At 36.5% G+C, this 57,671-nt stretch carries 57 protein-coding genes, 1 tRNA gene, 1 other RNA gene and 3 other annotated features (1 of these 62 running past the window's edge); of the genes, 53 read left to right on the forward strand and 6 right to left on the reverse strand.

The annotated features are described in order from the left end of the window. The 21 genes from R6U02_RS09325 to R6U02_RS09425 form a co-directional block, all read left to right on the forward strand. The coding region (locus tag R6U02_RS09325) for a septation ring formation regulator EzrA (protein ID WP_410263340.1) at nt 1-277 on the forward strand (277 nt) is incomplete at its 5' end. A gap of 160 nt (nt 278-437) precedes the next feature. Beyond that, nucleotides 438-1,574, forward strand: coding sequence for a cysteine desulfurase family protein (locus R6U02_RS09330; RefSeq protein WP_410263341.1), 1,137 nt, complete (start codon nt 438-440; stop codon nt 1,572-1,574). Nucleotides 1,575-1,586: 12 nt separating this feature from the next. After that, the gene (gene thiI / locus R6U02_RS09335) at nt 1,587-2,804 is read left to right on the forward strand and encodes a tRNA uracil 4-sulfurtransferase ThiI (protein WP_410263342.1); all 1,218 of its coding nucleotides are present in this window, start codon (nt 1,587-1,589) and stop codon (nt 2,802-2,804) included. Between the two features lie 69 nt (nt 2,805-2,873). After that, the gene (locus R6U02_RS09340; RefSeq protein ID WP_410263343.1) at nt 2,874-3,377 is read left to right on the forward strand and encodes a peroxiredoxin; all 504 of its coding nucleotides are present in this window, start codon (nt 2,874-2,876) and stop codon (nt 3,375-3,377) included. Between the two features lie 27 nt (nt 3,378-3,404). Next, nucleotides 3,405-3,625: a binding site (T-box leader), on the forward strand. Nucleotides 3,626-3,670: 45 nt separating this feature from the next. After that, nucleotides 3,671-6,319 carry a valine--tRNA ligase gene (locus R6U02_RS09345; protein WP_410263344.1) on the forward strand — a complete coding sequence of 883 codons (2,649 nt, stop codon included), beginning with the start codon at nt 3,671-3,673 and terminating at the stop codon, nt 6,317-6,319. Between the two features lie 2 nt (nt 6,320-6,321). Continuing rightward, on the forward strand, nt 6,322-6,978 hold the full coding sequence (locus tag R6U02_RS09350; protein ID WP_410263345.1) for an HAD family hydrolase: 657 nt from the start codon (nt 6,322-6,324) through the stop codon (nt 6,976-6,978). Between the two features lie 63 nt (nt 6,979-7,041). Then, nucleotides 7,042-7,725, forward strand: coding sequence for a RadC family protein (radC, locus tag R6U02_RS09355; protein ID WP_410263346.1), 684 nt, complete (start codon nt 7,042-7,044; stop codon nt 7,723-7,725). 208 nt (nt 7,726-7,933) lie between these two features. Further along, nucleotides 7,934-8,134 (forward strand): cold-shock protein, encoded by a 201-nt coding sequence (locus R6U02_RS09360; RefSeq protein ID WP_410263347.1) that lies wholly within the window; start codon nt 7,934-7,936, stop codon nt 8,132-8,134. Between the two features lie 218 nt (nt 8,135-8,352). Then, the gene (locus R6U02_RS09365; RefSeq protein ID WP_410263348.1) at nt 8,353-9,363 is read left to right on the forward strand and encodes a rod shape-determining protein; all 1,011 of its coding nucleotides are present in this window, start codon (nt 8,353-8,355) and stop codon (nt 9,361-9,363) included. Between the two features lie 161 nt (nt 9,364-9,524). Then, complete coding sequence (mreC, locus tag R6U02_RS09370) at nt 9,525-10,379, forward strand: rod shape-determining protein MreC (RefSeq protein ID WP_410263349.1); 855 nt, start codon at nt 9,525-9,527, stop codon at nt 10,377-10,379. Further along, the gene (gene mreD / locus R6U02_RS09375) at nt 10,379-10,942 is read left to right on the forward strand and encodes a rod shape-determining protein MreD (protein WP_410263350.1); all 564 of its coding nucleotides are present in this window, start codon (nt 10,379-10,381) and stop codon (nt 10,940-10,942) included. The genes mreC and mreD overlap by 1 nt, the downstream gene beginning before the upstream one ends. 18 nt (nt 10,943-10,960) lie before the next feature. After that, nucleotides 10,961-11,647 carry a septum site-determining protein MinC gene (locus R6U02_RS09380; protein ID WP_410263351.1) on the forward strand — a complete coding sequence of 229 codons (687 nt, stop codon included), beginning with the start codon at nt 10,961-10,963 and terminating at the stop codon, nt 11,645-11,647. Continuing rightward, on the forward strand, nt 11,640-12,434 hold the full coding sequence (gene minD / locus R6U02_RS09385; protein ID WP_410263352.1) for a septum site-determining protein MinD: 795 nt from the start codon (nt 11,640-11,642) through the stop codon (nt 12,432-12,434). The genes R6U02_RS09380 and minD overlap by 8 nt, the downstream gene beginning before the upstream one ends. Before the next feature lie 23 nt (nt 12,435-12,457). Next, nucleotides 12,458-12,696: a binding site (T-box leader), on the forward strand. 108 nt (nt 12,697-12,804) lie between these two features. Next, nucleotides 12,805-13,587 carry an amino acid ABC transporter substrate-binding protein gene (locus R6U02_RS09390; RefSeq protein WP_410263353.1) on the forward strand — a complete coding sequence of 261 codons (783 nt, stop codon included), beginning with the start codon at nt 12,805-12,807 and terminating at the stop codon, nt 13,585-13,587. A gap of 24 nt (nt 13,588-13,611) precedes the next feature. Continuing rightward, nucleotides 13,612-14,241 carry an amino acid ABC transporter permease gene (locus tag R6U02_RS09395; protein ID WP_410263354.1) on the forward strand — a complete coding sequence of 210 codons (630 nt, stop codon included), beginning with the start codon at nt 13,612-13,614 and terminating at the stop codon, nt 14,239-14,241. Between the two features lie 13 nt (nt 14,242-14,254). Continuing rightward, nucleotides 14,255-14,899 carry an amino acid ABC transporter ATP-binding protein gene (locus tag R6U02_RS09400; RefSeq protein WP_410263355.1) on the forward strand — a complete coding sequence of 215 codons (645 nt, stop codon included), beginning with the start codon at nt 14,255-14,257 and terminating at the stop codon, nt 14,897-14,899. Nucleotides 14,900-14,997: 98 nt separating this feature from the next. After that, nucleotides 14,998-15,072, forward strand: a sequence feature (ribosomal protein L21 leader region). Nucleotides 15,073-15,120: 48 nt separating this feature from the next. Continuing rightward, the gene (rplU, locus tag R6U02_RS09405; RefSeq protein ID WP_410263356.1) at nt 15,121-15,432 is read left to right on the forward strand and encodes a 50S ribosomal protein L21; all 312 of its coding nucleotides are present in this window, start codon (nt 15,121-15,123) and stop codon (nt 15,430-15,432) included. A 22-nt stretch (nt 15,433-15,454) separates the two neighbouring features. Then, a complete protein-coding gene (locus tag R6U02_RS09410) occupies nt 15,455-15,796 on the forward strand; it encodes a ribosomal-processing cysteine protease Prp (RefSeq protein ID WP_410263357.1) in 342 nt (113 codons plus the stop codon). Nucleotides 15,797-15,812: 16 nt separating this feature from the next. Then, on the forward strand, nt 15,813-16,097 hold the full coding sequence (gene rpmA / locus R6U02_RS09415) for a 50S ribosomal protein L27 (protein ID WP_410263358.1): 285 nt from the start codon (nt 15,813-15,815) through the stop codon (nt 16,095-16,097). A 221-nt stretch (nt 16,098-16,318) separates the two neighbouring features. Beyond that, nucleotides 16,319-17,326, forward strand: coding sequence for a class I SAM-dependent methyltransferase (locus R6U02_RS09420; RefSeq protein WP_410263359.1), 1,008 nt, complete (start codon nt 16,319-16,321; stop codon nt 17,324-17,326). Between the two features lie 22 nt (nt 17,327-17,348). Beyond that, nucleotides 17,349-18,539, forward strand: coding sequence for an acetate/propionate family kinase (locus R6U02_RS09425; protein ID WP_410263360.1), 1,191 nt, complete (start codon nt 17,349-17,351; stop codon nt 18,537-18,539). A 57-nt stretch (nt 18,540-18,596) separates the two neighbouring features. Here the strand turns inward: R6U02_RS09425 and R6U02_RS09430 are convergent, their stop codons facing one another. The 3 genes from R6U02_RS09430 to R6U02_RS09440 all read right to left on the reverse strand — a co-directional run bounded on the left by R6U02_RS09430 (nt 18,597) and on the right by R6U02_RS09440 (nt 20,692). Beyond that, nucleotides 18,597-19,061, reverse strand: coding sequence for a universal stress protein (locus R6U02_RS09430; RefSeq protein ID WP_410263361.1), 465 nt, complete (start codon nt 19,059-19,061; stop codon nt 18,597-18,599). 117 nt (nt 19,062-19,178) lie between these two features. Beyond that, nucleotides 19,179-19,366: non-coding RNA, 6S RNA (gene ssrS / locus R6U02_RS09435), on the reverse strand. A 60-nt stretch (nt 19,367-19,426) separates the two neighbouring features. Beyond that, nucleotides 19,427-20,692, reverse strand: a complete 1,266-nt coding sequence (locus R6U02_RS09440) for a replication-associated recombination protein A (RefSeq protein WP_410263362.1) — start codon at nt 20,690-20,692, stop codon at nt 19,427-19,429. Nucleotides 20,693-20,882: 190 nt separating this feature from the next. Here R6U02_RS09440 and gshAB point away from each other — a divergent pair, with 190 nt between their 5' ends. The 6 genes from gshAB (at nt 20,883) to R6U02_RS09470 (ending at nt 29,680) form a co-directional block, all read left to right on the forward strand. After that, nucleotides 20,883-23,150, forward strand: coding sequence for a bifunctional glutamate--cysteine ligase GshA/glutathione synthetase GshB (gene gshAB, locus R6U02_RS09445; RefSeq protein ID WP_410263363.1), 2,268 nt, complete (start codon nt 20,883-20,885; stop codon nt 23,148-23,150). Between the two features lie 19 nt (nt 23,151-23,169). Then, nucleotides 23,170-24,327, forward strand: coding sequence for a cysteine desulfurase family protein (locus tag R6U02_RS09450; RefSeq protein ID WP_410263364.1), 1,158 nt, complete (start codon nt 23,170-23,172; stop codon nt 24,325-24,327). 30 nt (nt 24,328-24,357) lie between these two features. Then, nucleotides 24,358-24,699 carry a hypothetical protein gene (locus R6U02_RS09455; RefSeq protein WP_410263365.1) on the forward strand — a complete coding sequence of 114 codons (342 nt, stop codon included), beginning with the start codon at nt 24,358-24,360 and terminating at the stop codon, nt 24,697-24,699. 327 nt (nt 24,700-25,026) lie between these two features. Then, a complete protein-coding gene (gene mnmA / locus R6U02_RS09460; protein WP_410263366.1) occupies nt 25,027-26,148 on the forward strand; it encodes a tRNA 2-thiouridine(34) synthase MnmA in 1,122 nt (373 codons plus the stop codon). 297 nt (nt 26,149-26,445) lie between these two features. Beyond that, nucleotides 26,446-27,228: a helix-turn-helix domain-containing protein gene (locus R6U02_RS09465; RefSeq protein ID WP_410263367.1), complete on the forward strand. Its 783-nt coding sequence runs from the start codon at nt 26,446-26,448 to the stop codon at nt 27,226-27,228. A gap of 40 nt (nt 27,229-27,268) precedes the next feature. Then, nucleotides 27,269-29,680 (forward strand): ATP-dependent RecD-like DNA helicase, encoded by a 2,412-nt coding sequence (locus R6U02_RS09470; RefSeq protein WP_410263368.1) that lies wholly within the window; start codon nt 27,269-27,271, stop codon nt 29,678-29,680. A 42-nt stretch (nt 29,681-29,722) separates the two neighbouring features. Here R6U02_RS09470 and R6U02_RS09475 read toward each other — a convergent pair whose 3' ends face one another. After that, the gene (locus tag R6U02_RS09475) at nt 29,723-30,631 is read right to left on the reverse strand and encodes a diacylglycerol/lipid kinase family protein (RefSeq protein ID WP_410263369.1); all 909 of its coding nucleotides are present in this window, start codon (nt 30,629-30,631) and stop codon (nt 29,723-29,725) included. A 166-nt stretch (nt 30,632-30,797) separates the two neighbouring features. On the opposite strand from R6U02_RS09475, the gene R6U02_RS09480 reads away from it, so the two are divergent. The 11 genes from R6U02_RS09480 (at nt 30,798) to R6U02_RS09530 (ending at nt 41,111) form a co-directional block, all read left to right on the forward strand. Continuing rightward, nucleotides 30,798-31,691, forward strand: a complete 894-nt coding sequence (locus R6U02_RS09480) for a YitT family protein (RefSeq protein ID WP_410263370.1) — start codon at nt 30,798-30,800, stop codon at nt 31,689-31,691. A 345-nt stretch (nt 31,692-32,036) separates the two neighbouring features. Beyond that, nucleotides 32,037-34,688, forward strand: a complete 2,652-nt coding sequence (alaS, locus tag R6U02_RS09485; protein WP_410263414.1) for an alanine--tRNA ligase — start codon at nt 32,037-32,039, stop codon at nt 34,686-34,688. A 154-nt stretch (nt 34,689-34,842) separates the two neighbouring features. Further along, nucleotides 34,843-35,100 (forward strand): IreB family regulatory phosphoprotein, encoded by a 258-nt coding sequence (locus tag R6U02_RS09490; RefSeq protein ID WP_410263371.1) that lies wholly within the window; start codon nt 34,843-34,845, stop codon nt 35,098-35,100. Between the two features lies 1 nt (nt 35,101). After that, nucleotides 35,102-35,539: a Holliday junction resolvase RuvX gene (gene ruvX / locus R6U02_RS09495; RefSeq protein ID WP_410263415.1), complete on the forward strand. Its 438-nt coding sequence runs from the start codon at nt 35,102-35,104 to the stop codon at nt 35,537-35,539. A gap of 2 nt (nt 35,540-35,541) precedes the next feature. Beyond that, nucleotides 35,542-35,868, forward strand: coding sequence for a DUF1292 domain-containing protein (locus R6U02_RS09500; protein WP_410263372.1), 327 nt, complete (start codon nt 35,542-35,544; stop codon nt 35,866-35,868). Between the two features lie 234 nt (nt 35,869-36,102). Then, a complete protein-coding gene (mltG, locus tag R6U02_RS09505) occupies nt 36,103-37,191 on the forward strand; it encodes an endolytic transglycosylase MltG (protein ID WP_410263373.1) in 1,089 nt (362 codons plus the stop codon). Nucleotides 37,192-37,280: 89 nt separating this feature from the next. Further along, nucleotides 37,281-37,925: a uridine kinase gene (gene udk, locus R6U02_RS09510; RefSeq protein WP_410263374.1), complete on the forward strand. Its 645-nt coding sequence runs from the start codon at nt 37,281-37,283 to the stop codon at nt 37,923-37,925. Between the two features lie 142 nt (nt 37,926-38,067). After that, entirely contained in the window at nt 38,068-38,541 is a 474-nt protein-coding gene (gene greA / locus R6U02_RS09515; protein WP_410263416.1) for a transcription elongation factor GreA, read from the forward strand. Nucleotides 38,542-38,681: 140 nt separating this feature from the next. After that, nucleotides 38,682-39,419, forward strand: a complete 738-nt coding sequence (gene liaF / locus R6U02_RS09520) for a cell wall-active antibiotics response protein LiaF (protein WP_410263375.1) — start codon at nt 38,682-38,684, stop codon at nt 39,417-39,419. 248 nt (nt 39,420-39,667) lie between these two features. Beyond that, complete coding sequence (locus R6U02_RS09525) at nt 39,668-40,459, forward strand: sensor histidine kinase (RefSeq protein WP_410263376.1); 792 nt, start codon at nt 39,668-39,670, stop codon at nt 40,457-40,459. Nucleotides 40,460-40,472: 13 nt separating this feature from the next. After that, nucleotides 40,473-41,111, forward strand: coding sequence for a response regulator (locus R6U02_RS09530; protein WP_410263377.1), 639 nt, complete (start codon nt 40,473-40,475; stop codon nt 41,109-41,111). A 51-nt stretch (nt 41,112-41,162) separates the two neighbouring features. On the opposite strand, the gene rnjA is transcribed toward R6U02_RS09530, so the two are convergent. Continuing rightward, nucleotides 41,163-42,833 (reverse strand): ribonuclease J1, encoded by a 1,671-nt coding sequence (rnjA, locus tag R6U02_RS09535; RefSeq protein ID WP_410263378.1) that lies wholly within the window; start codon nt 42,831-42,833, stop codon nt 41,163-41,165. A gap of 272 nt (nt 42,834-43,105) precedes the next feature. Between rnjA and R6U02_RS09540 the strand changes: the two genes are divergently transcribed. From R6U02_RS09540 to R6U02_RS09550, 3 genes are all read left to right on the forward strand, one after another. Next, nucleotides 43,106-43,885: a Cof-type HAD-IIB family hydrolase gene (locus tag R6U02_RS09540; RefSeq protein ID WP_410263379.1), complete on the forward strand. Its 780-nt coding sequence runs from the start codon at nt 43,106-43,108 to the stop codon at nt 43,883-43,885. Nucleotides 43,886-43,985: 100 nt separating this feature from the next. Continuing rightward, nucleotides 43,986-44,058 (forward strand) — tRNA-Ala (locus R6U02_RS09545). A 69-nt stretch (nt 44,059-44,127) separates the two neighbouring features. After that, entirely contained in the window at nt 44,128-45,486 is a 1,359-nt protein-coding gene (locus R6U02_RS09550) for a DUF1576 domain-containing protein (RefSeq protein WP_410263380.1), read from the forward strand. A gap of 15 nt (nt 45,487-45,501) precedes the next feature. On the opposite strand, the gene def is transcribed toward R6U02_RS09550, so the two are convergent. Next, on the reverse strand, nt 45,502-46,077 hold the full coding sequence (gene def, locus R6U02_RS09555; RefSeq protein ID WP_410263381.1) for a peptide deformylase: 576 nt from the start codon (nt 46,075-46,077) through the stop codon (nt 45,502-45,504). Nucleotides 46,078-46,518: 441 nt separating this feature from the next. Between def and pdhA the strand changes: the two genes are divergently transcribed. The 12 genes from pdhA to R6U02_RS09615 all read left to right on the forward strand — a co-directional run. Beyond that, nucleotides 46,519-47,625: a pyruvate dehydrogenase (acetyl-transferring) E1 component subunit alpha gene (gene pdhA / locus R6U02_RS09560; RefSeq protein ID WP_410263382.1), complete on the forward strand. Its 1,107-nt coding sequence runs from the start codon at nt 46,519-46,521 to the stop codon at nt 47,623-47,625. A 2-nt stretch (nt 47,626-47,627) separates the two neighbouring features. Continuing rightward, on the forward strand, nt 47,628-48,605 hold the full coding sequence (locus R6U02_RS09565; protein WP_410263383.1) for an alpha-ketoacid dehydrogenase subunit beta: 978 nt from the start codon (nt 47,628-47,630) through the stop codon (nt 48,603-48,605). Nucleotides 48,606-48,732: 127 nt separating this feature from the next. Beyond that, a complete protein-coding gene (locus R6U02_RS09570; protein WP_410263384.1) occupies nt 48,733-50,073 on the forward strand; it encodes a dihydrolipoamide acetyltransferase family protein in 1,341 nt (446 codons plus the stop codon). Between the two features lie 12 nt (nt 50,074-50,085). Further along, the gene (lpdA, locus tag R6U02_RS09575; RefSeq protein ID WP_410263385.1) at nt 50,086-51,492 is read left to right on the forward strand and encodes a dihydrolipoyl dehydrogenase; all 1,407 of its coding nucleotides are present in this window, start codon (nt 50,086-50,088) and stop codon (nt 51,490-51,492) included. Between the two features lie 121 nt (nt 51,493-51,613). Then, nucleotides 51,614-52,393 (forward strand): inositol monophosphatase family protein, encoded by a 780-nt coding sequence (locus R6U02_RS09580; RefSeq protein WP_410263386.1) that lies wholly within the window; start codon nt 51,614-51,616, stop codon nt 52,391-52,393. A gap of 187 nt (nt 52,394-52,580) precedes the next feature. After that, the gene (gene typA, locus R6U02_RS09585) at nt 52,581-54,413 is read left to right on the forward strand and encodes a translational GTPase TypA (protein ID WP_410263417.1); all 1,833 of its coding nucleotides are present in this window, start codon (nt 52,581-52,583) and stop codon (nt 54,411-54,413) included. A 110-nt stretch (nt 54,414-54,523) separates the two neighbouring features. Then, nucleotides 54,524-54,799, forward strand: coding sequence for a DUF1507 family protein (locus R6U02_RS09590; RefSeq protein WP_410263387.1), 276 nt, complete (start codon nt 54,524-54,526; stop codon nt 54,797-54,799). A 72-nt stretch (nt 54,800-54,871) separates the two neighbouring features. Further along, the gene (locus R6U02_RS09595; protein ID WP_410263388.1) at nt 54,872-55,180 is read left to right on the forward strand and encodes a YlbG family protein; all 309 of its coding nucleotides are present in this window, start codon (nt 54,872-54,874) and stop codon (nt 55,178-55,180) included. Nucleotides 55,181-55,199: 19 nt separating this feature from the next. Then, complete coding sequence (gene rsmD / locus R6U02_RS09600; protein ID WP_410263389.1) at nt 55,200-55,760, forward strand: 16S rRNA (guanine(966)-N(2))-methyltransferase RsmD; 561 nt, start codon at nt 55,200-55,202, stop codon at nt 55,758-55,760. Next, complete coding sequence (coaD, locus tag R6U02_RS09605) at nt 55,757-56,254, forward strand: pantetheine-phosphate adenylyltransferase (protein WP_410263390.1); 498 nt, start codon at nt 55,757-55,759, stop codon at nt 56,252-56,254. Before rsmD ends, coaD begins: the two co-directional genes overlap by 4 nt. Then, nucleotides 56,254-57,288, forward strand: a complete 1,035-nt coding sequence (locus R6U02_RS09610; RefSeq protein WP_410263391.1) for a SepM family pheromone-processing serine protease — start codon at nt 56,254-56,256, stop codon at nt 57,286-57,288. Before coaD ends, R6U02_RS09610 begins: the two co-directional genes overlap by 1 nt. Nucleotides 57,289-57,399: 111 nt before the next feature. Further along, nucleotides 57,400-57,671, forward strand: the 5' end (the start) of a protein-coding gene (locus R6U02_RS09615; RefSeq protein WP_410263392.1) for a helix-hairpin-helix domain-containing protein. 373 nt of this gene lie beyond the right edge of the window; the window shows 272 of its 645 coding nt (coding positions 1-272); the start codon lies at nt 57,400-57,402; the stop codon falls past the right edge of the window.

The raw sequence follows: 57,671 nt of genomic DNA on the forward strand, positions 1-57,671 counted from the left end.
TACGTTGTGTGATGAGGACATCGAGCATTTAGCGGATGAAACAGAAAAAATAGTGGATAGCGCGCTACTCACTGAATTAACTAGTCAACGCTTATACCGGTATAAAGAGGAATATCCGGGTGTGATTGAAACGATCAAGTACAGCGAAGCTTTATTTTTAGATGAATATGACTATGAAACATCACTGAAAATGGTTAGAGAAAAATTGGAATCAATAGAAACAGGAGCATTTGAAGAGGTTAAATCAATTTACAATAAAGAAAAAAACTACGCATAAATTATACGTATAGACTCTTAGACCGGATGAATGGGTATCGGCTAAGAGTCTTTTTCGAGAATTCTAGTAGAATGAAAATGCCACTAATGACTTGAGGCCTGGGGATATTTATAATAATAGATGAAGTTTGATTAAAACAAGTATTAAGAAGAGGTGCCAGATGATTTATTTTGATAATTCTGCTACGACTAAAACAGATTCGACGGTACTGAGTACTTATCAATCAGTCAGCGAAAACTATTTTGCTAATCCGTCGAGCTTGCATCAGTTAGGTGAGCAATCTCAGCAGCTCTTAACTCGGTCCAGAAAGCAAATTGCTCAGATCATGAATGTAAGTGAAGGTGAAATATACTTCACCAGTGGCGGTACTGAAGGAGATAACTTGGCTATAAAAGGCACTGCTATTGAAAAAATGAATCGTGGCCGTCATGTTATCACGGCATCGACGGAGCATCCTGCTGTAATCAAAAGCTTGGAGCAACTTGAAATGTTAGGGTGGGACGTTACTTACCTCCCGGTTGATAAAGAAGGCAAAATAAATATTGATGAACTGGAAAATGCCATCAAAAAAGAGACGGTTCTGGTCTCTCTAATGGCAGTGAATAGTGAAACAGGCAGTCTACAACCTTTAAAAGAAGTGGGAGAGCTACTCGAACAGTATCCGTCCATTCATTTCCACGTGGATGCAGTGCAAGCTATTGGTAAAATAGATTTGGATTTGAATAATTCAAGAATTGATATGGCCGTTTTTTCAGGTCACAAGTTTCATGCGCCTAAAGGGACAGGGTTTATTTACGTGAAAGCAGGTAGGAAAATTGCTTCTTTGATGAGCGGAGGTGGACAAGAGGATACCCTGAGAAGCGGTACTGAGAACGTACCAGGAAGTGTTGCTCTAGCCAAAGCAGTAAGATTACTGATGGAAAAAAAGACGGAAAATATAAAAAAATTAATTGATATAAAAAATCTGATTATAGATTATCTGTCCGCACTTGAAAAAGTTACCGTCTTCACACCGACAGAAAGTGCTCCTCATATCATTTGTTTTGGAATAAAGAATATTCGAGGAGAAGTAGTGGTTCATGCTCTAGAAAGAAAAGATATTTATATATCAACAACCAGTGCTTGTTCAAGTAAAAAAAAAGATAAGCTTCATTCTGTCGCAGAGATGGGTTACACAAAAAACGAAGCAGAATCGGCTGTGCGCATAAGTTTGAGTCATCATAATACTGAACAAGAGGTAGATATCTTTAAGAGAGCATTCGACGAGGTACATTTACGATTACAATTAATAGAATAAAGGGGCAATAATTTGGAAATCACAGAATTAATGATCAGATATGGAGAATTATCCACTAAAGGTAAAAACAAAAAGTTCTTTATCAAGAAATTAAATAAACATATAAGAAGTAAATTGGTAGGCTATGATGATTTGAGAATCACCTTTAATCGTGACCGTATGCATGTCAAATTAAATGGTGAAGATGCTGAGTCAGTCATTGAAAAGTTGCAGGATGTATTCGGCATTCAATCATTTTCACCGGTTATAAGAGTTGAAAAATCTGTCGACGCAGCCAGGGATGCGGTCATAGAATTGATGGGAAAACATTACAGTGCAGGAATGTCTTTCAAAATCAATACGCGACGAGCCGATCATTCGTTTGAATTTGATACCCATGAAATTAATCGTATGCTCGGTTCAGCAGTAGAAGAAGCTTTCGATGATATCCACGTTCAAATGAAAGATCCTACTGTATCTGTAAGGATTGAAGTGAGAGAACGTGGAATCTATATTTCGGTCGATACGCTGCACGGCTTAGGCGGTCTGCCAGTCGGTTCGTCTGGCAAGGGTATGCTGATGCTGTCAGGGGGCATAGACTCTCCTGTAGCCGGTTATTTGGCTCTGAGACGAGGGATGGAGATTGAAGCTGTTCACTTCCATAGTCCTCCGTATACTAGCCCGCAAGCGTTGAAAAAAGCAAAAGACCTAACAGCCAAGCTAGCTCGTTTTGCTGGAGAGATCACATTTATCGAGGTCCCTTTTACAGAAATTCAGGAGCAGATAAAAAAAGTGATACCAGAAGAATATTCTATGACAATCACAAGAAGAATGATGTTCAGGTTAACCGATGAAATCAGAAGAAAACGTAATGGGTTAGCTATTGTCAATGGTGAATCGCTCGGGCAGGTGGCTTCACAGACGCTCGAAAGTATGCTGGCGATCAATGCAGTGACAAACACACCTATACTACGTCCCTTAATTACTACGGACAAGAACGATATTATAGATATCGCTAAGCAAATTGACACATTTGAATTAGCTATTCAGCCTTTTGAAGATTGTTGCACTATTTTTGCTTCAAACATTCCAAAGACAAAACCGAAATTGAAAAAAATTCAAGATTTTGAGAACATGTTGAACGTTCCAGCGTTAATGAACAATGCTTTGAACGGGATAAGGATAGAACAAATCAACACAGAAACGGATGAAAACAAGAAATCAGAAGAAACATTTGCTGGATTGTTATGATGTTTTATTTGCATATTCTCTTTCGAAACAGTTACACTGTATGTATAATATAGGAAAGAAGGGGAATTTATGGACGTAACATTAAAAGGTGAAAAATTTCAAACGAACGGACCAATTCCAGAATTGGGAGAATATGCTCCTTCCTTTAACCTTAAGAATCTAAAGAACGAGGATGTAAAGCTTTCAGATTTTGAAGGAGAAGTCGTGATCTTGAGTACTTTTCCTGATATAGAAACAAGTACATGTGCACGACAAACAGACACTTTTAACGAAAAAGCAAAAAAATTAAGTAATACGACCGTTCTGTCCGTTTCAACAAATACCGTTGAGCAACAATCAGCATGGGGTCAGTCAAAAGAAGTCGAAACCGTATTGTTACACGATAGCGAACGAACTTTTGCAAAAACATACGGCTTATATATTGAAAGATTAGATAAAATAGCGCGTGCTGTATTTGTTTTAAACAGACATGGACAAATTGTTCACAGAGAAATTGTAAAAGAAATGTCAGGCGATCCACACTTTGAAGAAGCTTTATCCGCTGCAAGACATGAAGAGGCAGAATTAAATTAAACAATTAAAAAATTAAATAATTAAATAGAATAAGCAATAATCATGAGTAGTATTGATTATGATAATCTCAGAGAATGGGTGTCTGCTGGAAATCCCTGATTAGTCTGATTAAGAAGTAGCATGAAAGCTGATATAGTGAAGAAAAGTAGCTATACCCGGTCTAACAGGCCGTTATTTCTGTTATTAAGAGATCATTATTTATTTATGTAGTGATAATTTAGGTGGTACCGCGAGCATTCGTCCTATAGTTTTAGGATGAGTGCTTTTTTTATGAAAAAAAGGAGTGAAATCAAATGGAAAAAGCAAAAGATATGTCAAAAAAATATGAGCCTTTAAAAGTAGAAGAAGGAAGATACGAGAAGTGGGTGAAAGAGAATTTATTTAAACCAAATGGAACAGGAATTGAACCCTATTCTGTAGTTATTCCACCACCTAATGTTACGGGGAAATTGCATTTAGGTCATGCTTGGGATACGACATTACAAGACATCATCATTCGTCAAAAAAGAATGCAGGGCCATGACACATTATGGTTACCTGGCATGGATCATGCAGGAATCGCTACCCAAGCTAAGGTTGAAGAAAAACTAGCGCAGGAATCTATCTCGAAATATGACTTAGGTAGAGAGAAATTCATAGAAAAAGTTTGGGAATGGAAAGAGGAATACGCTGGTAACATAAGGACCCAATGGTCAAAAGTAGGGATCTCGGTTGACTATTCTAGAGAACGATTTACTCTAGATGAAGGACTCAATGATGCGGTAAATAAAGTGTTTGTTGATCTGTATAATAAAGGTCTGATTTATCGTGGCGAATATATTATTAATTGGGATCCTAAAGCTCAAACTGCGCTCTCTGATATCGAAGTGGATCACAAAGATGTGAACGGCGCATTTTACCATATCCAATATCCAATCATTGGTAGTGAGGATACGGTAGAAATTGCCACAACTCGTCCAGAGACAATGCTTGGAGATACAGCAGTTGCCGTCCATCCTGATGATGAAAGATACCAGCATTTAATCGGTAAAAAAGTTTTATTACCTATCCTAAACCGTGAATTAACGGTTATTGCGGATGATTATGTAGATGCAGAGTTCGGTACGGGTGTGGTTAAAATTACTCCGGCACATGATCCCAATGATTTTGCAATTGGTAAACGTCATGATTTAGAGCAAGTGAATGTCATGAATACTGATGGCTCGATGAATGAACTAGCTGGAAAATACGAAGGTATGGATCGATTTGAAGCTAGAAAAGCTTTAGTTCAAGATTTAAAAGATCAAGGCTATCTTATAAAAGTTGAAGAGATGACTCACAGTGTCGGGCATTCAGAACGCACTGGCGTTATCGTCGAACCGAGATTATCAACACAATGGTTTGTTAAAATGCAGCCCCTAGCTGAACGTGCACTAGAAAACCAGTTAACTGAGGATAAAGTGGAGTTTGTACCTGAACGATTCGAAAAAACGTTTAAAAACTGGATGGAAAATGTTCATGATTGGGTGATTTCCAGACAACTTTGGTGGGGGCACCGTATCCCCGCTTGGTACCATAAAGAAACTGGGGAAATATATGTAGGAAAATCAGCTCCTAAAGACAGTGAAAACTGGGAGCAGGACAACGATGTGCTTGACACATGGTTCAGCTCAGCTCTCTGGCCTTTCTCAACTATGGGCTGGCCTAATGAAGATGAAGAGGACTTCAAAAAATATTTCCCGACAAGTACTTTGGTAACTGGATATGACATTATATTCTTCTGGGTCAGTCGCATGATTTTCCAAAGTTTAGAATTCACCGGGAAAGCGCCATTTAAAAATGTATTGATCCATGGTCTTATTCGTGATGAACAAGGCAGAAAAATGAGTAAATCATTGGGCAATGGTATCGATCCAATGGAAGTGATCGATCAATATGGTGCGGACGCTTTAAGATGGTTCTTATCTAATGGTTCGGCTCCTGGGCAGGATGTCCGTTTCAGCTATGAAAAAATGGATGCTTCCTGGAATTTCATCAACAAAATATGGAATGCCAGCCGTTACGTTATTATGAATTTAGAGGATTTCTCATACGCTGATAGAGATATGTCAGGAGAAAAATCCATTGCAGACAAATGGATCTTAGCACGACTGAATGAAACAATTAAGCAAGTCACTGAATTGTTTGAAAAATTCGAATTTGGTGAAGCTGGGAGAAGACTATACACATTTATATGGGATGACTACTGTGACTGGTACATTGAAATGAGCAAAGAGCTGCTCATTCAAGGAACAGACGAACAAAAAATCACCACGAAGTCTGTCTTGCTTCACGTACTCGATCAAACATTGCGCTTACTTCATCCTATCATGCCTTTTGTCACAGAAGAAATATGGGAACATATTCCTCATGAAGGCCAATCACTTGTAGTGGCTGAATATCCTGTAACTTCAAGTGAATTCGAAGATGATGAAGCAATTATCAACATGGAGATGCTCACCGAATTGATTCGTTCTGTTCGTTCTATAAGGTTGGAGGCTAATCGGTCTCTATCTAAAAAGATCGACATATTGATAAAAACAAAAAGCGAGAAAGAAAAAGCTTTCTTACTGGAAAACCAGTCATTTATCGAACGATTCTGTAATCCTAATGAGTTGATCATTGATACTGAAGTTGAAGTTCCAGGCGAAGTAAAATCAGCAGTCATTTCTGGAGCAGAGGTCTATCTTCCTCTGGCTGGTTTAGTTGATATTGAAGAAGAAATAGAGCGTCTAGAACAGGAAAAAATGAAGTGGCAAAAAGAAATGGATAGAGTAGAGCAAAAACTGGCAAATGAAAAATTTGTTCAGAATGCGCCCGATAAGATTGTGAATGCTGAAAAAGAAAAAGGGAAAGACTACAAAGAAAAATATGATGCAATAACGAACCAAATCGTAAAATTAAAACAAGTAAAAGAGGGGTAAATATGAACTCTGTTGTAATATTTGATATGGATGGCTTGATGTTTGATACCGAACCTATTCACTATAAGGCTAATCAAAAAACCGCAGATGCTTTAAATATACCTTTCGATTATTCTTTTTATGAGAAATTTATCGGCGTGAGCGAATCTGATTTTTTTGAAGCGATGTATAAGCAGTTTCCAGAAAAAAAAGTAGATCAGTTTATTATCGATAATAAAATAAATGTGGAAGATCTTTTATTTACTGAGCTACCTCAGTTAAAAATAGGACTGATAGAGTTGCTTACCTATTTGAAAGAGGAAGGGTACAAAACGGTTGTAGCCTCAAGTTCAGAAAGGGAAATAGTGGACAGATTATTACAACTGACCAATTTACACACCTATTTTGATGATTTTATAGGAGGGGATGAGGTGGCTAAATCTAAACCACATCCTGAAATATTCCAAAAAGCAGCTCAATTAGTTGGGGATGAAAAGTCAGAAATATTAGTTCTGGAAGACTCTTTAAATGGTATAAGAGCGGCCTGTTCAGCTGGATACAAAGTCATCATGGTCCCCGACTTGATTCGCCCGACCGCAGAGGCAATAACTAAAACATTAGACATTTGTGAGAATTTGGAAGAAGTTCTAATGAAAATAAAAAGTGAGAAAATAATTTAATGGATAGTATCTATAGAGGAGAAGATTAAAATCTTCTCTTCTTTTTATTTAGGAGGAAAATTTATGCTTAATCAAAAATTTATCGATGTTCCAGAACAGTCACGGCCTAGAGAGAGAATGGCAGAATATGGACCTTCCGCCTTAGCTAATCATGAATTACTCGCGATTTTATTAAGGACAGGGACCAAAGATTACAACGTGTTACAGCTGAGCATGCAAGTTTTCTCATGCTTTGATGATCTATATATGTTTAAAAATGCATCACTTGAAGAATTACTAGCTATTCCAGGAATAGGGAAAGCCAAAGCGGTTGAATTACTTGCTTCGATCGAACTGGGTAAACGAATGGCGAAATCAACTGTCCTAAAAGAGGGCGCCATTACTTCAAGTCAATTTGTGGGGAAATTATTATTGGAAGAACTCAGTGGTCTCCAACAAGAATTGGTTGTTGGATTGTTTTTAAATACTAAGAACGAAATAATAAAAAAAGAGACAATATTTAAAGGAGGTTTAAACTCGAGTGTCGCTCACCCTAGAGAAATATTTAAAGCCGCTATCAAATATTCCTCTGCAAGAATTATTATTGCTCACAACCATCCCTCGGGAAATCCTGAACCGTCAGAAGCGGATCTAGCATTCACGAAAAGAATGAGCGAAGCTGGGAAAATCGTGGGCATTGAACTTCTGGATCACTTTATCATAGGAGAAGATCGCTATGTCAGTCTAAAAGAATATGGAGCCTTGTAATGATCTTTGAGTGATTATATAGAATAACAGTTAATTAATTTGTACGAATAAGCAGTATTTACTTGCATTATTGTGTTTTGCATGGTAATATGAATTTAGCATTTTGTTAGGGAAAGAAAAAAGTAATGTGTAATAACATTCCGATTCGTACCTTTAGCAATAATGTGAAATAATTTGTGCATTTAAGGCACGAGGAGGAAACAGTAATATGGAAAATGGTACAGTAAAATGGTTTAACGCAGAAAAAGGATTTGGATTTATCGAGCGCGAAGGTGCAGAAGATGTATTTGTACATTTCTCAGCTATTAACGAAGAAGGATTCAAATCATTAGAAGAAGGTCAAGCAGTTACTTTCGATATCGAAGAAGGCGCACGCGGACCTCAAGCAGCAAACGTAGAAAAAGCGTAATACTAAACTATTATAATTTTTTTAACCGAGTAGGATTTATATCCTACTCGGTTTTTTAGTGCGTCAAAATAGGATAACATCACGTTTCAAATATTAAATTTGGAATAAAGTCTAAGTTAGCTAGTGCATAATCACTTTGAAAAGGGTACAATAGTATATTGTAATGCTAAATTAAAAATATAATTGATATGTTAGAGTTTTGAAAGGGGATTTTTTTAGTGTTTTGGTTCAGAAAAAAAGGGGTCGGTATTGATTTAGGTACCGCTAATACAAAAGTATATATTGAAGGTAAGGGTATTGTTCTAGGCGAACCTTCAGTGGTAGCAAAAGATAAAACAAATAATGAAGTTGTATCAGTTGGTGAAGATGCTCAAAAAATGATTGGTCGTACACCTGGAAGTATTGTTGCGTTACGTCCGATGAAAGATGGCGTTATTGCTGATTTTGATACGACAGCTGCGATGATAGAATATTTTATCACCAAGGCAGTGGGAAAACGCGGATCTAAACCTGAAGTAATCGTATGTGTTCCTGGTGGCGGTACTGAGGTTGAAAAGAGAGCGATTATCGATGCGGCAAAAATGGCCGGTGCAAGAGATGCTTATTTAATAGAGGAACCATTTGCAGCCGCAATTGGGGCAGGCTTACCTGTTAACGAACCGACTGGTAGTATGGTGGTCGATATTGGTGGAGGAACCACTGATGTTGCTACAATATCTTTAGGAGGAATTGTAAGCAGTCGTACGATTAAAATGGCTGGTGATCAAATGGATCAATCGATTATTCATTTCATCAGAAATAAATATAATTTACTCATAGGAGAAAGAACAGCTGAAGCAGTGAAGATGGAATTAGGTAGTGCTTCTATTGAGGCAGCCAAAGATATGGGTTCTATGGACATCAGAGGAAGAGATTTGTTAACTGGATTACCCAAAACAATCTCAATTCCAGCGATTGACGTAGCTGAAGCTATCAAAGAAGTTATAGAAGGTATCCTCGTTGCTGTTAAAGGAACATTGGAAGATACATCCCCAGAAATTTCAGCCGACGTTATTGATCGAGGTATCGTCTTAACGGGCGGGGGAGCAATGTTAAAACATCTTAGCGATGTGATTGCTGAAGAAACAGACGTCCCTGTTTTTGTTGCAAGCAATCCTTTGGACTGTGTAGCAATAGGAACCGGCGAAGCATTAAATCACTTAGATATTTACAGAAAACAATCTAGGTAAATATATCAAACTAGCGGGAAGACGTTCTTCCCGCTAGTTTAATGAATGAGCACTTATCACTAACTCATTATTAGTATAATCCACTCATTTTTATCTGCCTCTACGAACAGTCGATAATCTATGGTAAAATAAGCAAAGTTAAATTATATGAGGTGTCATAATTGAACCAATTTTTCACAAATAAAAAATTAATCGTATTACTTGTTAGTGTCATTTTATTTGTTTCACTTATTTCATTTTCGACGAGAAACGCTGGGAATATACCCTTTGTTCAGCAAGCAACCAATGATATAACTGCAGTACTAGGTAGGGTGTATTCAAAACCTGCCAATGCCGTCATCAATGTGTTTGCTTCAATTGATGATTTACAAAATACGTATGAAGAAAATCAAAGATTAAAAATTGAAATAGATCGTATCTATGAACGTCAAGCTGAGTTAAACACGCTTAAAGACGAGAATGAGCGATTAGAAGAAGAACTTGATTTAAAACAATCATTAACAGATTATCGGACTATCTCCGGTACCGTTATCTCCAGAAATCCAGACAATTGGGTTGACCAGATTGTTGTTGACCGCGGAAGTCAAGATGGCGTAGAAATAGGTATGCCAGTGATGTCTGGGAATGGATTGATAGGTAGAATTTCCGAAACAAATCCAACGAGTTCAAAAGTTGTTTTGTTAACAAATATTGAACAAACATCCAATCAAGTTTCCTCAGAAGTCGTAATGGAAGACGATACAGTGTATGGAATAATAAGCAATTTTAATAATGAAACTAATCGCTTATTAATGTCTCAAATAACTTCGACTGTGGATATTGAAGAAGGCGAATTAGTGACCACTTCCGGATTGGGGGGATCGATTCCCAGAGGTTTAGTCATTGGCGAAGTGAATGAAGTATCCATGGATTCCCACGGTCTTGCTCAACAAGTGTACGTGACTCCATCAGCAGATTTTAATAATATTCGCTTTGTTACAATTATTCACCGTACAGCTGAGAGTGGTGAAGAGTAATGCCTAATTGGAAGAAAATTATTATCCCCATTTTCTTATTGTTTTTTACATTACTGATCGACGGGGGCATAACCTATTTATTTCGTGATCAATTAAATTCTTCTATAGGCTTGATGATCCCACGATTAGTTATTATCACCCTAATCATGTTGGCTTTTTACTTGGACCCAAAGCAACTATTTATTCTTTCATTCACTTTTGGATTTATATACGATAGTTACTATAGCGGAGTTTTAGGTGTGTACATTGCAGCTTTTGTTTTAATCACTTATCTGGTCATTCAAATCCGTCAAATCATCAACCCTCATTTCTATGCTATACTGTTGGTCAATATAGTAATCTTAACGGTCATGGAAGTGTTCGTTTTTGGGGTATATAGAGGCATCGGATTGTCTGATTTGACACTTCAATTTTTTTTAGTTGATCGTTTACGAGGAACTTTATTGTTTAATACAGTGGTATTTTTAATTATTGGTTATCCGCTTAAAGAATGGATGAAAGTATTAGTTAATACAGATGAAAATAAAACGGGTAAAAATAAAAAGAGTACATCAATTAGATAAAAACTAGAGGTGAACAAAATGAAGAGTGCTGTATCATTAAAGGGTACAAAAGAAGGTTATCAACTTATTATACAATCTTCAGCTTCTATGCAAGACGTGTATAAAGATCTTAAAACATTAACAGTACAGTTAAAAAAAGATTCTCATGCTGGAAGAGAAATTGAATTTCATGTAAAAACTGGGCAGCGGGAGTTAACTGATGATGAAAAAAATGAGATAATCGATATTATTGAAGATGACTACTTTAAAATCTCTACATTTGAATCAGATGTCATGTCGCTGGCTAAATTTATGAAGTGGCATAATCAGACAAGTCCGTCACTAGAAGTCAGAACAGTTAGAAGTGGTCAGATTGTTGAATCTGAGGGCGATATGTTACTGATTGGGGTTGTACATCCCGGGGGGACAGTACGTGCCACAGGGAGCATTTTTATTATCGGTGAGTTAAAAGGAATAGCTCATGCAGGCATTAATGGAAAAGAAAGTGCAGTTGTGGTAGCTAATTTCCGTTACAATGCTCAAGTGCGCATTGGAGATAACGTTCACGTCATTGAAAAAAAAGATCAGACTAACGATGAAAACTCTGATACAGTTGAATTTGTATATGTTAATGATTTACATATCATTGAAGTCTCGCCCCTAGAAAATTTAAAAGCCATTCGTCCGGAAATGGGTAAACATGCAGGAGGTATTTATAATGGGTAAAGCTATAGTTATTACATCAGGTAAGGGTGGAGTAGGAAAAACGACATCCACCGCAAATATTGGGACAGCTTTAGCCCTTCAAGGTAAAAAAGTTTGTTTAGTAGATATGGATATAGGATTAAGAAATTTAGACGTTATTCTCGGTCTGGAAAATCGAATCATCTATGATATTATCGACATAGTAGAAGGAAGAGCAAAATTACATCAAGCACTCATAAAAGATAAAAGATTTAACGATCAGCTATTCTTGCTTCCAGCCGCGCAACATGCAGATAAAAATGCCATAAACGAGAATCAGATGATCGAATTAATGGATGAACTGAGAAGCGATTTTGATTATATCTTAATCGATTGTCCTGCCGGGATCGAACAAGGATTTAAAAATTCCATAGCGGCAGCTGACGAAGCGATCTTGGTAACTACACCAGAAATATCGGCTATCAGAGATGCAGACAGAATTATCGGATTAATTGAACAGACTTCGATCCAGTCGCCGCAATTAGTTATCAATCGTATCCGAAAAGGTATGATGGAGGCAGGAGACGTAATGGACATTGAAGAAATCACACGTCATCTATCTATCAAGCTTTTAGGTATTGTCTTCGAAGATGATGAAGTTGTGCGTTCATCTAATAAAGGGAATCCGGTCGTCTTAGACCCGGATCATCCGTCTTCGCAGGGATATAGAAACATTGCGAGAAGAATATTGGGAGATACCGTACCTTTAATGACCATAAAAGAAGAAAAAGTAAGTATTTGGAAAAAAATATTTGGATTTAAAAAATAATTGTGCTATGATAAAAAAATAATAAATGGGCTATGATGAGAAAAAGTAAGAGAATATCTTTTACAGAGAGGTTACGTTAGGTGAGAGTAACTAAAAGATTACTTTGAAAACACATCTCTAAGCTTTAAGCTGAAACTTTAGTAAGCTTGATCGGATGCACCCGTTATCGTGCCAGCGTTTAGCAGTTTTGAACGTGTTGAGGTGACAATTTTACATATTGTTACGAATAAAGGTGGGACCACGATATTTAATCGTCCTTTAATTCTCTTTTACAGAGGATTAAAGGGCGTTTTTTTTTATGTAAGGACTGCAGACTTACGTAAAATAGACGGAAGAATGAAAATGATGAAATTTATAGGAGGAAAAACTAATGAATAAATCAAAAGGGCTATTAATGGGGTTACTCGTATCAGGAATCGTATTGACTGGATGTCAAACAAATGAGGCAGAGAGCGGAGTGGAAGATAACACCTACGTCATTGGATTGGATGATACATTTGCTCCAATGGGATTCAGAGATGATGACGGTGAACTAATTGGTTTTGACATAGATTTAGCTGAAGCCGTAGCAGAAGATTTAGACCGGTCCATAACATTTCAACCAATCGATTGGGCAATGAAAGAAACCGAATTAAATGCCGGAAACATCGATATGATATGGAACGGCTACACCATAACAGATGAACGCGCAGAACAAGTTGATTTTGGAACACCTTATTTAGAAAATAGTCAGTTGATTATTACCTTAGAAGAAAATGACATAGAGACAAAATCAGATTTAGCAAACAAAAAAATAGCAGCGCAGCAATCTTCTAGTGCAGTAAGTGCTATTGAAAGTGATCCGTCAAATATTATTACTCAGTTTAACAACGGAGAAGTTATTCAATTCCCATCAAATAACGATGTATTCAATGATCTGATTTCTGGTCGCAGCGAGGCAATTGTCGTAGATGAAACTTTAGGCCGTTTTTATATGGCTCAAAACCAGTCACCTAATTATAAAATTTTAGAGGATGATTTTGGGAAAGAAGAATACGCTATTGGATTTAGGCAGGGAGACGATGAGTTGAGAGAAGAAGTTAACGCATCGTTGGAAAGGCTTATGGAAAATGGGACGTATGATGATATTTACCAAACATGGTTCAGTAAGTAAGATTAAATAGTAGGAGTGAGATTTATGTTGTGGTCAGCCTTGCCTTCTATTATTGAAGGCTTAGAATTAACCTTGAAGTTGTTTGGTTTAGTATTGGTGCTTTCCCTTCCGCTAGGCTTAGGTATAGCGGCGCTCAAAGTATACGGACCTAAATTCTTACAGGGAATCATCACGCTTTATATTTATGTTATGCGAGGGACGCCACTGTTGCTTCAGTTAATGTTTGTGTTTTTTGGCTTACCATATATTGGAATAACACTCGACCGGTTTCCATCTGCTGTCTTTGCTTTTGTATTAAATTATGCAGCCTATTTTGCGGAAATATTCAGAGGGGGAATGATCGGTGTCCCCAGTGGTCAATTTGAAGCTTTGAAAGTTTTAGGAATCAATCATTTTAAAGGATACGCTAAAGTCATTTTTCCGCAAGTTTTAAAAACGACTCTTCCAAGCGTAGGAAACGAAGTTCTCGCTTTAGTCAAAGATACATCACTTGTTTATATCCTTGGTTTAGGAGAGGTTTTACGAGCAGGTCAAATTGCGGCTAACAGATATGCTTCCCTTATTCCGTTCATATTTGTTGGTGTACTGTACCTCGTCATCACAGGAATCATTTCATACATGTTGAATAGAATCGAGAAGAATTACCAAATGTAGAGGAGCTTGACTGATGCTTGAAATCAATAATTTGAGTAAAAAAATGAATGGTATCGATCTTATAAAAGACTTTTCTCTCACGGTGAACAAAAGAGAAATCGTCTCTGTCGTAGGAGAATCTGGCTCAGGGAAAACAACCTTTATTCGTCTGTTGAATCAGTTAGATATACCAGATGAAGGACAAATTAGATTAGATGGCGTAACTTTGTTTTCTACTCAAGAAGCCTACAAAAATGCCAATAAAAAAATCGGACTAGTTTTCCAAGATTTTCAGCTTTTTCCTAATTTAACTGTCAAAGAAAATTGTACGCTTAGCCCGATACTCAATAAGGAATTAAGCAAAGAAGATGCAGATAAGAAAGCTGGAGAGTTATTAGTTAAATTATCTCTTTCGGATAAACAGAATGTTTATCCAAAAGCATTGTCTGGGGGGCAACAGCAGCGTGTGGCCATTGCTCGTGCTTTAATGTTGGAACCACAAATTTTATGTTTGGATGAACCTACTTCTGCACTGGATCAAGATACGGCTAATCGTTTTGGAGAATTGTTGATGTCGATAATCAAAAATGATGTTGGAGTTATTATGATTACACATGATTTAGGTTTTGCTGAAAAATTTAGCGATCGGACCATTTCTTCTGCCAGATTTTTAAGATAAACCTGTTGATGACCGAACAGCAAATTTCTCGCTGTAAAACTATTGATTGACTCTAAATGTTTAATTTGGTAAGATAACAATGTTGTAAATGTGTAGCACCACAACTACAACCGCTCGTATATAAGTTTAAAAGCAGACTTCTGCTACTTACAACGGCGAGTCTAAGTGCTTAAGAATAAAACTAAACATTTTATTCATTAATTAAAGGAGGTGCAACAAACATGTACGCAATTATCAAAACAGGTGGAAAACAGTTAAAAGTAGAAGAAGGTCAAGAAATCTTCGTAGAAAAATTAGACGGAGAAGCTGGCGATTCTGTAATTTTCGACGAAGTTTTGTTTGTTGGAGGAGACAATAGTGTCGTAGGTAGTCCCTTCATCAAAGGTGCTTCTGTAGAAGGTACGATTGAAAAACAAGGTCGTATGAAAAAAGTGACAACGTTTAAATACCGTCGTCGTAAAGATTCTCATACAAAAAAAGGCCATCGCCAACCTTATACAAAAGTTTCTATCACATCAATTAAATCTAACTAATATTTGAGAAAGTGAGACTGAAATGATAGACATTCAATTTCGCCGTGAAGGTTCTAAAATAATGTCCGTAGAAATGTCTGGACATGCTGAAGCTGGCCCATACGGTAATGATATTGTTTGTGCTGCTGTTTCAGCTTTAAGTATTGGTACAGTAAATAGTCTATCAGAAATTGCTGAAATACCTGTTGATGTGATTTCTGCAAATGATTCTGGTGGATATTTAAAATTTACTTTACCTACTGATTTAACTCAAAAACAAATGGAAACTGGTCAAATACTCATGAAAAGTCTTTATTTGTCTTTAAAAAGTACAGAAGAAGAATATAATGAGTATCTTAGAATTAATTCCCTTGATGGGAAATAATGGAGGTGCATTGAATATGTTGAAAATGAATTTACAATTGTTCGCTCATAAAAAAGGTGGCGGTTCAACAACTAACGGCCGTGACTCACAATCAAAACGTTTAGGAGCTAAACGCGCTGATGGACAAGTTGTCTCTGGAGGATCTATTTTATTCCGTCAAAGAGGAACTAAAATCTATCCAGGTGAAAACGTAGGTCGAGGCGGAGACGATACTTTATTTGCTAAAATCGATGGTATTGTTCGCTTTGAACGTAAAGGGAAAAACAATAAGCAAGTTTCTGTTTATCCTGTAGCTAACTAATCTAGATATTAACTGGAATCATAAATCTTTTTAGATTTTGATTCCTTTTTTTTCTATCTAAAAATCTGAAACGCTGTCATGATGCAGGATTAAAACTTTACATTAAAATCTTAAATCTTGAACATGCTTAGTGAATAAGTTAAGATGATAGAAGTATGCGTGTTTCACTTTCATACTATATAAAAAATTGAGATATAGCTTTAAATGAAAGGATTGTTGTATTGGATACCACTAAAGTAGAAGATTTTTATACTGTTTTATTAGAATCGACAAAACTTATCAAAAATGACTTAGATTCTACCTTTATAGAAGCTTTTATTGAAACAGGTGAAAACATCATTGATAATGGAAAAATTCATATTGAGAATAACCTGCCTAGACCAGAAACTAGAAAAAAGTTGAAAAAAATGTATGATTCTTTATCCATTGATGATTTGACACTGGAAGAAAAGAAAAAAGCCATACAGATGATGTTAATTAATACAGTGAAAGAAGAGCGATTACAAGTTAATCATCAACCGACTCCTGATGGTATTGGTGTTATACTGTCTTATTTCATAGAATTATTTTATGAAAAAGATGAGGCGCTGCATCTGGCAGATTTATCAGTCGGAAGTGGGAATTTATTATATACTCTTTTTACGACGCTGTTTTCAAGCAATCCAAAAATCAGATTGACCGGTGTGGATAATGATGATTTACTTATATCATTAGCATCTACTATTTCCGCATTATTAAATATTCCGATTCATTTAATGCATCAAGATGCCTTGCAACCTCTTTTATTGGATCCAGTAGACTTAATGGTCTCAGATCTTCCAATAGGCTATTATCCTAAGGATGTAGAGAGTGATGCATTTCAAACTGGATTTGAAGAAGGGTATTCTTATAGTCACTATTTACTTATTGAACAAGGGCTTAATTATTTGAAAGAGAATGGGTATGCTTTTTATTTGTTGCCAACAAATGTGTTTGAATCAGAAGAGGTGAAAAGTTTACTGCAGTATGTTCATTCTGTGGGCCATGTCCAAGCCATTATCCATATGCCACATGAATGGTTCAGTTCAACCCAATCAAGAAAATCCCTATTTATCGTGCAGAAAAAGGGTGATAAAAGTAAACAAGTTTCTGAAGTTTTGGTATCAACTGTACCTAGTCTCAACGATCAGAATGCATTCAAGGAATTTATTCTAGATATAAAAAAATGGAAAAAAGAGCAACAAATATAAATGAAAAAAGGGAGCGACTGATATGTCAAAAACGATTGCAATTAACGCTGGAAGTTCAAGTTTGAAATGGAAATTATTTAAAATGCCAGAAGAAGAAGAGTTAGCATCTGGGATTGTTGAACGCATTGGTTTAAACGATTCTATTTTTTCAATTAAATATAATGATGGTGAAAAGTACAAGCAAATTGTCGATATCGCTGATCATGAAATTGCTGTCGAAATGTTATTGAAACAATTAATAGAATTAAATATTATTGGAGACTTCAACGAAATCAAAGGTGTAGGACATCGTGTTGTTGCCGGTGGAGAAATTTTTAAAGATTCAGCAGTAGTAACTGATGAAGTCATTGAACAAATTGAAAGCTTATCTGAATTTGCACCGTTGCACAATCCGGCAAATGCAACAGGAATCAAAGTGTTCAGAAAAATCTTGCCAGACATTACAAGTGTCGCAGTATTTGACACGTCTTTCCATCAAACAATGCCTAAAGTAAACTATTTATATAGTATTCCTTTAGAATATTATGAAAAACATAATGCTCGTAAATATGGCGCACATGGAACAAGTCACAAATATGTTGCTCAAAAAGCGGCGGAGATGTTAGAAAAACCAATTGAAGATTTAAAAATCATTACGTGCCATTTAGGTAATGGCGCTTCCATTACAGCCGTAGATGGTGGTAAATCTGTAGATACTTCAATGGGATTCACTCCATTAGCAGGTTTAACTATGGGGACTAGATCAGGGGATATCGATGCTTCATTGCTTCCATTTTTAATGGAAAAAGAAGGTATTGAGTCCATTAACGATATGATCTATATTTTAAATAATGAATCTGGATTAAAAGGGATTTCTGGTATTTCAAGTGATATGAGAGATTTAGAAGATGTAGAAGATACAAATGAACGAGCAGAATTAGCTTTACGCATATTCGAAGATAGAGTTAAAAAGTACATCGGTTCATATGCAGCAACCATGAATGGCGTTGATGCTATCGTCTTTACAGCAGGTATCGGTGAAAATGGCGTAGAAACACGTGAGAATGTTATCAACGGTATTTCTTTCCTTGATGTTCATATCGATGAGGAAAAAAATAATGTCAGAGGCAAACAAAGAATCATTTCAACAGATGATTCAAAAGTTAAAGTGTTACTGATCCCTACAGATGAAGAAGTTATGATTGCTCGTGATGTACAAAAATTCAGTAATTAATTACTGAAAAAAAGGCTTGTCTTTTCCGAATTAACGGAGAAGACAAGCCTTTTTATTTTACTCTTCAATATATTTATTATCCAAATCAGTACGAACGATTAAGACGTCGCATTTAGCTTGACGTATAACGTATTCAGAAACAGAACCAACGAATATACGTTCAACTGCATTTAAACCAGTGGCACCAAGCATGATTAAATCAACATTTTCAGCTTCTGGTATTTGTTTTGCAATCATTACTTTTGGTGATCCATATTCTAAGACAGTCCTGACTTGTGACAGTCCTTCTTTCTTGGCATACGCTTTATAATCATTAAGTGTACCTTTAGCTTCTTCACGAGCGTTATCAGCGATCGAACCATCAAACGTACTGAATGATTGATAGGCTCTAGTGTCAATGACATGTGTGAGAACAAGAACAGCATCATTTCTTTTGGCTACTTCAACTGCTTTTTTGAAAGCTTTCTCTGCTTGAGCAGAACCATCGATAGCTATTAAAATCGTTTTATACTCTTGTAACATGTTACGCACAACCCTTCTTTTATTCTTACTTATATTATACTAAAGTTTAGAATAATTACCTAATAAAAGGAAAACAGAGCCAAGACATATGTCTTGGCTCTGTTTTAAACTAAGTATAAGAAATCCGATGGTGCCGGTTGAACGCCATATTAGGTTGAACCCGCTATAAGCAGGTGGGCTTCACCAGAAAAATATTTGACTTCCAAATGATAAGGCATGTCAGCAATTTCTCCTTTAGAATCCCAATGTTTTAATAAAATGTTCGGTCAACACTGTTGTAGGCATCGCGTACACCTCAGAATTCTTATCTTTATATTAGCACAGAGTGGCTATTTAGTCAATGAGGAGTGCTCATTAGAGAACAATTATTTGTTCTTGAATTTTGCTAGTTGATTGCTTAAAGCATTCTCAAATTTGGATGTCATAATTGGATTATAATACTGTTTGTTTTTGATGATATCTGGTAAATATTGCTGTTTTATCCAATGATTTTCATAGTCGTGAGGGTACTTGTACCCGATTCCACTGCCTAGTTTTTCTGCACCTAGATAGTGTGCATCTTTTAAATGGCTTGGAACATCTCCCGCCAGCCCGTTTCTGACGTCGCTTAAAGCTGCGTCTATTGCCACTATAGCACTATTAGACTTAGGAGATAAGCACATTTCAATAACTGCATTAGAAAGAGGTATACGAGCTTCTGGGAACCCTATCTTTTCTGCTGCTTCTACGGCCGTCACGACACGGGCAACTCCTGCCGGATTAGCTAGGCCGATATCTTCATAGGCCGTCACTATGAGCCGTCTAATGATTACCTTTAGTTCTCCAGCTTCTATCAGGCGAGCCAAGTAATGAAGAGCGGCGTGGACATCACTGCCTCGGATTGACTTTTGGAAGGCAGAAATAGCATTATAATGGCCATCTCCATCCTTATCGTGGCTTAAAGACTTTCTTTGTAAACATTCTTCGGCAACGTCTGAAGATATAACGATGATTCCATCTTTATCGGGTTCTGTTGATTTAGCAGCTAATTCTAAGGCGTTCAGAGCGCTCCTCAAATCGCCTTGCGTTGAACGAGCAAAATAATTCAAAACTTTTTCATCAATATTAATAGGGTATTGTGCTAAACCGTTTTCTTCATCTAATAAAGCTCTATTTAATGCGGATGAAATTTGAGACTCATTTAAGGGTTTCAACTCAAATATTTGTGCCCGACTTCTAATGGCGGGATGAATGGAAATGTAAGGATTCTCCGTGGTTGCCCCTATCAATACAATTCGTCCATTCTCGAGATGGGGGAGTAAAAAGTCCTGTTTGGGCTTATCTAAACGATGTACCTCATCAAGCAGCAGGACGACAGTACCGCTCATTTTTGCTTCTTCTACAACAATTTCCAAATCTTTTTTCTTGTCCGTTGCGGCGTTCAACATACGAAAAGCATATTGCGTGGATCCAGCTATGGCACTGGCTATACTGGTTTTTCCTATACCGGGAGGACCGTATAAAATCATCGAAGAGAGCTGTTTGGCCTTCACCATTCTCCGTATGATTTTGCCTTCTCCCACTAGATGGGATTGTCCGACAATATTTTCAATCGTTTTTGGACGCATGCGGTAGGCTAATGGTTTGTTCAATTCGATTCTCCTTTGGAAAATTATGATCATATTATTATTCTTTTTAATTATATCATTCTTTTGGATACAATAAAATAAACATGAACAACTGTTTGCTATAATCTTGTGTCCATTTTTCTAGGTTCACTGCTAACTTTGTGATAAGATAGAATTTGATATTAATAGGAATTTATAAATGAGGAAGTATAGAATGAATTTAAAACAAATCATACAAGAAAATAAACTTGAACCATATTTTATAAAAGGATCGTTTGGTATTGAAAAAGAGGGGCTCAGAGTGGATAAAGAAGGGTATTTAGCTTTAACTGATCATCCCTCTCTTTTTGGTAATCGTAACCATCATCCTTATATTCAAACAGATTTCAGCGAATCCCAACTTGAATTAGTGACTCCGCCTCAAGACACGCTAGAGCAGCAGTATCAATGGTTAAAGGCGTTACACGATGTAGTTAATCGTACACTACCAGAAGATGAGTTTGTCTGGCCGTTCAGTATGCCTAATGTTTTGCCCAAAGAAGAAGACATCCCGCTTATTAAAGTGGAGGATTCAAGCGAAATTAAATACCGTGAAAATCTAGCCGAGAAATATGGAAAGAAAAAACAAATGATAAGCGGTGTACATTTCAATTTCTCGTTTGACCCAGTACTTTTAGAAAAACTGAGTGAACATCTCCAGGAATATAGTGAATTGGATGAATGGTGCAACGACCTATATCTTAAAATGTCTCGGAATTATCTAAGATATCAGTGGATATTGACTTATTTATTTGGTGCGTCACCGGTGAGTCACCCATCTTTACTAGACAGTGAATCGATCGGAATGGTTAGAAGCATTAGAAACAGCACATATGGCTATCATAATACCTTTACAGACAATGTTTCTTACGAGTCTATAGGTAGATATATCGATGACATTGAACGATTGGTAAAAAATAATACATTATACGAAGAAAGAGAATATTATGGTTCGTCCAGGCTTAGAGGGAAAGGTAAATACGTGTGTCAATTGATCAATAACGGAGCACGGTATGTCGAGTTCAGATCGTTCGACGTAAATCCTTTTGATCCTTTAGGTTTCTCGTATGAACAATCTCTTTTCGTTCATATTTATTTATTAACGATGGTATGGATGGACGAGGATAATTCAGATGAAGACATTAAACTAGGTATTGAAATGAATGCACAGACTTCTCTTGAGAAGCCTTTCGAAACATCACGTTATCATGAAGAGGGTCTTTCGCTTTTAATTATGATGAAAAAAACTTGTAGTGAATTGAATTTGCCCGATGAATACGCTGATGCCATTGATGAAGCGATACATATACTCCATCATCCGGAAGAAACGTTAGCTGCTAAAATAGTGACGAGACTAAAAGAAAAGTCATCTTTTATCGATTTAGGTATCGAAATAGGACTGGACTACAAACAGAATTCACTTGAAAAACCGTTTCTTTTAAATGGTTTCGAAACGATGGAGATGAGTTCACAATTACTGTTGTATGATGCTTTGCAAATGGGGATAAAAACGACAGTATTAGATGCGAACGACCAGTTTTTAGCTTTCAATTACAATGGCAAAAAAGAGTATGTGAGAAATGGCAATATGACATCGAAAGATACGTATATTTCTCACTGGATCATGGCTAATAAAACAGTGACTAAAAAAGTGTTGAGAGAAAATGATTTCTCAGTGCCCGCTGGTGAAGAGTTTTCTTCATTTACAGAAGCAAAAAACCATTATGAATTGGCAGCCAAACAATCAATTGTGGTCAAACCTAAATCTACGAACTATGGAATCGGGATATCTATTTTCAAACAATTGCCTTCAAAAAGAGCCTACGAAGATGCTCTGACTATTGCATTCAAAGAGGATGACGGCATCTTAGTAGAAGAGTATATCGAAGGAACCGAATATCGCTTTTTTGTTCTTGACGAAAAAGTTGAAGCAGTCTTACTTCGTGAACCTGCTAATATAACAGGTGACGGTAAACATACCATTAGAGAATTGATTGCATTAAAGAACAAACATCCTTATCGAGGCGAGAACCATCGCGCACCTCTTGAGAAAATCAAGACTGGTGAAATAGAAGCATTGATGCTTAACGAACAAGATTATACGTTTGACAGCATTATAGAAAACAATAAGAAAGTGTATCTCCGCGAAAATTCAAATATCTCCACGGGAGGCGATTCCATTGATGTCACCGATGATATTCATGAAAGTTATAAGCGGATCGCCGAAGAAATAGCTAAAGCATTGAATGTGAAAGTTACAGGTTTAGATTTGATTATACCCGATATCACTTTGGCAAGTACTAAGGAAAATCAGGGATACACAGTTATTGAAGCTAATTTTAATCCTGCAATGAATATGCATGCTTTTGTGCAAAAAGGTAAGGGAAGACGTCTATCAAAGAAAGTATTGGAAATGTTATATCCCGATATTGAACTTTCATAGTTTAGAAAGGACCTTTTTTATGACTGAGACTATATATTTAGATCATGCAGCAACCACACCTATGCATCCAAAAGTTATTGATGAAATGACAGATGCAATGAAAAACCATTACGGAAATGCTTCGAGCATCCATCAAATTGGTCGAGAAAGCAAAGGCATACTTGAAGAAGCTCGACGAACTTTCGCTAGAAGTATCCAAGCGAGACCCCACGAAATCATTATGACGAGTGGAGGAACCGAAAGTGATAATATGGCCATAATCAAAACAGCTGAAAAATTTAAAAATCATGGCAAACATATCATCACGACAGCAGTTGAGCACCCTGCTGTATTGGAACCCATGGAACACTTGGAAAGTGAAGGGTTTGACGTTACGTTCCTACCGGTCAACGAACATGGCGAAGTAACGCTTGAACAAGTCAAAGAAGCTATACGTGAAGACACGATCCTTATTTCTATTATGTATGGTAATAATGAAATAGGAAGCCTGATGCCGATAAACGCCATCGGAAATTATTTAAGAGAATCAGACACTAAAATCATCTTTCACACGGACGCTGTCCAGGCATACGGGACCGAAGATATAGATGTGAAACGAGATAATATTGACTTGCTCTCTGTTTCAGCTCATAAAATCAACGGACCCAAGGGAATCGGTTTTATATATATAAATCAAGCTATCGTGATCCCTCGTTTAATCATGGGTGGAGAACAGGAAAATAATAAAAGAGCCGGTACGGAAAATATCCCAGCCATTGTCGGATTTAAAAAAGCCGTAGAGCTAAGAAGTGAGAACAAAGAAAAATTAAGAGATTCATACGGTCATCTTAAAGCATTATTTTTAGAAGAATTAAAGGCTGCGGGGATCGATTTTAAAGTGAACGGGTCAATTGTGGATAGTTTACCTCACATACTCAGCGTTCATATAAAAGGTGTTTCCGCAGAAAAACTACTCATTCATTTGGATTTAGCAAAAATCGCCGTGTCAATAGGTTCGGCCTGCTCGGCGGGTAATATTGAGCCAAGTCATGTGTTAATTGCATTATATGATGAGAAACATCCAGCAGTCGAAGAAACTATACGGGTAAGTTTTGGTCAAGATGTAACGGAAGAAATGATCAGAAAAACTGTAGATAAAATAAAATCTGCCTGTACGTTCCTGAAGAAAAATAGATAAGAAAATATATATGAGAGAGGACGAGGAACAATGGCAACATATAAAAAAGATCATTTATTAGGAAGCAGTGATTATTATGAAATTCATGAAGACGCAAAGCGCTATACGCTTAGAGACAATGGGTTTCTAGAAAATAAAAATGGATCTTTTCATTATGAAAGAGTGCTATCATTAAACAGTCAAGATAAAAAAGTAGCTAAGCTGAAAATAATCATCTCTAAAGATATTGATGAACTTAAATTATCTGCAGTCACCTCAAATGGATTGAAAAAGATTGATTTATACAAATCTGATCAATTAGAAGAAGAAAGAAAATTTATTGAAGGTATACTAGATTCGTTGGTTAACGCAAAGGTTCTTAAGAAAGTTTGAAAAGTATTTTAAAGATAGTCGGTAAATGAGCAAAGCTGGGAGAGGCTGGGACAAAAGTCCGAGCCTCTTTAGCGATTTCGAATGAGTTTCATAAACATGTTCCACAAAGCAGATTCGCTGTTCGGTTTGTCATAGCCGTAGCTGCTGCAGATGGGATATGTGGTATGGACTACGAGTCTGAATGCTTTTTGTTCCACTACCTTTTTTGAAATTATCTATTGATTCCCTTGATTTATTAGTTTCAGACAGTATAATATAACAGACTGGAAATATACGAACCTTCAATTCGTGCAAGTACAGAATCTTTACAGAAATGATGGTGATAAAATGTCAAATACAAGCACAAGAGTAGTCGTAGGTATGAGTGGTGGAGTAGATTCATCAGTTACGGCCTTACTATTAAAACAACAAGGGTATGATGTCATTGGCGTTTTTATGAAGAACTGGGATGACACAGACGAAAACGGTGTGTGTACAGCTACAGAGGATTATAAAGACGTGGCACTTGTAGCCAATAAAATAGGTATACCCTACTATTCAATAAATTTTGAAAAAGAATATTGGGATAAAGTCTTTCAATATTTTCTAGATGAATATAAAAAAGGACGCACACCAAATCCTGACGTGATGTGTAATAAAGAAATCAAATTCAAAGCCTTTTTAGACTATGCAATGAGCCTGGGTGCAGAATATGTAGCCACAGGACACTACGCGCGTGTGAGAAGAGACGAAGATGGAACAACTCACATGTTACGGGGATTAGACTCTAATAAGGATCAAACTTATTTTCTCAATCAATTATCTCAAGAACAGTTATCCAAAGTCATGTTTCCCATAGGTGAGATGGATAAGAGTGAAGTAAGAAAAATTGCTGAAGAAGCAGGCTTGGCAACAGCTAAGAAAAAAGATTCAACAGGAATCTGTTTTATCGGGGAAAAAGATTTTAAAGATTTCCTGATGAACTATTTACCAGCACAACCTGGTAACATGGTGACAGAAGATGGTGAAATAATGGGTCAGCATGATGGATTGATGTATTACACAATTGGACAAAGAAAAGGTTTAGGTATTGGGGGAACGGGCCAATCAAATGAACCTTGGTTTGTGATTGGGAAAAACATCGAAAATAATGAACTAATTGTAGGTCAGGGATTTACACATCCTCAATTATATGCGACGCATTTGGAAGCAAGTGAATTTACGTTTACAATAGATAAGGAATTCCCAGAGACGTTTAAATGTACAGCTAAGTTCAGGTACAGACAAAGAGATGTCGGTGTAACCGTGCACTTGAACAAAGAAGATAATACAGCAGTAGTGGAATTTGACGAACCGGCACGCGCGATCACACCTGGACAAGCGATTGTTTTATATGATGGTGATGAATGCCTGGGTGGAGGAACAATAGACAGAGCCTATAAAGACTCAAAATTATTACAATATATATAAAATATCACCAAAAAAAGAGTTGTTCAGATAATGAGCAACTCTTTTTTCTTGTCACCTGATAAAGAATCCGAAGAGTCAACTTTGGCCCAGCTATCTTTTCGATAGTCTAATAAATCACGGTCAAGACTTGTCTTAGAGGAATTCTCTTTTGTTAAAGACAGTCTTTAACTGTAAAAGGTATCCGTAGTTTACTTGCAAATAGGTTTCAACAAAATTAAAATAATGTAATCTTGTTCATTACGGTCTATTTGTAGTATACTAACAGACAATATTAGTGTTTTTAGGGAGGGATGTTATATGTATTTATTTGAGCAGTTTGGTATGGAAGGCGAAGAATTATTTAGATATTCCTCTTTAACAGATTTGAATTTCCCTCTTCATTTCCATCGAGCCTATGAAATAATGGTAGTGGAAAAGGGCGAAATGGTAGTGAAAATTGAAGAAAGAGAGTATACCTTGAGAGCAAATGAAGCAGTATTTATTTTCCCTAATCAATTACATGAATTCTCGACCCTTGACCATTCAGTGTGTAAAGCATTCATTTTTTCACCTGAATTGATTGGACATTTTTTTTCTGCTTATAAAAGTTCTGTGCCGATCAATAATAAATTTATGGTGGATGATATCCCTCTAAAAGATGAATTCCCAACTGTTTATGCTCAAAAAGGTTTGCTTTATAATTATTGTGATAGATTAATTCAAACAACTTCTTTTGAATCGATTAAAGTAACATCTAAACGAAAAATCATCCAAAACATTCTCGTCTATATAGATAACCACTACCAAGATGATTGTACATTAAGAGATGTTTCGAAATCTATCCAGTACGACTATGCTTATTTATCAAAATTATTCTATCATTATACAAATTTGACATTTACCACGTACTTAAACAGATACCGGTTAACTCAAGCTGCATATTTATTACTCAATAGCGAAGAAGCCGTTAGTGAAGTGGCTCAAAAATGTGGATATAAAACATTGCGGACATTTAACCGAAACTTTAAAGCTTTTAAAAATGTATCGCCAACAGTCTTTAGAGAAAATAATGAATTTTCTGAAAAAAATCTAGATAAATAGTCATGTATTAGATAAACTAGTCAAGGAAGGAGGACTTGGTGTGCAACAACTTGATTTTTCAAATGAAGAGAGTTCAGAAGAATACATCATCGGTGAAATAGTAGCGATTTATTTTTCTAATCCATCTAACTACTATAAAGTTATATTAGTTAAAATTGATTCCACCAATACAAAGGTTAAAGAAACACAGACAATAGTCACGGGGAATTTTGGACAAATCCAAGAAGGCGATCCTTATAAATTCTTTGGTAAATGGACAGATCATCCTAAATATGGGCTGCAGTTTCTATCGACGAAATATATAAAAGAAAAACCGTCTACTGAAGAAGCAATCGTTACTTACCTTTCTAGCCCACGTTTCAGGGGGATCGGTAAAAAATCAGCCGAAAAAATAGTTGAAACACTAGGTCTTGAAAGTCTGGATAAAATATTAGCAGACGAAAGTGTTTTGGACGATGTTCCCGGATTAAATCAATCGAAAAAAATGATGCTGCTATCTGTATTAGATAAAGAACAGGGCATGCAGAAAATCATTATAGCTTTAAATAATTATGGCATTTCAAACCAGCTCGCTTATAAAATATACCAGCGATTTGAAGGTGAAACCTTATCAGTAATCCAATCTAATCCGTATAAATTAATTGTAGAGATTGAAGGTATCGGTTTTAAACGTGCAGATTCGGTAGCTGAAGAAATTGGTGTTGAAGGAGATGCTCCGGAACGAATCAAGGCAGGTATTTTATACACACTTGAAGAACAAACCATGAAATCTGGAGACACATATGTTGAAGCGGATTTTCTATTGCATCAGAGTTTGAAAATACTGGAAAGTAGCCGTTCGTTTATTATTAATCCGGATTTAGTAGCTGAGATTATTATAGAATTAGTTGATTTGCAGAACATCATTCAAGAAGAAAATCGCTTTTATCTACCCTCTTTATATGCTTCCGAATGGGGTATTGCAGGGGCATTAGAAAGATTGATGACGAGCTCAGATAAAGAAACAATAAAAGAAAAAGATATCGACAAAAAAATCAAGCAGTTTGAAAAACGTCGAGGGATAATATTTGGTTCATCTCAAAAAGAAGCGATAAGAAGAGCATTGACCTCTTCAGTTTTCTTATTAACAGGAGGACCTGGTACTGGTAAAACGACAGTGTTGGAAGTTATTGTGTCGGTTTTTGCTGATTTACATGATTTGAGTCTCGATCCAGCTGATTACCCGAATGACCCTTATCCCGTTATCTTAGCTGCGCCAACCGGACGCGCGGCTAAACGGATGAAAGAAACAACGGGCCTACCGTCGAGCACCATTCATCGATTACTTGGATTAACGGGTTCCGAGGAAGATCCGATGCAAGAGACCGATCGCATGTTGAAAGGATCCCTATTGATCATCGATGAGATGTCTATGGTGGATACCTGGTTGGCCTATCAGCTATTAAAATCAGTTCCTAATGATATGAAAGTCATTATGGTGGGGGATAAAGATCAGTTACCTTCTGTAGGTCCCGGTCAGGTTTTGAGAGATTTAATTTCAAGCGAAATGATTGAAAAAAAAGAATTGACTGAGATTTACCGTCAGGATGACGGATCCTCCATTGTTTCATTGGCTCACGAAATAAAGAAAGGTCAAATTCCATCAGATTTTACTGGTAAAAAAAAGGACCGCAATTTTTTCCCGTGCGTCACAAACCGTGTTGTTGAAGTAGTCTCTTTACTGGTTACTAAAGCAATTGAAAAAGGCTATACAGCCCAGGATATTCAGGTGCTTGCTCCTATATATAAAGGGCACGCCGGTATAGACAATCTAAATAAAAATCTTCAAAACTTGTTTAATCCCAAAGATGAAAAAACCAAAGAAGTTGAATTCAAGGATAAATCTTACCGAATTGGTGATAAAGTATTACAACTCATTAATGAACCTGAAAGAAATGTGTTTAACGGAGATATGGGCATCATAAAGGGAATCATTTCATCCAAAGAATCTGAAAATAACGTGGAAGAACTAGTCATAGATTTTGATGGCAATGAAGTGAATTATCTCAGAAATGAGTGGAATAAAATTACTCTTTCGTATTGCTGTTCTATTCATAAATCACAGGGAAGCGAGTATCCAATGGTGATTCTGCCTATAGTATACGGATATGGAAGAATGTTGAAAAAAGATATTGTTTATACAGCTATAACGCGTGCAAGTCAGACGTTACTTTTATGTGGAGAAGAATCTGCTTTTGTAAAAAGTATTTCAGAGAACACAACTGAGCGATTAACTTCATTATCCATGCGGATCAATAGTGAAAAGGAAAAAGAGGCTGTAACATTAAAAAGAAAAGTTCCCAAAAAAGCGACTAGTAATAATGTTACAAAAACAAAATATGTGTTGACGCCTTCTCATATAGACAGTGATTCAGTCAATCCGATGATTGGAATGGAAGATATTAGACCTTAAAAAAGTGACCTCATTTAAATGAGGTCACTTTTTTAATTAAGACTAAATCCAAAAGGATTGTTTTATTAGTTTGACAGAGATGTTTTGCACGTTTTTATCTATTAATTCGCCGTCTTTTTGTCCATATTGAGGAGTATAGAGTCTTAGTTTACAAGAAGAAACCCTATGAGAATGCAGTTTCGGATGATTTAAATGCTTCTGGGTGGTTAATACCGAAAATAAAATATGCAGTAATTCCCAGAAAGTGACCTTTTCAGCAACGACTACATCGATCAGCTCATCGGTTGCATCTGCTTGTGGATGGATAGGGATTCCTCCGGCGAAGAATTTATTATTCGTACATAAAACTAATAAGGCTTCGCCATAAGTGAATGTTCGATCATCCGCAATCAACTTCAACGGGAAAGGTTTCTGTGAAAAATAGGCAGACATAACAGAAGCAATGTAAAAAAACTTGTTGTTTGTTTGTTTGCTTTTTGTCTGATCGATTTTATACATGACCAAGCCATCTATTCCAAATCCTATGCTATTGACAGCTATGATATTTAAAGTATCAGATAAGCCCACCAAAATATCCAGTGGTGTAGGTTCGCTTGTTTCGACTATGTTGTGTATGGATGTTTCAATGGACAAAGGCAAATCAAGCGATCGAGCAAAATCGTTTCCGGATCCGGTCGGTATGTAGCCAACGGGCAAATGATTGCCGGCATTGACTAATCCGTTAACGACTTCATTTAACGTGCCATCGCCTCCGACAGCAACGATAAGTGAATTGTTTGCTATTTTATTCGCAAACGATTCAGCTAACAAAGTAGCATGTTGCTTATATTGGGTTATATGGATTTCATATGTACTATCAAAACGGTCCATAATTTCTCTGATTTGATTCGTTGTTTTTTTCCCGTGTCTTGAATATTCATTGATAATAAAGATTAAATGTTTATTATGCACAGTCATCACCGATTTCTATTTAATAACCATAGTATACGTGAAAATAGGATAAAAGAAAGATAAGATTAAAGATTTAAAGTTAAAAAAAGTAATCCTTGTATTCCCCTTGCTTTAAATGTTAAAATGTCTCGGGTTGACTAAATTTAATATATAAGGAGGATATCAGATGTTACGAGTAGCAAAAAAATATACGTTAAGTGCAGTGGATTATACCTATATTATATTCGGGTCGTTTTTGACGGCGGTTTCATTTCAAGTGTTTTTATTGCCCAATGACATAGTGTCAGGCGGAGTATCTGGGTTATCTATTGCCGCGAATTCAATGTTTGGCTGGGAACCTGCTCTGTTCCAATATGCACTGAATATCCCCTTATTGGTAGTATGCTTTATCCTATTAGGAAAAGAAGCTGGATATAAAACGATATTAGGAAGTTTGCTTTTACCGTTCTTCTTAAGTTTTATTGGACACTGGGGCCCCATTACTACAGAACCGCTACTGGCGGCATTATATGGTGGAGGACTTACAGGATTAGGGATAGGAATTGTTTATCGAGCAAAATCATCGACAGGCGGGACAAGCGTTATTGTTCAGATACTTTATCAGTATTTACATTTTCAATTGGGTTTCAGCACAATAATAGTAGATGGCCTTGTCATATTGGTTGCATTACTAGTCTTTGACGTTGAAACAGTCATGTTTTCTCTGATCTCTCTCTTTATCGTTTCGCGTACGATCGACCTGGTACAGCTTGGGTTTAATCGTAATAAAAATGTATTTATCATTTCGGATAATCCTGAAGATATCAGACAGGAAATTCTGCATACCATGGAACGTGGCGTGACGAACTTGGGTATTCGTGGAGGATACGGAAATACAGATAAAGATATGCTTATGGCAGTTATCCAAGAGAGAGAATTCACACTATTGAAAGAAGCTGTGCTAAAAGCAGATGCGAATGCCTTTGTTGTAGCTATGCCAGCGAGTGAAGTCTTAGGGCGTGGGTTTTCACTGCATAAATATTTTCCGGCAAACGAAACAGAATGGACAGATACAGAATAATACATTTCAACAATATTGTGTTAAATAATTAAGTGAGATGAACAGAGAATTATTGACTAATCGGTTTATCTACGCTATAATTCTATCATTCATAGAAGGACATACTAGGGTGTAATCAAAGAGAGATATTCAAAAGCTGAAAGAATATTACACACGGTTAGTGCTACCATTCTATTATTCATAAGAAATTATGACGTTACTTGGCGTTAACAAGTCTTAAGAGGTAATGACTGACTGAATAAGTTATTGCAAACAAGGTGGTACCGCGCACACTCGTCCTTGTCTGTAGTAGTTTATTCAGTTTTTTTGTTTTATATATATTTTAGATTAAAGGAGAAATGAATGATGAAGAAATTATCAAGTTCAGAGTTAAGACAACTCTTTTTAGATTTTTTCAAAGAAAAAGGGCATAAAATCGAAAAGAGTGCATCACTAGTTCCGGTAGAAGATCCTACATTACTTTGGATCAATTCTGGGGTAGCTACAATGAAAAAATACTTTGATGGTACAGTAAAACCGGATAATCCGAGAATCGCGAGTTCACAGAAAAGTATTCGAACAAATGACATTGAAAATGTTGGTGTGACTGCTAGACACCACACATTATTTGAAATGTTGGGTAATTTTTCAATAGGGGATTACTTTAAAGAAGAAGCAATTGAATGGGCATGGGAATTTTTGACTGGAAATGAGTGGTTAGCGCTAGACCCAGAAAAACTGTATATCACTGTCTACCCGCAAGACGATGAAACGTATGCGATTTGGAAAGATAAAATCGGTGTGGATGAAGCGCATTTAATCAAAGAAGAAGGCAATTTTTGGGATATCGGGGAAGGACCCTGCGGACCGGATTCTGAAATATTTTATGATAGAGGCGAATCGTTCAACAATTTACCAGAAGGACATGTAGAGAACTATCCTGGTGGAGAAAATGAACGTTGGTTAGAAATATGGAATTTGGTCTTTTCAGAATTCAATCACAAATCAGATGATACGTATGAACCCTTACCTAATAAAAATATAGATACAGGTATGGGGCTCGAACGTATTGTATCGGTCATTCAAGATGCTCCAACTAATTTTGAAACAGATTTATTTCTGCCAATTATAAATAAAGTGGCAGAAATTTCCGGATATCAATACGGGGATGATTCAAAAAATAAAGTGAGTTTCAAAGTAATTGCTGATCACATTCGTACGCTAGTATTTGCAATTAGCGACGGTGCATTGCCCTCTAATGAAGGTCGTGGCTATGTATTAAGACGGTTGCTCAGAAGAAGCGTCATGCACGGGAGAAAGTTAGACATTGAAAAACCATTCTTGACACAGCTTGTTCCAGTGGTTGCAGAAATCATGAAAGAACATTATCCAGAAGTTAGTGAAAAAACTGAATTCGTTGAGAAGGTTATCTTGAATGAAGAAGAAAGATTCCTTGAAACACTGTCTGCGGGCTTAGATAAAGTTAAAGAAACTGTCAGTCAATTAAAAGCAGAAGGCCAGACAGTAATTTCAGGGAAAGATGTTTTTCAGTTATATGACACCTATGGTTTTCCTATAGAATTAACTGAGGAAGTCATACTTGAAGAAAATATGAAAATCAATTATGAAGAATTTGAAATGGAAATGGAAAAACAACGGGAGAGAGCCCGTTCTGCACGTCAAGCTGAAGGATCTATGGCTATTCACTCGTCACTTTTAAACAGTCTCACCATGACGAGTGACTTTGTTGGTTATGAGACTGATGAAACAACCAGTAAATTGGTTAAAATTATTAAGAATGATGCGTTTGCTGAAACAGTCGAACCAGGGGAATTAGTCAGACTTATATTCGAGGAAAGTCCTTTTTATGCTGAAAAAGGTGGACAAGTAGGAGACAGTGGTTTAATTCTCAATGAAGATCAAACTGTCATGGCTGAGGTCACGAACGTAAAATCTGGTCCTGAAGGTCAGCCTATTCATGAAGCAGAGGTTAGACAAACCTTGACTGCGAATGAAATCTATCATCTAGTCATCGATAAAAAGCGCAGAAGCTTGATCGAACGTAACCATACAGCTACGCACCTTTTACATCAAGCGTTAAAAGACATTATTGGTAATCATGCAAATCAAGCAGGGTCACTGGTTGAAGATGAATACTTGAGATTTGACTTTACTCATTTTGGACAAGTGACAGAAGATGAATTGAAAGAAGTGGAAGAAATTGTCAATCAGAAAATCCGAGAAAATATGATAATAAAAACTGTTGAAACGGATATCGAGACAGCAAAAGATATGGGCGCAATGGCCTTGTTCGGCGAGAAATACGGTGAAAACGTACGTGTCGTAATGATTGATGATTATTCCAAAGAGCTATGCGGGGGAACGCACGTCAATTCTACATCTGAGATAGGACTATTCAAAATCATTTCAGAAAGTGGTATAGGCGCGGGAACAAGAAGAATTATTGCACAAACGAGCGAGGGCGCTTATCGGTGGATGGAAGAGCAACTAACTATCTTGAAGCAAGTGTCCAAACTTATGAAAATACAATCACTAACTGATCTTCCAGTTAAAATCGAAGGCTTGCAGAAAGAATTGAAAGATATCAGTCAGATAAATGAGTCGTTACATTCAAAATTAGCTAATGCACAAGCTGAAGATATCTTTACCCAAGTCAAAACTGTAGGAGACTTAACGGTTATCGCGGAAGAAATCAAAGCAAAAGACATGAATCAATTAAGACAGTTAGCCGATAAATGGAAACAAAATAATTATTCAGATATTTTAGTACTGGGTCTGAGAAATGAAGGCAAAGTAAATATTATTGCATCACTTAATCAAAAAGCAATAGATAAAAAATTGAAAGCAGGCAACTTAATAAAAACAATCTCTCCATATGTAAAAGGCGGAGGCGGAGGCCGTGATGACTTTGCTCAAGCTGGAGGTAAAAAACCTGATGGACTGCCAGAAGCACTAAAAGCAGTTCCGGAGTGGATCGAGCTGAACCGAGAACCTTAACGACAGTGGTAACCTTCTAAAAAAATTTCGCTTATAGATTACATTGTACTTTGAATAGATTTCTAGTAAAATGAACATAACAGAAATTTTTGATTAATGAATATTTTAAACGGGTAACTTATATTCGTTAATGAAAAGACGGAGGGAACGTTAAATGACTATAAATGATCATACTGTTCGATTTAGTGTTGATAATATTGATGAACACAATGTCGATGAAACGCTAAGACTGGTATATAAAGCCCTAGAAGAAAAAGGATATAATCCTATAAATCAAATTGTTGGTTATTTATTATCGGGAGATCCTGCTTATATACCTCGTCATAATGATGCGAGAAACTTGATAAAACGTCATGAAAGAGATGAAATTTTAGAAGAATTAGTTGCTCGTTATATTGAGAACAAAAAATAAGATGCGTATCATGGGATTGGATGTCGGCTCGAAAACTGTAGGTGTTGCTGTCAGCGATTATTTTGGTTGGACAGCTCAAGGAATAGAAACAGTTCAAATTAATGAATCTAAGAATCAATTCGGTCTTGAACGAATCAAAGAACTCGTTGAAGAGTATGAGGTAGAGTCGTTCGTAGTAGGTTTACCTAAGAATATGAATGGCACAATTGGTGAACGTGCTGAGATTTCAATGGAATACGGGAAAAAACTCGAAGAACTCTTTAAATTACCAGTGACATACCAAGACGAACGGTTAACTACTATGCAAGCGACCCGAATGTTGATCGAAGAAGGCAATACTTCACGAAAAAAAAGAAAAAAAGTCATCGATAAACTTGCTGCTGTAATGATATTACAGAATTATTTAGATCAACATTCAAAAAAAATAAAGGAGGAATAATAATGTCAGAGGAACACAACCACGATCACGAAAACGACCATGAACATATCACAATTATCGATGAAGAGGGTAACGAAGAGTTATACGAGATCCTTTTCACGTTTGAATCAGATGATTTCGGTAAATCCTATGTATTAGTTTATCCGACTGGTACCGACGAAGGAGAAGAAGTTGAACTGTCTGCATTTTCTTATAAAGAATCAGATGGCGGACTTGAAGGTACTTTGAGTTCAATTGAATCAGATGCAGAATGGGAAATGATTGAGGAAGTTCTAAATACATTTATCAGCGAAGAGGAAGAGGAAGAAGAAGACGAAGAAGAAGAATAAAAGTAAATATAAATAGAAAGATGGATAGGGAAAAAATAGTCTAACTCATGATGTTATAGGTATGAAAGACTTTTCGCTATCCATTTTTTTTATGGAATAAAACATGCTATTGATTAGAATACTCATCGTACTAGATATTAAATCAAAGTGAGAAGGAGAATTACTTTTCTGTAGCATACATATTGTGTATAATGATTAAGACAACTATCTTATTAAAAAAAGGATGGACAGTTCATGCCTGATAGACAATCGATAAAAACAGTTAGAAAAATTGTATTAAGCATTGTTTCAATTTTAATCATATTAATTGTTGTGCTCGTTGTTTCGGGCTACCAATATTACACGTCTTCATTGGAACCTTTGGAGCCAGGTAGTAACGAGGATATCCCAATCGAGATCCCTATCGGCTCATCGCGTACGGATATTGCCCGGATCCTGGAAGAAAGCAATATTATTCGAAGTGCTTTTGTTTTCAACTATCATTTAAGATTTACTGGAGAAGAAGGCTTTCAAGCAGGTTACTATCTGTTTTCTCCTTCAATGTCTACAGATGAAATTGTGACTCAGCTGCAAGATGGGGGAACTCCAATTATGGAAGAAGCTTCAGGATCTATAACGATCCCTGAAGGTTTTACTGTTGAACAAGTCGCTATTGTAATAGAGCAACAAACAGATTATTCCATTGATGAATTTTTTGATTTAATCGAGAATGAAGATTTCCTAGCTGAAAAGGCTGAAGTATTCCCAAATTTGTTGAATGAAACCATTTATGATAATGAGGAAATACTTTATTCCCTAGAAGGTTATTTGTATCCAGCAACATATGAGTTGCTCGAAGATACGACATTAAACGAATTAGTAACTCAAATGATCGATCACATGGATCAAGTTTTAGAAGATTATTACACAGAAATAGAAGCGCAGGAAACAACAGTGCATAAGATACTGACAATGGCTTCTTTTATTGAAAGAGAAGGTATAACCTATGAAGACCGTGAATTGATTTCAGGCGTTTTTTATAATCGTCTAGACGCTGAGATGCCGCTTCAAACGGATGTAAGTATTACCTATGCTCTCGGAGAGCATCAAGAACGAATAACCTATGACGATCTGGAAACAGATTCGCCATATAACTTATATAAGCACACAGGTCTTGGACCAGGTCCCGTTAATAATCCTTCCGAAGAATCTATTAAAGCCAGCTTATACCCGGCGGAAACGGATTACATGTATTTTTTAGCGGATTTAGCCACAAAAGAAGTTTATTTTTCAGAATCATACGAACAACATTTAGAGTACAAGCGAGAATATTTAGATGAGTAGACAAAGTCTGCGAAAGCATTGAGTCATAATCAGACTCAATGCTTTTCTTAAGACCATTATATTGGTTGTTTAAAGAAAGGAACTGTATTATGGATAAGAATCAAAAAAAAAAACCTATCGTGATAGGCGTAACTGGCGGTTCGGGTAGTGGAAAAACAAGTGTCAGTCAAGCTATCTATAATTATTTCCCGGGAAAATCAATTATGATGCTTGAACAAGACTCTTATTATAAAGACCAGGATTATTTGAGTTTTGAAGAACGATTAAAAACCAATTATGATCATCCTTTTGCATTTGATACTGATCTACTCATTTCTCACCTACATGATTTATTGGAATACAAAAGTATTAATAAACCAATATATGATTATACAAGACACACCAGAAGTGATGAAACAATATGTCAGGAACCAAAAGAGGTTATTATCCTTGAGGGCATTCTTATTTTAGAAGATACAAGGTTAAGAGATTTAATGGATATAAAGGTTTATGTTGATACTGACGATGATATCCGAATTATTCGACGTATCAAGAGAGATATTGAAGAACGAGGAAGAACTCTGGATAATGTCATCGAACAATACTTATCAGTTGTTAAACCCATGCATACCCAATTTATCGAGCCAACCAAAAAATTTGCAGATATCATCATACCTGAAGGTGGCAGAAATCAGGTAGCTATAGATCTAATGACTACAAAGATACATACCATATTTGAAGAACGTTCCTTATAAACGAGGGACGTTTTATTTTAGAAAAACGCTTTACAACTATATACGTTCATGGTATCTTAATTCCATTGAGAATTTAGTTGACATTAAATTTTTATGATAACCAGTTTTAATAATAATGTATTTTATGAGGTGAATAATAATGATGACAGAAAAAGTATATCCAATGACTGCTCAAGGTAAAGAAAAATTAGAAAAAGAATTAAACGAATTAAAGTCAGTCAAGAGAAAAGAAGTTGTTGAACGTATCAAAATCGCTCGTGGTTTTGGAGACTTATCAGAGAACTCTGAGTATGAATCAGCTAAAGATGAACAAGCTTTCATAGAAGGCAGAATAAGCACAGTTGAAAACATGCTTCAGAATGCAGAAATAATTGATAGTTCAAATTCCAAAGAAGGCGAAGTCACTCTAGGCCGTTCTGTAACATTTAAAGAATTACCTGATGGTATTGAAGAAGAGTATACCATCGTAGGCAAAGCTGAGGCTGATCCATTTTCCGGCAAGATTTCGAACGAGTCCCCTATTGCACAAGCTTTATTAGGAAAAAGCATAGGCGACAAAGTTCAAATCGAAACGCCAGGTGGAAGAATGTCAGTAGAAGTTACCAAAGTATTTTAATGAAAGCTAAAGGCTGTGTAGTATAGACAGCCTTTAGCTTTTTTTTTAACAAGACTTAAGACGTGTTTTTAAGAGAAAGTAATGCTATTTTAGAATAAATTCGTTATACTTGCTATAGATTCAAGTAGAGGAGAGATAGTATGAATGTCTATGCGTATAAAGCAACTTTGATCATACTGTTCGTTTGGCTTTTATATCAAATCGCTCATAATTATGTTTTCTTTTTATTTTTTGTTTTAGCTATTGGGTTCTTAGCCCTATATAAATCATCTCCCAAAGAAACACAAAAACATACCAATTATTTGTGGACGAGTTTGGCTTTTTTTCTTGCATCTTTTATATTTACGACAGCCTTCTGGGTATTATTAGCTCTATTTTTATTATTTCAATTAAGTTCAGATGAAAAGTTATTAAATACTATGCGTGATCCTTTATTTAGAAAAAAGCAATATTGGCGAGACAAAGAGTATATTTCTATGCAATGGAATGAAAGTGAAGGAAATGAGTTGAAATTATATCGAAACAAATGGATTGGAGATGACTTTGTAGGTAAGGATATATTTCAATGGGAAGATCATAACTTCCAGAAAATAATGGGAGATACCTTCTTTGACTTAGGCAACACAGTTTTACCAATAAAAGAAAACATCTTACTGTTAACAAAAGGCTTTGGCGACACTAAGCTGTTCGTTCCGAAAGATGTGGCGCTGTCGTTAAATGTCAGCATAGTGCTGGGAAAATTAATTATTGAAGATGAGGTCTTTGATATGAAAAATGAAACGGTCAAGTGGCAGTCAAAAAATTATGATACAGCACTCAGAAAAATTAAAGTCGTTTCCAGCACACTGATTGGTGAAGTTGAGGTTGTTTATTTATGAAAAAGTCCTTATCACATTTATTAAGATATTTCTTATTGTTCTTTTTCATATTATTATTCATTACCGTGTTTATATTTTTAGCACTTTCTGAGAATCAATGGGTAACAGCACTTTATAGAGCAAATATTGTAGGCATATCCCTGCTTTTTTATTTAATTCTGTTTTCCTTCATATTATCAGTTGTTACAATCTCATATTTAAGAGCGTTTGAAAAAAAGAAATTAAGGAGAGTCGAAGAAGGGTTAAGAATGATGAGTCAAGGTCATTATTCCGCTTCAATATTCATGAATATGTATTCGTTAGATACACCGCTACAAATAAATGAAGATATTGACAGACAATTTTTGAAATTACATGAAAAATTAATGTTTATGGCAGATGAGGCGTTAAAAAATGCTCAAGAATCAAAAACGCTTGATAATGAAACGAAAAATGATATTCTCGAAAACGAACGCAAACGTATAGCTAGAGAATTGCACGATTCAGTGTCACAACAGCTGTTTGCTGCATCAATGATGCTGTCTGCAGTGAATCAACAGGTGGTTCATTGCCCGGAGCCTGTCGTTAAACAATTAAATATGATAGAGCAGACCATTCACGCTTCACAGACAGAAATGCGAGCCTTGTTATTACATCTCAGACCAGTTCAATTGGATGGGAAATCTTTGAAACAGGGAATTGAACAACTACTGAAGGAACTTTCATCTAAAATAGATGTGGACATACATTATGAAATCGAAGAAGTTTTAATGTCTACAGTGATGGAAGATCACTTTTTCAGAATATTACAGGAACTTTTATCTAATGTCCTTAGACACGCTAAAGCAAAAGTGCTGGAAGTCTATTTAACTCAAAATGGAAGCAGTATCCAACTCAGGGTAAATGATGATGGTATAGGGTTTAACGTCGATGATAAAAAAACAGGTAGTTACGGATTACATAATATTAAAGAACGAATAGAAGGCATGGGTGGAAATGTTAAAATCGTTTCTCTTCCTAAGTTTGGAACCCGTATTGAAATAAACGTACCTTTAATTTAAGGAGAGTGAGAATGTGATTCGATTAATGCTGGTAGATGATCATGAAATGGTTCGGTTGGGTTTATCGTCATTCTTTTCTATTCAAGAGGATTTTGAATTAGTGGGAGAGGCAGTTAATGGCCAGGAAGCTATTGATCTAGCACTGGAAGAAAAACCGGACATCATTTTGATGGACTTAGTCATGGAAGTAACGGATGGGACAGCAGCGACAATAGAAATAATGAAAAAGTGGCCGGAAGCAAAGATAATTATTTTAACAAGCTTCATTGATGACGAAAAAGTATATCCGGCAATGCAAGCGGGGGCAAGTGGCTATATTCTGAAAACATCCTCTGCAACCGAGATTGCTCAAGCCATCCGTGAAACGCATGATGGTCAAAATTATATCGAAGATGAAGTGTCTACCATACTTGAAGAAAAAAGATATGAAGAAAATAAAAATCAGCTGCATGATAGATTGACAAGCAGAGAAAACGAAGTCGTGCAACTTATTTCAAAAGGGTACACAAATCAGAACATAGCAGATGAATTATTTATTACTTTAAAAACAGTTAAGACGCATGTGTCAAATATTTTATCGAAATTGGAAGTAGAAGATCGTACTCAAGTAGCCATATACGCTTTTAGACATGATATTGTTAAAAATAATTAAAAAAAGTGCCCCATTCAAGTATCTATACTTGAATGGGGCACTTTTTTTAGATTAGTTTGTTAAAATAACAGGTAAGATAATCGGGCGACGCTCAGTTTCAGTAAAGAGGAATTCTTTAATATCATCGATTAAATCATTTCTCATCTTATATTCATTTATTTGTTCACGCTTAAATGATTGTTGAATACTATCAAAGGCTACTTTTTGAGCTTTTTGTATAAGTTCTTCGGATTCTCTCATATAAATGAATCCTCGAGAAATGATATCAGGACCAGCCAGAATTTTTTTCTTCTCTGCATCTATTGTGGCAACAACCACAACCAAGCCATTATCAGAGAGTATTTTTCGATCTCTCAAAACGACATTGCCGATATCCCCAACACCACTACCATCAACGTAGACATCTTTTGCATCAATCTCTCCGGCACGTCTTGCAGTATCTTCGGTAAAGGCCATAATATCTCCATTATCTAAAATAAAACAATTCTCTTTCGGAACGCCTGTTTGTTGAGCGAGTTTCGCATGTATGCGTTGCATGCGGTGTTCGCCGTGGATAGGAACGAAGTATTTAGGTTTCATTAATTGTAACATTAACTTTTGCTCTTCTTGACCACCATGTCCAGAAGTGTGAATATTATTTATTTTTCCATGAATGACATTTGCACCGGCTTCGAGCAATTGATTGATAACACGATTAATGCTCATTGTATTTCCAGGAATAGGTGAGCTTGAGAAGATAACGGAATCTCCAGGTTGAATAGAAATCTGTCTGTGTGTCCCGTTAGCAATTCTACTCAATGCAGCCATAGGTTCTCCTTGAGATCCGGTACACAGAATCAAAACTTCATTTGCTTTATATTTTTTTATCTCATTTGGATGAATAAAGGTACCTTCATCTGCGTGAATATAGCCTAACTCTTGACCGGTTTCAAGGTTTGTAACCATACTACGTCCAAACACGGCAATTTTACGACCGGTTTTGTTTGCTGCTTCAATAGCCTGTTGAACTCTGGAAATGTTAGATGCGAAGGTTGCGAAGATAATACGACCATCGATTTTGTTGAACAAGTTTCTAATCGTTTCGCCAACCATTTGTTCAGACTTAGTAAAATCGGGTATTTCTGCATTTGTACTATCTGAAAGTAATGCAAGGACGCCTTCTTCACCAATTCTAGCCATCTTATGAATGTTTGCTGGTTCGCCTACAGGAGTAAAGTCAAACTTGAAGTCCCCAGTCTCAACAATATTCCCATTAGGTGTTTTTACTACAATACCGTATGATTCAGGCACACTATGGGTCGTTCTGAAAAACGATACTGTTGTTTTTCTGAATTTGATAACTGTGTCTTCATCAATTTCATGTAAGGTAGCTGAACGGAGTAAGTTGTGTTCAGTTAATTTGTTTCTAATAAGAGCTAAAGCTAATTTACCTGCGTAAATAGGTATATTTAGTTGCTTCAATAAGAAAGGAGTACCTCCGACGTGGTCTTCATGACCATGAGTAATAAATAGCCCTTTAATTTTTTCTTTATTTTCTACAAGATAAGAATAATCAGGAATAACATAATCGATGCCTAATAAATCATCCTCTGGAAATTTAATCCCGGCGTCAATTAAAATGATTTCATCTTGAAATTGTATGGCATAGGTATTTTTACCGATTTCATTTAAACCGCCTAATGCAAACATAGCTGTCTCGTTATTTTTAATATTTGGTTTCATTGTATATCTCCCTTATTTTAATAATTAAATTCTCTTTTAAATCTTACTTTGCATAACTGTGATCTATAAAATTGTAAATTTAATTTATTTTGAAAATCTCCGCTCGGTGCGTGGTGTAAGAAACCACTGATATAGTTATTCTACCATACTAAAAATAATAAGTATAGAAGAAGGAAATCAACAAAACTTAACCGCAAGATTGAAAATGAGTTGTAGTTTAGATTTAAATTATATATAGTAAGGGTGTATTTATATTAAGGGAGTGTCTATGATTGGAAAATAAAAAGTTATTTATTTTTGATATTGATGGAACAGTTTTAGATGATAATAAAGCTATTCCTGTGGAAACTAAACAAGCAATTAAAGAATTAAATAAATCGCACGAAGTTGCTATTGCTACGGGAAGAAATCGCACGATGGCAAGAGAGGTTATTGAAGAATTAGGGATATCAAATTATATTGTATGTAATGGTGCAGCAGCATATTATAATCATGAAGCTATTTATACTAATTTTTTAGATAAAGAAGAACTCCAAAAATTAATAAAACTGGCTGATGAGAACAACCATCAACTTGTTTACGAAACAATAGATGATTTAAGACGTAGAAGCGAAACGCCTGACAGTCGAGTGAAGAATGGAATGCAATTTGTAGGTTTTTCTATTCCTGAACACAATAGAGATTTTCATAAAACACAATCACTCGTACAATGCTTGCTCTTTGTATCAGAAGATGAAATGGAAATTTATAAAAACCAATTTTCTCATTTCCGATTTGTTCGCTGGTATAAAACAGGTGTGGATATTCTGCCCGGTGACGGATCAAAATTCTTAACAATTAAAATACTCGCGAACCATTTGGGGATAAATCTGAAAGATGTCGTGGCATTCGGCGACGGGATGAACGATATTGAAATGATTAAGAACGTAGGATTTGGCATTGCCATGGGTAACGCTGAGAAAGAAGTGAAAGATGTCGCTAATAGTATAACGGACTCTAACGAAAATAATGGTATTCCAAATGCATTGCGTCAATTAAATTACATTAGCTAGGATTTGTGACTGAAATTTTAAAAATGTTGAATGATTTGTTTAAAACTATAGACATGCAACGTAATATATGCGAAAATAAATTATAACGTGTTTTTTACGTGGGGGTATAGCTCAGTTGGGAGAGCGCTTCGCTGGCAGCGAAGAGGTCGTCGGTTCGAGCCCGTCTATCTCCATTTTTTTATTACCAAATTTTTGAGAACGCTTTTAAATATTACAGTTGAAACGGGGAAAGGGGATAATAGATGATTACTGAAAACCAACTATATATCTCGAGTTACACGACCATTTCTCAGAATGTAAAGTATGGTTTTTTGATTAGTATAGCAATGTTCTTTACTTTAGTAGCGTTTGTATTTAACACGCCACAAGAAATAGTAACTGGACAAATTATAATCTTAACGTCTCCAGCCAATTTGACGACCGATTACTTTGCTTTATCTAATATAGGGGCCACATTATTTAATTCGGGTTTGATGACTGCTCAAGCGATAGCTCTTATTAGGATGACTCGAGCTAAAGTGAATGGCCCAATTATAGCGGCTGTATTTACCGTAGCTGCATTCTCGTTTTTCGGAAAAAACCTTTACAATTCAATGCCTATCATTTTAGGGGCATTCGCTTATGCGAGAGTAACAAAAATTCATCCTGAAAAATCTTTGTTAGGCGCCTTGTTCGGGACAGCATTGGGACCGTTAGTCAGTGAAATTACGTTCAATATTGGGTTACAATTAAATGAAGGTATTATCTATGGTTATATTGCAGGTTTTATCGTGGGGTTCATCATACCTCCTTTATCTAAACATTTTGTCAGCTTTACTAAAGGGTTCAGTCTATATAACATAGGCTTTACCAGTGGAGTAATCGGAACTGTATTCACTTCTGTTCTGCGTAGCATGGGTAAAGAAATTGAGCCCGTTTCAATTTTGTCCAGTGGGAACAACCAGTCTTTAACTATAGTATTTTTGATACTGTTCAGTCTCATGCTAGTTGGAGGGCTGTACTTGAATTCTGGCACGTTGGATGGTTACTCGGACTTGATAAAGCACTCCGGTCAATTATCGACAGACTTCTTAAGAACTAATGGATTTAGCGTTACGTTAATAAATATGGCGCTTTTAGGATACGTCTCCGTGTCTTATATTCTGTTTCATGGTGGTGAGATAAATGGACCTACTATCGGAGGGATATTGACCGTAGTTGGTTTTGGAGCATTTGGTAAACATTTGAGGAACGTCCTACCGATTTTAATCGGTGTCAGTCTTATGGGGTTCCTGAACGGCTATGATATGAGTACAACTGATATAATTATAGCTGGGTTGTTCGGAACGACGATTGCTCCTATAGCAGGGAGATACGGTACACGCGCAGGTATTCTTGCGGGGGCTTTACATTTAGCAGTAGTTACAAATACGGGCTATCTGCATGGCGGTATCAACTTATACAATAACGGTTTTTCAGGTGGTTTTGTGGCAGCTCTGATGATACCATTATTAGAAGCCATTCATTATCATCAAAACAAGAGAAGACAGTTCCAAGAACCAGTGGATCCATCTGAAGAAATCAAAGTATATAAAAAAAGCATTAAACTTACTAAAAAGTAAGTTTAATGCTTTTTGTTATTGTTCTTCAGATCCTAAAACTTCAAGACCTTCAGGTAATGCTAAAGGATTATCCGGATCTATGCGGTCAAAGAACATAACCCCATTCAAATGATCGATTTCATGTTGAACGACGATAGCAGGAAAATCCTTTAAGCGTTTTTTTTGCTTATTGCCTTCAATATCGAAATATTCTATTCTAATCCGTTTGTGTCTTGGAACATATCCAGGAATTTCACGGTCCACAGATAGACAACCTTCACCCTCTGGAAGGCAGGTCTGTTGAACAGAATGACTGATGATTTTTGGATTGACTAAGACAGTACTAAACTCAGGTTCTGTTGCTTCTGGATCATCAGAGGGAACATGAACGGCTATCATACGTTTAGAAACATTGACTTGTGGTGCTGCTATACCCACGCCTGGTCTCAGTTCGTATTTTTCTGCTAATTCAGGATCTTGGCTGGTTTTTAAAAACTTTAACAGTTCTTTAGCTAAGTCTTTTTCTTCATCGTTTAAAGGTATCGTCATTTTTTCGGCTACTATCCGTAACGTAGGATGCCCTTCTCGAATAACATCTTTCATTGTTATCATCTAACTACCTCCTAGTATTCATACACTAGTATTTTAACAGGTTTACTCGCATTGTGCATTAATATTATTAAAATTTGCGTTAGAAAATGAAATTTTTCTTAATGTGTTAGTGATTTTATTCACATGTTATTTCTTTTTAAAAAAATAATGGTACAAAAGAATTTTTTTGTTGCTTATATATAACAGTTTATTTACCTGTATCACTTTATATAATAAATATTTTGAAATTTTCAGATAAAAACAGTATAACAGCTTGTTTGTGTTTGTGGTCACAAAGATGTGAAAAACCTTTCATACCAACATTTTATGAGGGCAATTCAAGTGGATATCGCTTGCATTTTGTTTTGAATCATGATAAATTGTAAAAGGAATAGAGAAAATTGTAACAGCCAAAATTAACTGTTATATTTAATTACACAACGAGAGAGGAATGGGTAATCTATGGCAAAGCAACCAGTTGATTACGAAGCATTATTAGGTTCAATCGAAGCTTCGTTTCCGATGGTTCAAATTTTAGATAAAGACGGCAAAATCGTTAATAAAGACATTATGCCCGATTTATCTGATGATGAATTAGTAGAATTAATGACAAGAATGGTGTGGTCTCGAGTACTTCACGATCGCTCAATGGCGTTAGCTCGTCAAGGGAGATTAGGTTTCTATGCGCCCACCATGGGTCAGGAAGCTTCACAATTAGCTAGTCATTTCGCATTCAAAAAACAAGACTGGTTATATCCAGGGTATCGTGACATTCCACAATTAATACAACACGGCTTATCTATATCACAAGCATTCTTGTGGTCAAGAGGACACGTTGAAGGGAATAACTATCCTGAAGATTTACATGCGATGTCACCTCAAATCATTATTGGAGCGCAATACATCCAAGCTATGGGTAACGCTGTAGGGCAGAAATTTGCTGGAAAAGAAGACGAAGTAACGTTCACATATACTGGAGACGGTGGTTCTTCTCAAGGTGACGTATACGAAGGCATGAACTTTGCCGGTCGTTACAAAGCTCCTATTGTTTTCTTCATTCAAAACAATGGCTATGCTATTTCTACGCCTCGCGAAAAACAAACTTCTGCTGCAACACTAGCTCAAAAATCTGCTGCTGCGGGTATTCCAGGAGTACAAGTCGACGGTATGGATCCATTAGCTGTTTATGCAGTAACAAAACAAGCACGCGATTGGGCAGCATCAGGTAAAGGTCCCGTATTAATTGAAACGATCACATCACGTTTCGGACCTCACTCAACGTCTGGTGATGATCCAACGCGTTACCGTGAACAGGAATCATTTGATTACTGGGAACAAAGAGATCCACTTATTCGGTTCCGTAATTTCTTAACAGAAAAAGGCTTATGGTCTGATGAAAAAGAAGAAGAATTAATTGAAAAAACTAAAGAAGAAATCAAACAAGCTGCGAAAGAAGCAGATCAAGCTCCAAAAATGAAGATTTCAGACTTCTTGAAAAACATGTACGATGAGCCTGGTCAAAATATAGTTGAGCAGATCGAGAAATTCGAAGCAAAGGAGAGTAAATAATCATGGCGAATCTTACAATGATTCAAGCAATCACGGAAGCACTTGATCAAGAAATGGCCCGTGATGAAAAAGTCTTGGTGTTTGGTGAAGATGTAGGTAAAAACGGCGGTGTATTCCGTGCGACCCAAGGCCTTTTTGATAAATACGGTGAAAACCGCGTCAATGATACTCCGCTTGCTGAATCTGGAATCGGTGGTATGGCATTTGGTTTAGCAGTTCAAGGCTTTCGTCCGGTAATGGAAATTCAATTCTTCGGTTTTGTATTTGAAGTAATGGATTCTATTATTGGTCAAATGGCACGTACGCGTTACCGCACAGGTGGAAACCTGAATTTACCGGCTGTCATTCGCTCACCCTTCGGTGGTGGCGTTCATACACCAGAGATGCATGCAGATAGTCTGGAAGGATTACTAGCTCAGTCTCCTGGACTTAAAGTTGTTATCCCTTCAAACCCATATGATGCAAAAGGATTATTAACATCAGCAATTCGTGATCAGGATCCTGTATTTTTCTTGGAACACATGAAGTTATATCGTTCTTTCCGTGATGAAGTACCTGAAGAGCAGTACACTGTTCCTTTAGGTAAAGCGGGAGTTTCTAAAGAAGGTTCTGACGTTACTGTCGTAGCTTATGGTTACATGGTACGTGAGGCCCTTAAAGCAGCTGAAGAATTAGAAAAAGATGACGTTTCTGTCGAAGTTATTGATTTACGAACAGTGTCTCCGGTCGACTATGAAACAATTGTTGGATCTGTCGAGAAGACTGGTCGTATGGTTATGGTTCAAGAAGCACAGCGTCAAGCTGGCGTAGGAAACACAGTTATTTCTGAAGTTTCCCAACGTGCTATTTTATCATTACAAGCACCAATAGGTTTTGTATCGGCACCCGATACGATCTTCCCATTTGGTCAAGTTGAAAACCTCTGGTTACCAAATACTAAAGACATTATTGCGTCAATTAAAGAAACAGTAGAATTTTAATAATTAAGTAAACAGACCCTAAACAACATTCTCTGATTGGTTTAAACCAATCAGAGAATGTTGCATATTGATACGGAATCAAACGAAAATAAAACTGAGATCATTTATAGAAGGGAAGAAAAAAATAATGGCTTTTACATTTAAGCTCCCTGACGTTGGGGAAGGCATGGCTGAAGGCGAAATCGTCAGCTGGTTAGTTTCTGAAGGAGACACAGTTGAAGAAGGCGATTCGATCGCTGAGATTCAGAATGATAAATCTGTTGAAGAATTAGCTTCTCCAGTCGATGGGAAAATTAAAAAATTCTTAGTAGAACCAGGTACAGTGGCATCTGTAGGTGATCCTATTGTTGAGATCGATTCAGAAGGACACGAAGATTCAACTGAAGAAGCACCTAAAGAAGCACCTGCTAAATCTGAAGCATCTTCTGAAGAGACTCCTGCCGAAACAGAAAAAACAGATTCAGCTCGATCCGAAGATGTTGCTTCTGGTGATGTAGTTAAAACCTCAGATCCTGATAAACATGTTTTAGCAATGCCGTCAGTTAGACAATATGCACGTGAAAAAGATGTAGATATCAGCTTAGTCGAAGCGACCGGAAAAGGTGGGCGTACGACGAGTGAAGATATCGATAACTTCTTGCAAGGTGGAGGAGAAAAAGCTTCTACTCAAGAAACGGCTGCTCCAGAAACAGCTGCGACTGAATCCAAAGGAACAACACCTGCTGTTTCTGCTGAAGCTAAACCATTTAAATCTAGTCGTTCTGACGAAGAAACCAGAGAAAAAATGACTACAACACGTAAAGCTATTGCTAAAGCAATGGTTAACAGTAGCCTGACTATACCATCGGTTTCATTGTTTGACGAAGTTGATGTAACTAAGTTAATGGCTCACCGTACTAAATTCAAAACAGTTGCTGCAGAACAGGATGTTAAATTAACATTCCTACCTTATGTAGTTAAAGCAATAATCGCTGTTATGAAGAAATTCCCAGCACTCAACTCATCTATCGATGATACGACTGATGAAGTTGTGTATAAAAACTACTTCAATATTGGTATTGCTGCTGATACAGAACAAGGATTATATGTTCCGGTCGTAGCTGATGCTGATAAGAAATCAATGTTCAGTATTGCTTCTGAAATTACTGAATTGGGTGGTAAAGCGCATGAAGGCAAACTGAAATCCAGTGATATGGGTGATGGTTCGATCTCGATTTCAAATATCGGTTCTGTAGGTGGTGGTTGGTTCACGCCAATTATTAACTATCCAGAAGTGGCTATATTAGGTGTTGGACGTATCGCTAAAAAAGCAATCGTAAATGACGAAGGCGAAATAGTTGCTGCCCCAATGCTAGCATTGTCATTAGTTTTCGATCATCGTGTTATTGACGGAGCAACAGGTCAAAAAGCAATGAACGAACTAAAACGTCTGTTAGCAGATCCTGAATTATTATTAATGGAAGGATAAGGTGAAACAAAAATGGTAGTAGGAGATTTCGCAATTGAACTAGATACAGTAGTTATAGGAGCTGGACCTGGTGGGTACGTTGCAGCTATTCGTGCAGCACAAATGGGACAAAAAGTAGCTATTATCGAAAAAGAATTTATTGGTGGCGTATGTTTAAATGTTGGATGTATTCCTTCTAAAGCATTAATCGCTGCTGGTCATAAATATCAGGAATCACTTGATTCGACTGCTTTTGGTGTTACTTCTGAAAACGTAAAAATTGATTTTACTAAAACGCAGAAGTGGAAAGATACGAAAGTTGTTAACAAATTAACTAAAGGTGTAGAAGCTCTGCTCAAAAAAAATAAAGTTGAGATTTTATTTGGAGAAGCATTCTTCGTTGATGAAAACACGTTGCGTGTAATGAAAGAGGATAGTGCTCAAACATATTCCTTTAACAACGCTATCGTCGCAACAGGTAGCCGTCCAATTCAAATTCCTGGTTTCAAATTCAGTGACCGTGTATTAGATTCTACGGGCGCATTGAACTTACCAGAAATTCCTAAAAAAATGGCTATTGTTGGAGGAGGCTACATTGGTTCTGAATTAGCGGGTGCTTATGCTAACTTAGGTACTGAAGTAACTATCTTGGAAGGTCTTCCTTCAATCTTGAACGGTTTTGATAAAGACATGGTTAAACTTGTTGAGAAGAACTTCAAATCAAAAGGTGTTAAAATCTTTACTGAAGCAATGGCTAAAGAGTCGACTGTTACAGATAATGGCGTAACGGTTAAATATGAAGTTAAAGGAGAAGAAAAATCTCTTGATGTGGATTATGTATTAGTTACAGTTGGACGTAAACCTAACACTGATGAACTTGGCTTGGAACAAGCAAGTGTTAAAGTTAGCGAACGCGGTTTAATCGAAGTTAATGAACAAGGCCGATCAAACATTGAAAGCATTTATGCTGTTGGTGATGTGGTTCCAGGACCAGCATTAGCCCATAAAGCAAGTTATGAAGCTAAAATTGCTGCTGAAGCAATCTCAGGCAAAAAAGTAGCTGTGGATTACCGTGCACTACCTGCAGTTGCCTTTACAAATCCGGAAATTGCATCTGTTGGATTGACAGAGAGCGAAGCAAAAGAAAAGGGATTAGAAGTAAAAGTTACAAAATTCCCACTTGGTGGTAATGGTCGGGCATTATCTTTAAACGCTACTGAAGGTTTCGTACGTTTAGTAACAACTAAGGAAGATAATGTCATTGTCGGCGGTCAAGTAGCAGGAATCAATGCCTCTGATATCATTGCTGAAATTGGTTTAGCTGTTGAAAGCGGAATGAATGCGGAAGATATCGCATTAACTATTCATGGACATCCTTCACTTAGTGAAGTTGTCATGGATGCTGCTGAAGCTGCTTTAGGTATGCCAATTCACATGTGATAATAAAAATTAGATTGACGAGAGATTCTCAGCTAATAAAGCTGAGAATCTCTTTGTTTTTTGCTTTTTCCTGCCTTCTCATTTAAACTTAGGTTAGAGAAGCGTGAAATGAGGAACGATTATGCCAGAGAATTTTACGAGCAGAGATAAAACCATAAAAAAATGGATCGATGAAATTAGTAGGGTTGTCTTAAATAATATAGATTCTCAGCTTGAAATTGAACAAAAAACAGCGCCTAATGATTTAGTTACCAATATGGATAAATGGGTAGAGAAAGAACTCGTTAAAAAGATCCGCACTACTTTCCCTTCGGATCGTATTCTGGGTGAAGAAGGTTTTGGAGATGCTATCGAAGATATGAATGGGACGGTATGGTTTATAGATCCTATAGATGGCACATTGAATTTTATTTTACAAAATGAAAATTTTGCTTTAATGCTAGCTGTCTACGAAGATGGTATAGCAATACAAAGCTATATTTTCGATGTCACTCTGAACAGATTGTATTCCGCAATCAAAGGCGAAGGTGTCAGTTGTAACGGACAACGATTGCCGGAACCCTATGATGCGGCATTAGAAGAAGGGATATTAGCCACTAACTCTAGTATTATGATTGAAGAGAAATATGATCATATAAGAAAGATAGCTAAAGAGAGTTTAGGATTGAGGTTAGTCGGCTCTGCTGGGCTTGAAAGTGTAGAAGTTGCTAAAGGAAGCATCGTTGCTTACATTGCGACAAATTTAAAACCTTGGGATGTGGCTCCCGGTCTTTTATTCATGCAGGAACTTGGACTAAAAGCAACACAATTTAATAATGAACCATTAGATTTACTCAATAATAATAATATTATTTTTGCAACCAACAAAGCACATGAGGAAATTATTAAGCTTATAAATTAAAAGCAAAGTATTAGCTTGTAATTTCATTTGTATTAGTGTTATAATATCTGGGGCAACAATATAGGATATTTGGAGAGCATTTATTCTTGAGTGTGAATCTATCAAGAATTAATGTTCTTTATAATGAACATAAGCGAAAGTGATAAACAATAAACTAGATTCAGCGTAAGGAATTCGGAGGAATATGATGAAAAGAAGAGACGATATAAGAAACATCGCAATAATAGCTCACGTTGACCACGGTAAAACGACATTAGTAGATGAGTTGTTGAAACAGTCTGATACATTAGAGGCTCACAATCAATTAAACGAAAGAGCCATGGACTCTAACGATCTTGAAAAAGAACGTGGCATCACTATACTCGCTAAAAATACAGCAGTTAGATATGATAACCACCATATTAATATTTTAGATACTCCAGGACACGCTGACTTCGGTGGAGAAGTTGAACGAATCATGAAAATGGTAGATGGAGTAATTCTTGTTGTAGATGCTTATGAAGGAACAATGCCTCAAACACGTTTTGTTCTCAAAAAAGCATTGGAAATGAAATTAAGACCTATCGTTGTCGTTAATAAAATCGATAAAGATACTGCTCGACCAGCAGAAGTTGTCGATGAAGTTGTCGATTTGCTGATAGAATTGGATGCAGATGAAGATCAACTAGATTTTCCAGTAATCTATGCATCTGCCATCAACGGAACAAGTAGTCTTTCACCTGAGCTTGAAGATCAGGAAAATACTATGAAACCTGTTTTTGAGAGCATACTAAAAGAAGTTCCTGCTCCCATTGATAACAGTGACGAACCTTTACAGTTCCAAGTATCACTACTCGATTATAACGATTATGTCGGAAGAATTGGTATTGGACGAGTATTCAGAGGTAAAATCAAAGTTGGAGACAACGTTACTTTAAGTAAATTAGACGGTTCAACGAAAGATTTCCGTGTAACGAAACTAAATGGTTTCTTTGGTCTTAAACGTTTAGAAATTCAAGAGGCTAAAGCCGGTGATTTAATTGCCGTTTCAGGTTTTGAAGATATTTTTGTAGGAGAAACAGTAACGCCAGTTGATCATGTTGATCCGTTGCCAATTTTACACATTGATGAGCCGACTTTACAAATGACTTTCTTAGTGAACAACTCTCCTTTTGCAGGTAGAGAAGGTAAATGGGTCACGTCTAGAAAAATTGAAGAACGCTTGATGATGCAACTGCAAACAGATGTATCGCTTCGGATAGAACCAACGGAATCTCCTGATGCATGGATTGTTTCAGGACGTGGCGAACTTCATCTATCCATTTTAATAGAAAACATGCGTCGAGAAGGATTCGAACTGCAAGTATCTCGACCAGAAGTTATTATTAAAGAAATAGATGGACGTAAGCATGAGCCTTTTGAACGTGTTCAAATCGACACACCAGAAGAATATATGGGCTCAGTGATTGAGAATTTAAGTGAGAGAAAAGCAGAAATGCAAGACATGATTCATACAGGAAATGGACAGGTTCGCATGATTTTCTTAGCACCTGCTCGAGGATTGATTGGGTTTACAAATGATTTCTTATCTATTACACGTGGCTATGGTATCTTAAACCATACGTTCGATCAGTATCTGCCACTCTTGTCAGGAAAAACTGGGGAACGTCGTTATGGTGCCTTAGTGTCAATGGAAAATGGCGTAGCAACAACATACGGCATCATGAACATTGAAGACCGTGGTGTTATCTTTGTTGAACCGGGTACAGAAGTTTATGCTGGTATGATTGTCGGTCAGAACAACAGAGATAGCGATATTGCTGTTAACTTGACTAAAGAAAAACAGAAAACCAATGTGCGTTCAGCAAATAAAGACCAGACGAATGTTATCAAACGTCCACGTAAGTTAACGCTTGAAGAATCACTTGAATTCTTAGCGGACGATGAGTATTGTGAAGTAACTCCAGAGTCTATTCGTTTAAGAAAGAAAATTCTTAATAAAAACGAACGAGAGAAAGCCTCAAAGCGTTCAATTAAATAATTAAATGAGAACAAAATCGTAACTCATTTCTTTTACATTTCCAAATAAGTAGAGTTGTGATATACTTGTAAAAAGAAAGCTATGGTAATAGTTTGAGGAAGGATATGCTTATGGATCAATTACAGATTGCTCTTGCTAAAGATGTTTTAAATGAAGATGCTAAACAAATAGCTTCTTTGATTGAAAATCAGCAACATTTATGTATGTCTTGTCCCGCTTTTGAAGAAGTTATCGATACTCAAATGTTTGGTTTTTCAAAAAAGATCGAGTTTGCCATTGCTATGGATATGATTGCTGAAGAAAAAGGGCATTTGATGTTGAGTTCATTAGAAAAACATTTAAATGATTTATACACAGATGCTTTTAATTCCAATAAAAATGATTAAATATTTTAAAAGTCCCTCTCGTGTAGAGGGACTTTTTTGTTATAATGAATAAAATTGAAGAAGGTGAATGTATTGGATCAAGAAATAAGTTCTAGAGTCGGATTAGTTGTGTGGTTATATACCACGAAATATGTTAACAAATTAAAACGTTATGGCTTAGTGCATTACGTCTCTAAAAACATGAATTATGCAATCATTTATGTCGACCGGGAAGAAAAAGAAGTCATTAAAAATACGATTGCTAAGCAACACTTCGTGAGAAAAGTAGAAGATTCATATCAATGTGAACTTCCTAAAACATTTGATGGCATACTTGATGAAGTCGTGGCGTTATCAAAAAAAGTTAAAGATGATAGTCTGATGAATGGTATTTCTAATTAACCGTAAAGGATGGACTTGAATGAGAATAATATCAGGAGAATACGGTGGAAGAAAATTGAAAGCGGTAAGTGGTGAAAACACTCGTCCCACAACAGATAAAGTTAAAGAATCATTATTTCATATGATCGGTCCTTACTTTGATGGTGGGCATGCACTGGATCTATATGCCGGTAGTGGCGCTTTAGGTATCGAAGCCGTTTCTAGAGGGATGGATAAAGCTTATTTAGTTGATAATAACATTTTAGCCATCAAAACAATCGAAGAAAATATAAGCATAACGAAAGAACCCGAAAAATTTGTGGTCTGGAAGAAGAATGACCATCAAGCCATTGAACGTTTAGGCCAAATGAATGAATCGTTTGATTTGATTTTACTCGATCCCCCTTATGCTAAGCAGAAATTGGAGTCAATTATTAAACAGCTGATAGATAATCAATTGTTAAATAATTATGCCGTTATCGTTTGTGAAACCGATAAGGCTGTTTCCTTAGAGCTTAGTGGGGATTCTTTAAGACTTATTAAAGACAAAGTTTTTGGAAAAACCAAAGTTACTTTGTATGAATGGGTGGAGAGCTTATGAGAAGGGCCCTTTATGTAGGCAGTTTTGACCCTTTGACTTACGGTCATTTAAACATTTTAGAAAGAGCTGCACGATTGGTGGATGAGTTGATCATTGTAGTAAGTGCAAGTACAGCAAAACAGTACTTATTCACTACAGAAGAAAGAGTTAAAATGATAGAAGCTGTAATAGAAGAAGAAGGCTTAACTAATTGTCAGATCATCGCCTATGATGGATTGACTGTCAATCTAGCGCATGAAAAGAACCTAAATATACTCATTCGAGGAATACGTTCTGTCAAAGACTTTGAATATGAAAGAGATATTTCTGACTTAAATGCAATGCAGGATAAATCGATCGAAACGGTTTGCCTGATTTCAGACGCGAAGTATCAGTCTATCAGCTCTACTATGGTTAAGGAAATTGCTCATTACGGTGGTAATATAGATGGTTTAGTACCTCGACTTGTGGGGGATAAATTGAGAAATGCCTTACTGAAGGTGGATAAGAAATAGTGAATAAAAAAAGCTTAGTTATAAAAACGGTGATTATGGTTTTGACCGTTTATCTGTTGTTTTTTCTACAGATCCCTTATTACGTTGAAAGACCGGGTAGTGCCGTCGTCATTAACGACAGAGTAGAGGTAGACGGACAAACGGATCAATCAGATAGTCAGTATATGCTGACGACGGTCGAGATATTTAAGGCGACACCATTCTCATCGCTGTTTCAATTTTTACCTTATCATTCGGGTGTGAGTGAGATCGATCTGCTTGGAAATTACGAGGATTACAGTGCATACAGAAACCTGCAAAGGTATTATATGGATTATTCGATTGACACTGCGAAAGCAGCAGCATTTAATGAAGCTGCTTTACCCTATGATATCAATTATGAAGGAGTCTATGTGATGTCTGTATCACAAAAATCCAATTTTTTTAAAGACTTGAAAATGGGGGACAGTATCGCGAAAATTGATGAGAAATCATTCGACAATACTGATGAATTCATAGATTATATAGCGAATCAGTCTGTCGGAGATACGGTTACACTTTCTGTAGAACGGGATGGGAAATCGGTAGATATCAGCGGCGATCTAGTACTGATTGAAGAAACGGGAAACCCTGGTATTGGTATCACTCTAGTCACTCAGTCTTCCGTTACCACATCCCCGGAAGTGGTAATTGATGCTGGGAACATCGGTGGCCCCTCTGCAGGCCTTATGTTCTCGTTACAAGTATATAAGCTCTTAGTGGAAGATTTTGACAGTTCTTTAGAGGTAGCAGGGACAGGAACCATTGCAGAAAATGGAGAGATTGGTCGTATCGGTGGTATTGATAAAAAAGTGGTCGCAGCTGATAGAGAAGGCGCCTCTGTTTTTTTCGCACCGGACGATACGATTTCAAGTGAGGCTCTCGAAGAAAATCCTGATTTGAAATCGAATTATGAGACAGCCAGTGAGACTGCAGAAGCAATTAATTCAGATATGCAAATCGTGCCAGTCCAACACATTAAAGATGCCATTGATTATTTAAATACTTTTGATTAAATTAAAAAATAGGAAGTCATGCTTATTAAAATGAGCATGGCTTCTTTTTTTTAAGTGAGTTTTTCTTTAATTGGATAATATAATAGGTAACCCGATCAAAGGAGGCTTCTTATGAGGATTCTGACCAAGATGAAAAAATTTAAAGAAGTGAGCTGGGGGATAGGAATGCTTTGTGCTGTCATTATTGTCATCTTGATCGTATCAGTTGATCATGCTGATGATAGCAACACGGTGACTTTGGATACGCTACTCACTGAAAACCCTGTAGCCGATTCCCAGAAAGAAGCTGAGGGCACAAAAGAAATAATACCGGATGAACTTGAACTTAATGTGGTAGTAGATGTAAAAGGAGCAGTTAACAATCCGGGTGTTTTTTCACTTAA

This window comes from Alkalibacterium sp., assembly GCF_046484155.1.
Lineage (GTDB): Bacteria > Bacillota > Bacilli > Lactobacillales > Carnobacteriaceae_A > Alkalibacterium.

Excerpts from the sequence above, each read along its gene's own strand:
- R6U02_RS09565 (WP_410263383.1), top strand. The coding sequence starts at position 47,628 with ATGGCGAATCTTACAATGATTCAAGCAATCACGGAAGCACTTGATCAA.
- mreD (WP_410263350.1), top strand. The coding sequence starts at position 10,379 with ATGCCTAATTGGAAGAAAATTATTATCCCCATTTTCTTATTGTTTTTT.
- greA (WP_410263416.1), top strand. The coding sequence starts at position 38,068 with ATGACAGAAAAAGTATATCCAATGACTGCTCAAGGTAAAGAAAAATTA.
- gshAB (WP_410263363.1), top strand. The coding sequence starts at position 20,883 with ATGAATTTAAAACAAATCATACAAGAAAATAAACTTGAACCATATTTT.
- R6U02_RS09350 (WP_410263345.1), top strand. The coding sequence starts at position 6,322 with ATGAACTCTGTTGTAATATTTGATATGGATGGCTTGATGTTTGATACC.
- R6U02_RS09450 (WP_410263364.1), top strand. The coding sequence starts at position 23,170 with ATGACTGAGACTATATATTTAGATCATGCAGCAACCACACCTATGCAT.
- rnjA (WP_410263378.1), bottom strand. The coding sequence starts at position 42,833 with ATGAAACCAAATATTAAAAATAACGAGACAGCTATGTTTGCATTAGGC.
- R6U02_RS09590 (WP_410263387.1), top strand. The coding sequence starts at position 54,524 with ATGGATCAATTACAGATTGCTCTTGCTAAAGATGTTTTAAATGAAGAT.
- minD (WP_410263352.1), top strand. The coding sequence starts at position 11,640 with ATGGGTAAAGCTATAGTTATTACATCAGGTAAGGGTGGAGTAGGAAAA.
- udk (WP_410263374.1), top strand. The coding sequence starts at position 37,281 with ATGGATAAGAATCAAAAAAAAAAACCTATCGTGATAGGCGTAACTGGC.
- rpmA (WP_410263358.1), top strand. The coding sequence starts at position 15,813 with ATGTTGAAAATGAATTTACAATTGTTCGCTCATAAAAAAGGTGGCGGT.
- R6U02_RS09360 (WP_410263347.1), top strand. The coding sequence starts at position 7,934 with ATGGAAAATGGTACAGTAAAATGGTTTAACGCAGAAAAAGGATTTGGA.
- def (WP_410263381.1), bottom strand. The coding sequence starts at position 46,077 with ATGATAACAATGAAAGATGTTATTCGAGAAGGGCATCCTACGTTACGG.
- rplU (WP_410263356.1), top strand. The coding sequence starts at position 15,121 with ATGTACGCAATTATCAAAACAGGTGGAAAACAGTTAAAAGTAGAAGAA.
- R6U02_RS09455 (WP_410263365.1), top strand. The coding sequence starts at position 24,358 with ATGGCAACATATAAAAAAGATCATTTATTAGGAAGCAGTGATTATTAT.
- R6U02_RS09570 (WP_410263384.1), top strand. The coding sequence starts at position 48,733 with ATGGCTTTTACATTTAAGCTCCCTGACGTTGGGGAAGGCATGGCTGAA.
- pdhA (WP_410263382.1), top strand. The coding sequence starts at position 46,519 with ATGGCAAAGCAACCAGTTGATTACGAAGCATTATTAGGTTCAATCGAA.
- R6U02_RS09380 (WP_410263351.1), top strand. The coding sequence starts at position 10,961 with ATGAAGAGTGCTGTATCATTAAAGGGTACAAAAGAAGGTTATCAACTT.
- typA (WP_410263417.1), top strand. The coding sequence starts at position 52,581 with ATGAAAAGAAGAGACGATATAAGAAACATCGCAATAATAGCTCACGTT.
- R6U02_RS09550 (WP_410263380.1), top strand. The coding sequence starts at position 44,128 with ATGATTACTGAAAACCAACTATATATCTCGAGTTACACGACCATTTCT.
- R6U02_RS09580 (WP_410263386.1), top strand. The coding sequence starts at position 51,614 with ATGCCAGAGAATTTTACGAGCAGAGATAAAACCATAAAAAAATGGATC.
- R6U02_RS09430 (WP_410263361.1), bottom strand. The coding sequence starts at position 19,061 with ATGTTACAAGAGTATAAAACGATTTTAATAGCTATCGATGGTTCTGCT.
- R6U02_RS09390 (WP_410263353.1), top strand. The coding sequence starts at position 12,805 with ATGAATAAATCAAAAGGGCTATTAATGGGGTTACTCGTATCAGGAATC.
- R6U02_RS09400 (WP_410263355.1), top strand. The coding sequence starts at position 14,255 with ATGCTTGAAATCAATAATTTGAGTAAAAAAATGAATGGTATCGATCTT.
- R6U02_RS09330 (WP_410263341.1), top strand. The coding sequence starts at position 438 with ATGATTTATTTTGATAATTCTGCTACGACTAAAACAGATTCGACGGTA.
- mltG (WP_410263373.1), top strand. The coding sequence starts at position 36,103 with ATGCCTGATAGACAATCGATAAAAACAGTTAGAAAAATTGTATTAAGC.
- R6U02_RS09395 (WP_410263354.1), top strand. The coding sequence starts at position 13,612 with ATGTTGTGGTCAGCCTTGCCTTCTATTATTGAAGGCTTAGAATTAACC.
- liaF (WP_410263375.1), top strand. The coding sequence starts at position 38,682 with ATGAATGTCTATGCGTATAAAGCAACTTTGATCATACTGTTCGTTTGG.
- ruvX (WP_410263415.1), top strand. The coding sequence starts at position 35,102 with ATGCGTATCATGGGATTGGATGTCGGCTCGAAAACTGTAGGTGTTGCT.
- rsmD (WP_410263389.1), top strand. The coding sequence starts at position 55,200 with ATGAGAATAATATCAGGAGAATACGGTGGAAGAAAATTGAAAGCGGTA.
- R6U02_RS09425 (WP_410263360.1), top strand. The coding sequence starts at position 17,349 with ATGTCAAAAACGATTGCAATTAACGCTGGAAGTTCAAGTTTGAAATGG.
- R6U02_RS09410 (WP_410263357.1), top strand. The coding sequence starts at position 15,455 with ATGATAGACATTCAATTTCGCCGTGAAGGTTCTAAAATAATGTCCGTA.
- radC (WP_410263346.1), top strand. The coding sequence starts at position 7,042 with ATGCTTAATCAAAAATTTATCGATGTTCCAGAACAGTCACGGCCTAGA.
- R6U02_RS09340 (WP_410263343.1), top strand. The coding sequence starts at position 2,874 with ATGGACGTAACATTAAAAGGTGAAAAATTTCAAACGAACGGACCAATT.
- lpdA (WP_410263385.1), top strand. The coding sequence starts at position 50,086 with ATGGTAGTAGGAGATTTCGCAATTGAACTAGATACAGTAGTTATAGGA.
- R6U02_RS09465 (WP_410263367.1), top strand. The coding sequence starts at position 26,446 with ATGTATTTATTTGAGCAGTTTGGTATGGAAGGCGAAGAATTATTTAGA.
- R6U02_RS09480 (WP_410263370.1), top strand. The coding sequence starts at position 30,798 with ATGTTACGAGTAGCAAAAAAATATACGTTAAGTGCAGTGGATTATACC.
- R6U02_RS09525 (WP_410263376.1), top strand. The coding sequence starts at position 39,668 with ATGATGAGTCAAGGTCATTATTCCGCTTCAATATTCATGAATATGTAT.
- coaD (WP_410263390.1), top strand. The coding sequence starts at position 55,757 with ATGAGAAGGGCCCTTTATGTAGGCAGTTTTGACCCTTTGACTTACGGT.
- R6U02_RS09490 (WP_410263371.1), top strand. The coding sequence starts at position 34,843 with ATGACTATAAATGATCATACTGTTCGATTTAGTGTTGATAATATTGAT.
- R6U02_RS09500 (WP_410263372.1), top strand. The coding sequence starts at position 35,542 with ATGTCAGAGGAACACAACCACGATCACGAAAACGACCATGAACATATC.
- alaS (WP_410263414.1), top strand. The coding sequence starts at position 32,037 with ATGAAGAAATTATCAAGTTCAGAGTTAAGACAACTCTTTTTAGATTTT.
- R6U02_RS09345 (WP_410263344.1), top strand. The coding sequence starts at position 3,671 with ATGGAAAAAGCAAAAGATATGTCAAAAAAATATGAGCCTTTAAAAGTA.
- mnmA (WP_410263366.1), top strand. The coding sequence starts at position 25,027 with ATGTCAAATACAAGCACAAGAGTAGTCGTAGGTATGAGTGGTGGAGTA.